Raw genomic sequence first — 56,171 nt, forward strand, 5'->3', positions numbered from 1 at the left:
GCGCCGTGGCGGTAGGGGAGGGAACCCCCGATGAGCAGGCCGACTGCCTGCTGGCCGCCGGCGTCGAGATCGCCGTCGTCAAGCTTGGCCCCGAAGGCGTCATGGCGAAAACCCGCACTGAGCGCGTAGTCTCCGCCCCCGTGCCCGTGGAAACCGTCAACGGCCTCGGTGCCGGCGATTCCTTTGGTGGCGCCTTCTGCCACGGACTGCTGTCCGGCTGGCCGCTCGCCCAGGTCCTGGACTATGCAAACGCCGCCGGCGCAATCGTAGCCTCGCGCCTTTCCTGCGCCGACGCCATGCCGACGCCGGCTGAGGTCACCTCGCTGCTGGCGGAACGCGGCCGCCTGGTGCCTGGCCAGTTTGCCACCGAAGGAGCAGCACTGTGACCCTCACGCCACTGGCCTCGAACAATGCGCTGGACGACGACCCGCGCCGCTACGCCCACCTGAGCACTATCAGGCTGGAGGATCCGGACGCGATAGCCCGGGCAGCGAAGGCTCGGCGCCGCCATCCCGGCCTGAAGTACGGGCGGCAGAACTTCATCGTCGCAGCCGACCACCCCGCCCGCGGCGCCCTTGCCGTCGGCAATGATCCGGTGGCCATGGCAGACCGCCGGCAGCTCCTGGACCGGCTGCAGGTCGCCCTGGCAAACCCGGACGTGGATGGCGTGCTTGCATCGCCGGACATCATGGACGACCTGCTGCTGCTGGGTGCGCTTGAAGGCAAGCTCGTCTTCGGCTCGATGAACCGCGGCGGGCTCGCTGGCCTGGTTAACGAATTGGACGACCGTTTCACCGGCCATACGGCAGCCGCGCTGGAAGCCCTCGGTGCCGACGGCGGCAAGATGCTCACCCGCATCTGCCTGGGGGACCCGGACACTGTTGCCACCCTTGAAGCCACCGCCAGGGCCATCGACTCGCTGGCTGAGCGCAAACTGGTCGCCATGGTGGAACCCTTCCTTTCGGTCCGGGAGAACGGCCGCGTCCGGAACGACCTTTCTACGGACGCGGTGATTAAGTCGATCGCGATCGCTGAGGGCCTGGGCTCCACCAGCGCCTACACGTGGATGAAGCTCCCCGTCGTGGCGGACATGGAACGGGTCATGGCGGCCACCACCATGCCCACCGTCCTGCTGGGCGGGGATCCGGACACCAGCCAGGACGAGGTTTTCGCAAGCTGGCAGGCAGCCCTCGCGCTGCCTGGCGTCCAGGGCCTCACTGTTGGCCGGACGCTCCTGTACCCGGCGGACGGCGACGTTGCCGGCGCCGTGGCTACTGCTGCCTCACTGCTGAACCACACCACCACAAACCGAACCGAAGAAGTATCGGAGTAGCCTTCCCATGGGAACAACATCAGGAACTGCCACCCGCAGAATGACGGTCGCCCAGGCCGTCGTCGAGTATCTTTCGAAGCAGTACACGGTGGACTCCATTGGAGGCGTTGAGTACCGTGAGCGGCTGATTCCGGGAACCTTCGGCATTTTCGGGCACGGGAACGTGGCCGGCGTGGGCCAGGCGCTGAAACAGTACCAGCAGCTGGATCCGGCCATCATGCCGTACTACCAGGGCCGGAACGAGCAGGCCCAGGCGCATCAGGCCGTTGGATACGCCCGGCACACCCGCCGCCGCCAGACCTTTGCCATCAGCACGTCCATCGGACCGGGCTCCTCCAACCTGCTGACCGGCGCAGCCCTGGCGACGACGAACCGCTTACCGGTGCTGCTGCTGCCCAGCGACACCTTCGCCACGCGGGCCGCAGACCCCGTGCTCCAGCAGCTCGAGCAGCCCTACGCCTACGACATCACGGTCAATGACGCGTTCCGGCCGCTGTCCAAGTTCTTCGACCGCGTCTCCCGGCCCGAGCAGCTGTTCTCCGCCTTCCACCATGGCCTGCGTGTCCTGACGGATCCGGCGGAGACCGGCGCCGTGACCATCTCGCTGCCACAGGACGTCCAGGCGGAGGCCTTCGACGTCCCTGCGGAGTTCCTGGCAGAGCGCGAGTGGCGGATCCGCCGCCCGGACGCGGACGATGACGACATCGCCCGCGCTGCTGATGCCATCCGTGCTGCAAAGCGGCCGCTGATCATTGCCGGCGGCGGCGTCCTCTACGCCTACGCGAACGAGGAACTCGCGAAGTTCGTGGAGCTGACCGGCATTCCGGTGGGCAACACCCAGGCCGGCGTCGGCGTCCTGCCCTGGGACCACAAGCACTCCCTCGGAGCCATTGGTTCCACGGGCACGACAGCGGCCAACGCCGTCGCTGCCGAGGCGGACCTGATCATTGGCATCGGCACGCGCTACGAGGACTTCACCACCGCGTCCCGCACCGCGTTCCAGAACCCGGACGTGCGCTTCATCAACATCAACGTCGCCCCGATCGACGCCTACAAGCACGGCACCACGCTGCCCATCGTGGCCGACGCCCGCAAGGCACTGGTCAAGCTGAACCAGGCCCTTGGCGGCTACCGCGTGGGCGCGGACCTGGAGCAGAAAATTGTGGCCGAGAAGAAGCGCTGGGACGCCACCGTGGACGAGGCTTTTGATACCCGGCACACGCCGCTGCCGGCGCAGAACGAGATCATCGGCGCCACCAGCCGGGCCATGGACGCCCGCGACGTGGTGATCTGCGCAGCGGGTTCACTGCCCGGTGACCTCCACAAAATGTGGCGCGTCCGGGACCCGTTCGGCTACCACGTGGAATACGCGTACTCCTGCATGGGCTACGAGATCCCGGGTGGCCTGGGCGTCAAGCGTGCCGTCCTGGCTGAGGCCGCAGCAAGCACGACGGCGGCTGGCGACGGCCGTGCGGACGTAAGGGACGTCGTCGTCATGGTAGGGGACGGCTCCTACCTGATGATGCACACCGAACTGGTCACCGCCGTCGCCGAACGGATCAAACTGATTGTTGTCTTGATCCAGAACCACGGCTACGCCTCCATCGGTTCGCTGTCCGAATCCCTGGGCTCACAGCGGTTCGGCACCCAGTACCGGGCCCTGGATGAAGAGCATCACAGCTTCGACAACGGGGAGACCCTGCCAGTGGACCTCGCCTTGAATGCCGAATCCCTGGGCGTAAAGGTCATCCGGATCGAGCCGGGGGACAAGGTCATCGCCGAACTCGAGCAGGCCATCCGCGACGCCAAGGCCGCCCCTGAAGGCACAGGGCCCATCCTGATCCACGTTGAATCCGACCCGCTCCTAGACGCCCCCGGTTCAGAGTCGTGGTGGGACGTTCCCGTCTCCCAGGTCTCGGAACTGGACTCCACGAAAGCGGCTTTCCAGACCTACACCGACCACAAGGCCCGCCAGCGCAAGCTGCTCGGCTGATTCCCCTTCGACACCCGAACGCTTACAACTCAAGGAAGAGTCGCCATGACTGTTACAACCGAGACCTCCACGATCAACCACTTCATCAACGGCGCCGAAAGCGCCGGCGAGGGTGACCGCACCACATCCGTCTACAACCCGGCCACCGGCGCCGTGTCCGCACAGCTGCGCCTGGCCAATCGGGCCGACCTGGACACCACTGTCGCCGCTGCCCGCAAGGCAGCCGACACCTGGGGCGACATCTCCCTGGCCAAGCGCACCGCCGTGCTCTTCAAATTCCGCGAACTGGTGGCCTCCCACGTGGACGAGCTCGCCCAGCTGGTCACCGCCGAGCACGGCAAGGTCCTCTCCGACGCCAAGGGTGAGATCGGCCGCGGCCTGGAAGTCATCGAGTACGCGTGCGGCATCCCCACGCTGCTCAAGGGCGACTACTCGGACCAGGTCTCCACCGGCATTGATGTCTTCAACTTCCGCGAGCCCCTCGGCGTGGTTGCCGGCATCACGCCGTTCAACTTCCCGGTGATGGTGCCGCTGTGGATGGCACCGATGGCCATCGCCACGGGCAACGCGTTCATCCTCAAGCCCTCCGAACGCGACCCCTCCGCCTCCATGCTGCTGGCCAAACTCTGGAAGCAGGCAGGCCTGCCCGACGGTGTGTTCCAGGTCCTGCACGGTGACAAGGAAACGGTGGACGGGCTCCTGACCCACCCTGACGTGGACGGCATCTCCTTCGTCGGCTCCACCCCGATCGCCCAGTACGTCCACGAAACCGCCACCAAGCACGGCAAGCGCGTCCAGGCCCTGGGCGGGGCGAAGAACCACGCCATCGTGATGCCCGACGCCGATCTGGACAACGCCGCCGACCACCTCGCCGCCGCCGCCTTCGGCTCCGCCGGGGAACGCTGCATGGCCATCTCCGTCGCCGTCGCCGTCGGGGACGCCGCGGACCTCATCGTCAAGAAGGTCGAAGAACGTGCCCTGGCCGTCAAGGTCGACAACGGCACCGCCCCCGACGCCGAAATGGGCCCGGTAATCACCCCCGCCTCCAAGGAACGCATCGTACGGATCGTCACCGAAGCCGAACAGGCAGGCGCCGCCATGGTGGTGGACGGCCGCGACCTGGTGGTCCCCGGCCACGAAGACGGCTTCTGGGTAGGCCCCACCGTGATCGACCACGTGAAGACCGAAATGACTGCCTACACCGAGGAGATCTTCGGCCCCGTCCTCGTGGTGGTCCGCGTGGATACCCTTGAAGACGGCATCGCGCTGATCAACGCCAACCCGTACGGCAACGGCACCGCCATCTTCACCTCCTCCGGCGCCCACGCCCGGAAGTTCCAGCGCTCCGTCACGGTGGGCATGATCGGGATCAACGTTCCCCTGCCCGTCCCGGTGGCTTACCACTCCTTCGGCGGCTGGAAAAACTCCCTCTTCGGGGACAAGCACATCTACGGCCCCGAAGGCGTCTCCTTCTACACCCGCGGCAAAGTCATCACCTCCCGCTGGCCCGAACCCACCCACGCCTCCGGCGCTTCCTACAACTTCCCGTCCAACTGATCCTCACGCCCGACAAGAAAGACAACGCTGTCATGACTGAGAACAAGCTGATCATCGGCACGGCGCCGGACTCCTGGGGTGTCTGGTTCGCGGACGACCCCAAGCAGACCCCGTGGGAACGCTTCCTGGACGAGGTGGCCGAATCCGGTTACAAGTGGATCGAGCTGGGCCCGTACGGCTACCTGCCCACCGACCCCGCACGGCTGGCCGAGGAACTGAAGCAGCGCGACCTCAAGGTCACTGCGGGCACCGTCTTCACCGCGTTCCACCGCGGGCTGGACCAGTGGGAAACCGCATGGGAGCCTGCACGCAAGGTAGCCGAACTGACGGCGGCCATGGGTGGCGAACACATTGTGGTCATCCCGGCCATGTGGCGCGACGACGTCACCGGGGAGGCCGTGGAGAGCGGCGAACTCAGCGACAAGGCCTGGAGCGACCTGTTCGCCGGCCACAACCGCCTGGGCAAGACCCTGCTGGAGGACTTCGGCCTGAAGCAGCAGTTCCACTCCCACGCCGACTCCCACGTTGGCGCCCAGGCAGACATTGAAACCCTCCTGGCCGCAACGGATGCCAAGTACCTGAACCTGTGCCTGGACACGGGGCACGCCGAGTACTGCGGAGCGTCCAGCCTTGAGCTGATCAAGAACTACCCCGACAGGATTGGCTACCTGCACCTGAAGCAGATCAACCCGGAGATCCTCAAACAAGTCAATGAGGAAAACATGACGTGGGCCGCAGCCAACCTGGCCGGTGTCATGACCGAGCCGCCGAACGGGCTTCCCGATTTGCGTGCCGTCATCGAAGCGGTGGAGGCCCTCAACCGGCCCATCTTCGGCATCGTGGAGCAAGACATGTATCCGGTCGCCTTCGATGTGCCCATGCCCATTGCCAAGCGCACCCGCAACTACCTGCTGTCCTGCGGTTCCCGGACCGCCGTCAACTGACAGCCGCACCGCCCGCATCCGTAATAGACCCTGAAGGAACGAAACAATGACTGAAGCACTCCGCGTCGCCGTCATCGGCGCCGGGCGCATGGGCGCCGACCACATCCAGCGCCTCAACACCCGAATCCACGGAGCCGAGGTTGCCGCCGTCGTGGACGTTGACCTTGCCCGTGCCCAGGCGGCTGTGGAAGGCATCCCGGGCGCCGTCGCGCTTGCCGATGCCGAGGAAGCCCTCAACAACGGCGACGTCAACGCGGTACTCATTGCCACCCCCGGCTTCCTGCACGAGGACATCCTGCTGAAGGCCATCGCCAAGGACATCCCGATCCTTTGCGAGAAGCCGCTGACGCCCGATGCCCAGTCATCCTGGAAGATCGTGGAGGCTGAGGTTGAGCTGGGCCGCAAGCGGATCCAGGTTGGCTTCATGCGCCGCTTCGACGCCGAGTACGCCGCGCTGGGCCAGATCATCCGGAACAACGAACTGGGCGAACTGCTGATGCTGCACCACCAGCATCGCAACCCCACCACGCCGCCCGGCTTCACCAACGAGATGCTGATCAACGATTCCGTGGTCCACGAGTTCGACGCCATCCGCTACTTCACCGGTGAGGAGATCACCAGCGTCCAGGTGCGCCTGGGCAAGGCCACCAGGAACGCCCCGGCCGGCCAGCACGATCCGCAGCACGTCCTGCTGGAGACCGAATCAGGCGTCCTGGCTGACGTTGAGATCTTCGTCAATGCCAAGTACGGCTACGAGGTTGGGACCCAGGCGTCCTTCGAAGAAGGTGTGGTCAGCATTGGGGGCGACAAGGGCCCTTACACCCGCAGCGCCGGACGCTGGGGCGGCAACGTCACCCCGGGATTCGAGGAGCGCTTCGGCGCCGCGTACGACGTCGAAATCCAGTCATGGGTGGACGCCGCGCTGAAGGGTGAAATCGGTGGACCCACGGCGTGGGACGGCTACGCCACCGCAGCATGCTGCGAGGCTGGCGTCGAAGCGCAGAAGTCGGGAGAAAAGGTGAAGGTCCAGCTCAACTCAAAGCCGGACCTCTACAACTAGTCGCCCGCTGGAGTTTTTGTCCAGATATGCCGACTTTCGGGCATGCCAGCCCTCCATATCTGGACAAAAACTCCTCCAGCCTTACTGATCCACCATGGAGTGTTTTACGTGAAAATCGCGCTTGACCCCACCCCGTTCCACCACTCGCACAGCCTGCTTGAGTTTCCGAAAGTGGTGGCCGATCTCGGATACAAGTACATGCAGATGACTCCGCACGCGGACTTCATCCCCTTCTACAACCATCCCAAGGCCGATGATGAACTGGTGGGCCAGCTCAACAAGGCCTGCAGGGATGCCGGTATCGAGATCGCCTCCGTCCTGCCCGTACTCCGCTGGTCCGGCCCGGACGAGGATGCCCGCGAAGCGGCCGTCCGGTACTGGAAGCGTGCCATCCAGATCACCGTGGACCTCGGCGTCAGCACAATGAACACCGAGTTCAGCGGCCGACCCGAGAAGGCGGAGGAGTCCGAGCGGGCGTTCTACCGCTCCATGGAGGAACTCCTGCCGATCATCGAACGGGAGGGCATCGACCTGCTCATTGACCCGCACCCTGACGACTTTGTCGAGGAGGGGCTGGCCGCCATCCGGGTTATCCGCGGCTTGAATTCGAAGAACGTGGGCCTGGTCTACGTAGCCTCGCACAGCTTCCATATGAAAAACGACCCGCTGGAGATCATGCGTGCGGCGGGGGACAAGCTGCGCCTGGTCCATGTTGCCGACACCATGGACCACCATGCTTCCCATGGTCTCCGGTACATCACCAACCCGCCGGGCAATCCCGTCCGCGTGCACCAGCACCTGAAGATCGGCGACGGCGACGTGAACTGGGACGAGTTCTTCGGCGGCCTCAAGGAAATCGGCTTCCTGGACAAGGACAACACGGTGATGGTGTCCAGCGTCTTTGCAGAGGACGAGCACGCCGGGGAGGTCTCCCGGTACCAGCTGGAAACCATGAATCAGTACGTCCAGAAGGTCAGCCTATGAGTGTTCCCGGCCCGGCCGGGGCCATCAAAAGCCGGCAGCCGTCCAACCACAAGCGGGCGCTCCGGACCGCAACCATTATCTCCACCTTCGGCGGCCTGTTGTTTGGCTACGACACCGGTGTGATCAATGGCGCGCTTCCCTATATGCAGGAAGACCTCGGGCTCACCCCTCTGACCGAGGGCCTGGTCACCTCCTCCCTCCTGTTTGGAGCAGCCTTCGGTGCACTGTTCGGCGGCCGCCTGGCCGACCGGAACGGCCGCCGAAAGATGATCATGGTCCTGGCGATGACCTTCCTCGTGGGAACGCTGGCCTGTACCTTCTCGCCGAGCACGGAAGTGATGATCGCAGCCCGGTTCGTCCTGGGACTGGCCGTGGGCGGCGCTTCCGTCACCGTCCCCGTCTACCTGGCCGAGGTTTCACCCAGTGCGCGGCGTGGACGGATCGTCACGCAGAACGAACTGATGATCGTCACCGGGCAGTTGTTGGCCTTCATCTTCAACGCCTACCTGGGCAACACCTTCGGCGAAACCGGCGGGATTTGGCGCTGGATGCTGGTGATTGCCACCCTGCCCGCCATAGCACTGTGGATCGGCATGACCTTTATGCCGGAAAGCCCAAGGTGGCTCGCCTCGATGGGCAGCTTCGGCGAGACGCTCAGCGTCCTGCAGCGCATCCGGTCCGAGGAGGAAGCCCGGAAGGAGTTCGAAGAAGTCAAGGCCATGGCCGTGGAGGACTACAAGTCCAAGATGGGCTCGTGGAAGGACCTGGGTGTTCCCTGGCTGCGCCGGATCTTCGTCGTGGGAATCGGGCTTGCGGTGATCCAGCAAATCACCGGAGTCAATTCGATCATGTACTACGGAACCCAAATCCTTGCCCAGTCCGGCTTCGCCCGGGAGGCTGCGCTGACCGCCAATATTGCCAACGGCGTCATCTCCGTCCTCGCCACGTTCGTGGGGATATGGCTGCTCGGCAGGGTGGGCCGGCGCCGGATGCTTATCACAGGGCAGATAGGCACGACGACGGCGCTGCTGCTGATCGGCCTGTTCTCGCTGATCCTGCCAGAAGGCTCAGCCCGTGGTTTCGTGATCCTTTCCCTGACGGTGACGTTCCTTGCCTTCCAGCAGGGTGCCATCTCCCCGGTGACGTGGCTGATGCTCTCCGAGATCTTTCCGCTGAAGATCCGCGGGCTCGGGATGGGCGCCTCCGCCTTCGTCCTGTGGACCGTCAATTTCATGGTGGGCTTCGGATTTCCGCAGCTGCTGGCGGCGATCGGCCTGTCCAGCACCTTCTTTGTGTTCGCCGTGCTTGGAGTAGGAGCCATTGCCTTTGCCGCGAAGTTCGTCCCGGAAACCAAGGACAAGAGCCTTGAAGACGTGGAGCACTACTTCAAGAACGCCGCCGCTGTGAAGAATGAAGCAACTGCCGACGTAGGAGCCTCCTAGCTCACCGCGTTACACGCCGGCCTCAGAAGCACCCTTGTCCTCCCGGACGAGGGTGCTTCTGCGCGTTGAGGGGGCGCTTGAAATCGCTGCAAAAGCGATCATTTTCGCACTCGAAACCGCACATTACGTATTTACATACTAATGTCAGGACAAAGTATTGACATGTGTGGTTCAAGTCACGATGATCGTACTAAGCACATTCCGGAAGCCGCACCGTGGCAGCCCGGAGCTGAAATCAAAGGAGATTCACGTGGCTCAATTTTCTTGGCGCAAGGCAACCCTGGTGGCAGCTATTGCGCCGATGCTGGCCCTGAGTGCATGCTCGAGCACCGGCGGCAGGACCGAAGAGGCCGGCGGCGCGGGCGGAGGGGGGCAGGTCGCCACAACAGAACGCATGAAGATCGCCCTCATCACCCACGCCGCTCCCGGTGACACCTTCTGGGACATCCTCCGCAAGGGCGCCGAAGAGGCCGCCGCCAAGGACAACGTTGAATTGCTCTACACCTCGGATCCTGAGGGTGGACGCCAGGCCCAGCTCATCCAGCAGGCCATCGACCAGAAAGTGGAAGGGATCGCCGTCACCCTCGCCAAGCCGGACGCACTCAAAGACGCCCTGAAGAAAGCTACTGACGCCGGCATCCCCGTCGTCAGCCTGAACTCCGGAGCGGATGTGTGGCAGCAGGTAGGCGCTTTCACCCACTTCGGATCCGACGAGAACCTCGCCGGCGCTGCTGTTGGCGACAAGCTCAACTCGCTGGGAGCAAAGCGCCCCATCTGCGTGATCATGGAACAAGGCAACGTGGCCCTGGATGCCCGCTGTGCCGGCGTCAAGTCCAAGATCCCGGCGACCGAGAACCTGTTCGTCCAGGGCACGGACATGACGCAGGTGTCCTCGACCGTCAGCGCGAAGCTCCAGGCCACTCCGGATGCAGATGCCATCATCGGCCTCGGAGCGCCCTTCACGCTGACCATCCACAAGGCAGTGGAAAGCCTGGGCCTGGCCGACAAGGTGAAGGTTGCGTCCTTTGACATGAACGGTGAACTGGCCCAGGCCATCATCGATGGCAAGGTTGCCTTCACCGTGGACCAGCAGCCGTGGCTCCAGGGCTATGGCGCCATCGACGCCCTGTGGCAGGTCAAGAGGGGCGGCATTCACGTAGGTGGCGGGCTCCCGGTTCTGACCGGCCCGTCGATCATTGATCAGGCCGCGGCTCCTGACGTTCTCAAGTTCGCCAAGGAAGGCATCCGCTAAGGATGACTGAGCCGGGTTCCGGGGCCTTGCGGCTCCGGAACCCGCCTAGCAGGAGAAACCCATGACACAGACACTTACCAAAACATCTACCGTCGTCACCGATGAACGCATCGGCAAACGCAACCCGCTCCAGAAGCTGCTCGCCCGCCCCGAGGTCGGCGCCCTGGTGGGCGCCATCGTCCTCTTCATCTTCTTTGCCTTGGTGTCCTCGACGTTCACCCAGCCCAATGCGCTGGCTACCATCCTCTACGGCAGTTCCACGATCGGGATCATGGCGGTAGGGGTGTCGCTGCTGATGATCGGCGGGGAGTTCGACCTTTCCACCGGTGTCGCCGTGATCTCCTCGGCACTGACGGCCTCGATGTTCAGCTGGTACTTCAGCACCAATGTCTGGGTGGGGGTCCTCCTGGCTCTGCTGGTGTCCCTGGCCATCGGCTACATCAACGGGTGGATCCTGATGAAGACCAAGCTGCCCAGCTTCATCGTCACCCTGGCTACCTTCCTGATGCTGACCGGCCTGAACCTGGGCCTGACCCGCATGATCGGCGGCGGTGTTTCGTCCCCCTCGATTTCGGACATGGACGGCTTCGCCTCCGCCCGCGCGGTGTTTGCGTCTTCAGTGCGGATCGGCGGGATAGATGTCCAGATCACGGTCTTCATCTGGATCGCCCTCGTCGCCGTCGCCACCTGGGTGCTGATGCGGACCAAGGTGGGGAACTGGATCTTCGCCGTCGGCGGAGACGAGAACGCGGCCCGTGCCGTGGGCGTTCCGGTCAAAGCCACCAAGATCGGACTGTTCATGGGTGTCGGTTTCTGCGGCTGGATCCTGGGCATGCACAACCTCTTCGCCTTCGACACCGTGCAGTCCGGTGAAGGTGTGGGCAACGAGTTCCTTTACATCATCGCCGCTGTGATCGGCGGATGCCTGCTCACCGGCGGCTACGGCTCAGCGATCGGTGGTGCGATTGGCGCCTTCATCTTCGGCATGGCCAACAAGGGCATCGTCTACGCCCAATGGAACCCGGACTGGTTCAAGTTCTTCCTCGGCCTGATGCTGTTGCTGGCCACCATCGTCAACCTCATCGTCAAGCGCCGCGCGGAACTGAAGTAAGGGGTCCAGAGATCATGAACGCACAAGAGATCAACCAGCAGACGCTGCTTCAGAACGAAAAAGATCCGTTGACGCACACCCCGGTGCACCTGCTTTCCCTGGACGGGGTCGGCAAGCATTATGGCAATATCGTGGCCCTCCGGGACGTCACCATGGCCGTGGACAACGGCCGCGTCACCTGCGTCCTGGGAGACAACGGCGCCGGCAAGTCCACACTGATCAAGATCATCGCGGGACTGCACCAGCACGACGCCGGGACGCTGAACATCATGGGGGAGGAACGGAAGTTCGGTTCACCCCGTGACGCCCTGGATGCCGGAATCGCCACCGTCTACCAGGACCTGGCGGTAGTTCCCCTGATGCCGATCTGGCGGAACTTCTTCCTCGGCTCGGAACTGACCAGCGGTTTTGGTCCTTTCAAGAGCATGGACGTCCAGAAGATGAAGGACATCACCAAAAAGGAACTGGCTGAAATGGGCATCGACCTCCGCGACGTGGAGCAGCCCATCGGCCAGCTCTCCGGCGGTGAGCGCCAGTGCGTGGCCATTGCACGCGCCGTCTACTTCGGCGCCAAGGTCCTGATCCTGGACGAGCCGACGGCGGCGCTTGGCGTGAAGCAGTCCGGCGTGGTCCTGCGCTACATCCTGCAGGCCAGGGACCGGGGACTTGGCGTCATCTTCATCACGCACAACCCGCACCATGCCTTCCCCGTGGGGGACCGGTTCCTGCTGCTCAAGCGCGGCAAGTCCATCGGTTACTACGACAAGAAGGACATCACCCTGGACGAGCTCACGGCCCAGATGGCCGGCGGCGCCGAACTTGCCGAACTCGCCCACGAACTTGAGCAGCTGGGCGGGCACAGCGATGTGGTCAAGGAAGTACAGGCCGAGGTGGCCGACGTCGCCCACACCACAGAGATGCCCAAGGAAGGGGCCGCACGGCACCTCTAGCAGGAGCGACGCGGTGCCCGCCGGACATGCGGACGGGCACCGCCGACCGGCATTGGCCCAATCGAACGAACAGCAGACAGGAAGTCAACATGCCGATCCGGGTGGGCGTCATCGGCGCCGGTGTCATGGGCGCAGACCACATCAAAAACCTTTCATCCGCAGTCAACGGCGCAGAAGTCACCTTCGTGGCAGACCTCGACGCCGCGCGTGCAGCGGCAGCCGCGCCGCCGGCGGCCCGGACTACCACCGATCCCTCGGAGCTGATCAACTCCAGTGAGGTGGACGCCGTCGTTATCGCTTCGCATGACTCCACCCATGCGGGACTGGTGCTGGAATGCTTCGAGGCCATGACACCGGTGCTGTGCGAGAAGCCCCTGGCCCCCACGCTCCTGGAGAGCCTTGAAGTGGTGGAGGCTGAGGCCGACATCCTTGCCGCGACCGGTGCCAGGCTGCTGTCCATGGGCTTCATGAGGCGTTTCGATCCCGGTTACACCGCCTTGCACGAATCCATCCGGCTCCGCAGCTACGGCGAACCGCTGATGGTCCACTGCACCAGCCGCACGGTCGAAGCGGGACCTGGCAGCAGCTCGGAATCGGCCATCACCAATTCGGCCATCCACGAGTTCGACATCATCCCGTGGCTGATGGGCACGCCCGTCACCGAAGTCTCATGGCAGGCGGGGCGCAGCTCCCGGCACAGTACCGGGGACCTGCAGGATCCCGCGCTGATGCTCCTGCGGACGGCCGATGGCGCCCTGGCCACCCTCGAGCTGTTCCTGAATGCGCAGTCCGGCTACACCACCAGGTGCGAGGTCGTGTCCGAGTACGGTTCGGCTGCCCTGCCGAAACCCGCAGCGCTGGTGGTCCACCACGAGGGGCAGCAGCGCTTGAGCATTCCCGCGGACTGGCGCCCGCGCTTCGCCGACGCCTACCGCCTCCAGCTCCAGGCCTGGATATCCGCCCTGGAACGCGGCGAATCGGCCCCGCTCGCCACCGGCGAGGACGGCCTGCGGGCCTCGCAGGTGGCCCAGGCCATGATCCGTTCGCTGCACAGCGACGGATCCTTCACGAAGGTGATCTACTGATGGCTGCTCCCGTCCTGCCGGCCCCACGCGTGCCGGATTCACAGGACGCCCCCTCACTGCGGTGGGGCATCATGGGCCCCGGCTGGATCGCCGAACGGTTCACGGAATCCGTGCAGGCCCATTCACGCCAGGTGATTGCCGCCGTCGGATCCCGCTCCCTGGAACGCTCCAAAGCGTTCGCCGACCCCCATGGCGTGCCTGCCGCGTATGGAAGCTACGAGGAGGTGGCTGCAGCTGCCGATATCGACATCGTTTACGTCAGCACCCCGCACAATGTCCACCACCATGCCGCCCTGCTGGCCCTCGAAGCAGGAAAACACGTCCTGATCGAAAAACCGGTCGGACTCAACGCCAGACAGGCGCGGGACATCGCCGCGCAGGCCAGGGCTGCCGGCGTCTTCGCGGCCGAAGCGATGTGGACCTTCTTCCTGCCGAAGTACGACGTCATTCGGCAGGTCCTCAACGGAGGAATGCTGGGGACCGTGACCACCGTGGTGGCGGAGTACGGGGAGTATTTCAACCGCACCCACCGGATCTTCGATCCAGAGCTGGCCGGGGGACCGCTGCTGGACCTCGGGACGTATCCCTTGGCACTTATTACCGAAGTCCTAGGCGCCCCGGACCGGATGCATGTCCTGGGCCAGCAGCACCAATCAGGGGTCAATGCCCAGCTTTCGGCCATCATGGGATTCCCGGGAGGGGGCAATGCAGTCATGAACACGCAACTGCATAACTTCACCCCCACGGCTGCCACAATTGTGGGCTCCCGGGCGACACTGGCCATCGACGGCCCGTTCAACATGCCCGGCAGCTTCCATGTGCGGTTCCCTGACGGCACACGGCTGCATTACAACGAGCCCGCGGGCGGGCACTTTGAGGGCCTGCACTACGAGGCCGCGGCCGTTGCGCGTTCCATCGCAGCCGGACAGCTGGAAAGCCCCCAGCGTCCGCTGGACTCCTCCATCCGAACCATGGAAGCAGCCGACGAAATCCGCCGGCAGCTCAGCATCACCTTCCCTGGCGAAGACAATTCGCCCTCCTGATCCCTTGTTGTACGCTCCATCGAAAGGACGAGCCATTGGCTTACATCTCCCAGCAAAGTGCGGTAGCACCCGTACCGGTACGCATCGGACTCATCGGCTCAGGCTGGATGGGTGCGTTCCATGCCGAGAGCGTTGCCCGCCGCGTCCCCGGTGCCGCCCTGGCGGCCATCGCGGACCCCAACATTGAGTCCGCGCAGAGCCTGGCCCTGCAGCTGGGTACCGCCAAGGTGACGGCCAGTGCCGATGATATTTTCGCCGATCCGGAGATCGACGCCGTGGTCATCGCCAGCCCGGCCCGGTTCCATTCCCCACTCATTGCCCAGGCGGCCGCCGCCGGGAAGCACATCTTCTGCGAGAAACCGGCCGGCCAGTCCCTGGCGGAACTCGACGCCGCGCTCGCGGCTGTGGAGCAGGCGGGCGTGCACTTCCAGATCGGATTCAACCGCCGGTACGCCGATGGCTTCCGGGCAGCGAAGGAAGACCTCGCCGCAGGAGTAGCAGGAACCCCGCAACTCCTGCGCTCGCTGACCCGCGATCCCGGGACCGGAAGCATCCCCAACGCCGCCAGGGTTCCGGCATGGACCATCTTCCTGGAAACGCTTATCCACGACTTCGATACCCTCAACTGGTTCAACGAGGGGGCTGAGCCCATCGAGGTGTACGCCGTGGCGGATGCCCTCGTGGAGCCATCCCTGCGCAACCAGGGATTCCTGGACACTGCAGTAGTAACCATCAGGTACAGCAACGGTGCCATCGCCGTAGCCGAGGCGAACTTCAGCGCACTTTACGGGTATGACGTCCGTGGCGAGGTGTTTGGCTCCAAAGGCATGGTACAGGCGGGCCGGACCACCGAAACGGAGGCCCGGCGCTACACCGCCGGGGGACTCTCGGCGGATACGCCACGCCTCAACGTCGAGCTGTTCCGCCAGGCCTACACGGACGAACTCGTGGACTTCGCCGCGGCCGTTCAGGCAAAGCGCGACGGCGGGTCCCCGCCGCCGTCGGACATCACCCTTACGCCCGGCGCCGCCGACGCCCGCCGCGCCCTGGCCATGGCACTTGCCTGTATCGAATCGGTGAAAAGCGGCGCTCCGGTTGCCGTGACCGAAAAGGCGGCCGTCTGATGCGGCTGGCGGTCTGCGCGGAAATGGTCTTCCTGGACTTTCCGTTCGAGGAGCGGGTACGGCGGATCCACGAGGCGGGATTCGACGTGGAACTCTGGGATTCCCGGCACAGGGACATTCCCGCGCTGGCGGCCACCGGGGCCGTCTTCTCCTCCATGACCGGCTACACGTCCGGCAGCCTGGTGGACCCGGACACGGCCGATCACGTGGTGCAAACAGCCGAATCGCTGATCCCTACCGCCCTTGAGCTCGGAGTCAGCCGGATGGTGGTGCACCCTGCCGAACTCATCGACGGCGAGGCCGCCAGGCCCGTCTTCCGTACTAGCGGGAGGATGTGGAGCACCGGTGCCAGGACCCTGGAGCGGCTTGGCAGGCTGGGCGAAAAACACGGCCTCACGTTCTGCCTGGAAAACCTCAACACGGTGCTTGACCATCCGGGCATCCCGCTGGCCCGCGCCAAGGACACCCTTGCGCTCGTGGAGGCGGCCGGGCACCCCAACGTCAAGCTCATGCTGGACCTGTACCACGCGCAGCTCGGGGAGGGGAACCTCATTGAGCTGGTCCGCACTGCCCTGCCGCATATCGGCGAAGTCCAGGTGGCGGATGTTCCCGGACGCTGCGAGCCAGGCACCGGGGAAATTAATTACGCAGCTGTGGCCCGTGCCCTCGCTGTGGCCGGCTATCAGGGCACCGTGGGCATGGAGGCCTGGGCGAAGGATGACAGCAACGCAGCCCTCGACGCCTTCCGGACCGCCTTTACCGTCTATGCAGAGGAAAAAGCATGAAAAACGTAACGCTTGGACTGGTCGGAGTGGGCCGGATCGGCGTGATGCATGCCAACAACATCGCGGCCCTCAACAGCGTTTTGAATCCGGAGGGGATCAACGTGAGTCTCCGGCTGACGGACGTGGCTGAAGAGCATGCCCGGCGAGTAGCCGCGGGCCTGGAGGCGGAGTATCTGCCCTCGGTTGACGGACTGCTGGCCTCGGGAGTGGACGGCCTGGTGGTGGCCACCGGCACCGCCACCCATCCCGAACTGATCAAGGCGGGAGTGGACGCCGGCATCCCGGTTTTTTGCGAGAAACCCGTGGCTATGAACGTTGCGGACGCCCTGCCGGTGCTGGACTACATCCGCGATAAGAATGGCATTGTGCAGGTTGGCCACCAGCGCCGGTTCGACGCCGGCTACCTGGAAGCCAGGAGGGCTTACCGGGCCGGCGAGCTGGGATGGATCCACTCCTTGCGTGCGGTGACCTGCGACATGGCCCCGCCTCCCGTGGAGTTCCTTGCAACCTCAGGCGGGCTCTTCCGCGACTGCTCGGTCCACGACTTCGACATCCTGCGCTGGCTGACCGGCCGCGAAATCGTTGAGGTCTACGCCAAAGGCTCGAACAACGGCGACCCGGCCATCGCCGAAGTCGGGGACGTGGACACCGCCCTGGCCCTGGTCACGTTCGACGACGGCACGGTGGGGACAGTGTCAGCCACCCGCTACAACGGGGCAGGCCATGATGTCCGGCTGGAAATCCAGGGCTCCCGCCGCTCGCTCATGGTGGGGCTGGACGATAAAACGGCGATGGTGTCAGCCGAACCCGGCGTCACTTTCCCTTCGGGCGGGCCGCACAGGACCTTTGCCGAGCGCTTCGACCAGGCGTACCGTTCCGAGATGGCCGCTTTCGTAGAGCTTGTCCTGGGCCAGCGGGACAACCCGTGCACCCCCGAGGACGCTGTGGCCGCCTCCCGGGTGGCCGATGCCGCCCAGGAGTCCCTGGCCAGCGGCCTTCCGGTGCGGGTGGCAGGAGCGGTGGCCAACCACCTGTCCTGAGCCGCACCGAACCCGTTCAGTACACCGCGTGCAGCTTGGGGAGCGCGTCAACCAGGGAGCCAGTTCAGGGATCTCCTTCGCTGCCGCCGCCGCCAAGCGGAGCAGCGCCGGGCCGCGTCCGGAGGCTGAAGTGCCAGCGGACCGCAAGGACGCCCTGCAGGTGTGAGTTTTTGTCCAGATATGCAGGGCTGGAGGCCCTTGAAGTCTGCATACCTGGACAAAAAATCCAGCTGGATCGCGGGATGTGCGGGCGCTTAGGCGCCGAACGGGAGCCGCGGGTCGATGTCCTGGCCATCCCAGGTCTGGCGCACCCAGCCGTGGTGGGGGTCGTCGCTGATGAGCCATTCGCGCACGGGCCCGGGGCCTGCCATGACGTTGAGGTAGTAGAGGTCGTATCCCGGCGCAGCCATTGCGGGACCGTGCCAGCCGTACGGCACCAGGACAACGTCACCGGTGCGGACCTCCGCCGAGACGTCGATGGGGCGCTCGTCCGAGGCGTAGACGCGCTGGTAGCCGATTGCGTCCGCATCCGCCGGCGCCGCTGACCCATTGGCCACCCGCGTCTCAAAGTAGTAGATCTCCTCGAGGTGCGTCTCGCCGTCCTTCTCCTCATCGTGCTTGTGCGGGGGATAGGAGGACCAGTTGCCTGCGGGAGTGAGGACCTCGCAGACAATGAACCGGTCGGCCTCGAGTGCGGCCGGTGTGCCGAAGTTGTGGACCTGGCGGGAGCAGTTGCCCGCACCGCGCAGCTCAACCGGGGTTTCGGCGGCGGTTACCAGCCGGGTGGGGTACGCGTCCCTTGCCGGGGCCGTGGCAACCGCTACCCTCCCGCCGTCGGCCGAGGTGATGCTTACGGCGCGTCCGGTGCCCGAGTACAGAACGTCGCTGGGGCCGTGGAACACGGAGTCGCGGCCGCCCAGCCGGTATTCGGTGCCGTCGACCGTAACCGTGAAGGATCCGTTGAGGGGCACCACGATGCGTTCCTCACCTGCGGCGGGAAGGACGATGTCGTCCCCGGCGGCGAGCGTGGCCACCTTCAGTCCGGTATGTGCCCAGCCGTCCACGGACAGGGAGGAGTCCGAAGTTCCGATGGAAACGTCCCACTTGCCGTCGGTGGCGGTGCCCAGGGGATAGACCCAGTTGGTCATGGAGTGTAGCTCCTTGCGTCAGCGCTGTACGAGTGTCATTTCAAAACTGTAGGAATCCCCGCGGTACACGTGGTGTCCGGTTTCCACGCGCCGGCCGGTGTCATCAGTGGCAGTACGCTCCATGGTGACCAGCGCGGACCCGGGTGCGGTCTCGAGGAGTGAGGCCTGGTAGTCGTTGGCCACCACGGCGCCGATCCGCTGGTTGGCGAGGCGGAAGTTCACACCGCCGCTGCGCAGGATGGCGTAGAGGCCCTCAGCAGACAGTGCGGCTTCATCCATTTCGGCTATGTCGTCCCGGACCCAGTTCTCCATGAGTGCCAGCGGCTTGCCCCCCACTTTGCGCAGGCGGGTGAAGTGGTAGACCTTGGAACCGGCTGGCAGCTGGAGGGTTGCCAGCGTGGCGTCGTCGGCCTCCACATGGGCGAAGCTCAGGACGTCGGTGGTGGGCTTCTTGCCATTGTTGGTGAGGTCGTCGTAAAGACTGGAGAGCTCAAGCGGGCGGCGCACCTGGCTTGAAACCACCTGGGTTCCGACGCCGCGCTTGCGCACCAGCAGCCCGGACCTGACCAGTTCGTCCATGGCCTTGCGCATCGTGGGACGGGAGAGGTTCAGCTGGGCCGCGAGGTCGATTTCGTTGTCAAGTCGGCTGCCGGGCTCCAGGACGCCGCTGAAGATCGCGGCTTCGATCCCCTGCACCACCTGGTGGTAGAGCGGGACGGGGGAGGAGCGGTCGATGCTGAGACCCAGGTTGTGCGCCACGGTACTTCCCTCATGTTCCTTGTTGCGGGACGTCTTCGCCCGGGTGGGGCGCGAACGGCCGCCTTGCCGCTATATGTTCGCTTGATAGGACATACTTTTTTGCTGCTTCGATCCTAGCAGTCGTGCCATCCGGGTCAAGGGGAGCGCCGGAAGCAGCGCAGGGCGTCCGGCATTGCAATAGGTTTGGACGGTGAACCTTTCCGGAAACGTGGGCCCCCACCCGCACAACCTCGAAGTGCAGGAGCTGGACAGCTTCGACCGGCTGGTCGGCGCCGGCGCGGTGGACATGCGCGGCTGGCACGCGCAGTCCCTGGACTTGCGGGGGAGGACCGATGCCCTGCAGCGCCTCCACGTGGAGGGCGCCATCTTCCTCGGCTGCACGTTCGACGACGGCGTGGAGGACCTGCTGCGGCGAAGGGGAGCGCTGATCTTTCCGCGGCTGGAGACTGTGCCGTTCAACCCCTACCGGGCGGCCTTGTATTCGCCCGGGGAACTTTACGCCGGACTGCCCGGCGCCCCGTACGAAGCCCTTCCGGACGCGCGTATCTACCAATGGAGCATCCAGCCAGGCCTGCGGCACCGGCTGGATGCAACCCTGGCCTCGGCGCTGCATGACCACGCCATCGGCGATGCCCTGGGCGACGCCATCCGGTCAGGCCCGTTCCAGGGCCGGACCATGGTGGGTGTCATGGGCGGACATGCCGCGCAGCGCGGCAGCAGCGGCTTTGCCCAGGCTGCCCAGCTGGGCAGGCTCCTCGCGCGGGACGGACACGTAGTGGCCACCGGAGGGGGACCGGGGGCCATGGAGGCGGCCAACCTCGGTGCCTACCTCAGCGAAGCGGACGACGACGGCCTGCAGGCTGCGCTGGACCTGCTGGCCTCCGTCCCCGGGTTCCGTCCCTCGGTGTCGGCGTGGGCGCGGGCGGCTGCCGCCGTCGTCGAACGCTTTCCGGGCGGGACGCCGTCGCTCGGCATCCCCACCTGGTTCTATGGGCATGAGCCGCCCAACTACTTCGCCACGCATATCGCAAAATACTTCGCCAACGCCATCCGGGAAGCGATCCTCCTGGAGCTGTGCACAGGAGGGATCGTGTTCCTGCCCGGCGCCGCCGGCACCGTTCAGGAGATCTTCCAGGATGCGTGTGAAAACTACTACGGCGCGCGGGAAAAGGTGACGCCCATGGTGCTGGTGGGCCGGCACCACTGGGAGCGCCAGTACCCTGCGTGGCCCATGCTCCAGAGCCTGGCGGCCGGCCGGCCGATGGAGGACCGGATTTTCCTGGTGGACACGGTCCAGGAGGCGGTAGAGGTACTGCGGCTGTCCCCTTAGTACCTGGAGCAGCCGCCGGTCAGAGGTCCTTCCGGCACTGCGCCTTGCTGAGCTCATAGAGCCCGTTGAGGTCCCCGGCAGAGAGCCCCTCGGGGGTGCCGATTTCGGGATACATCAGTTGGGTGGGGTCATCCACGTGGTCGAGGCCCATCACGTGGCTGAGCTCGTGCAGGATCACGGCCCGCGCATACAGGTGGCCGTCCGGGTTGAGCAGTTCGTCGGCAATCTGCGGTGCGTCCAGGTCCAGGCCGCCCGTGACGAAGGCCCTGGGGCCGTCGTCGTAACTGAAATGGGTGCTGCCCCCGGTTCCGATCACCTTGCCTTTGAGCTGCGGCGCAACGTCCGGCGTTGTCCAGGCGATGAGCAGCGGAGCCCAGCGCTCGCCGTAGGCCTCGGGCTGGTAGGGCGGACGCTGCGGGGACGGCTGCTCTGCGGTGGTGCCGTCGTAGATGAACCGGATACCGGTGGCGGCCGAGATGGTGGCGATGGATTCCGTGACCAGCTGCTGCGAGCCTGCCGGCGCGAGATCGTCATTAATGACATAGTGCAGCGGCCTGCAGGGGGAGTAGCCAACCGGGCTGCCGTCCCCGTTGACGGCCAGGAAGCGGTAGGAATCGCTGCCCAGTGGCGGAGGATTGGCGGCAGACAGGGGAACGTCCGACTCCTCCAGTCCCGGGGGCGGCGCGCCCATCCGGCCTTCGGCCCGCGGCGGCTGGCCGGCTTCCCCGGAAGGGCCCGCGTCCTGCTGCCCGGCGGACTGTCCGTTTCCGGGGCCGATCCGGACATCCAGCAGTTCTTTGAAGCGCGGGTCATTCAGTGCCAGCGCTGCTCCGAACACGGCGCCCGCGGTGAGTGCCGCGGTTAGCAGCAGTTCCAGGCCCCGGCGCACGCCCAGGCGGGCTTTGGTCCCTGCATGGCGTGACGCTGCGCGGCGCGGCGGCCGGGCCTCCACTAGGCCACGACGGTGCCGAAGGCCAGCCCCAGCAGGTAGGTGATGGCCGCCGCGCCCAGCCCGATGGCCAGCTGGCGGAGTCCACGCGTCAGGGGCGATGTGCCGGAAAGCAGGCCCACCGTGGCGCCGGTGACCAGGAGGGCGAGGCCCACCAGGAGGCCGGCGGCCACCAGGGCGGCGACGCCGGTGAGGCCAAAGAGGAACGGCAGGATGGGCACGATGGCGCCGGAGGCGAAGAAACAGAAGCTGGATAGTGCCGCGCCCCAGGCGGTCCCCACGGCCTCGTGCTGGTCCTCGATATCCGGCAGTTCCGGTTGCAGCGACAGGCTGGGATCGCAGTCGCAGGGCAGCAGGCCCATGCGTTCAGCCACGCGGTGCTCGGCTGCCTCCTGCGTCATGCCCCGGGCCAGGTACACCAGCAGCAGTTCGTTGTGCTCAAGGTCCAGCTTGGGAGCCGCCACCAGGGTGACCTGGGTGGGGCGTGTTGCCGCGAGCAGTTCCCGCTGGGAACGGACGGAGATGAACTCGCCGGCGCCCATGGACATGGCACCGGCCAGCAGTCCGGCGATTCCGCTGAGCAGCACCACGCTGCTGGCAACGCCGGAGGCCGCCATGCCCATGACAAGGGAAAGGTTGCTCACCAGGCCGTCATTGGCGCCGAACACAGCGGCGCGGAAGGTGCCCGCCAGGCGGTTGCGCCCCCGGGTTGCAAGCCCTCGAACCACTTCCTCATGGATCTGCTCGTCCGCTGCCATCGCATCCGTGGCGTTCGGGTCCTTGGCATACGGGGAGCGGCCTTCCGCGCGCTGGGCCAGGGCAAGCACGAACACCGACCCGAAGTGGCGGGCCAGGAAGCCCAGCATGCGGCTCCGCAGGGATGCCCGCCGGGGCTTGCCCGCACGGTCACCCAGCAGGCCCAGCCAGTGTGCTTCATGGCGGCCTTCGGCTTCGGCCAGGGCCAAGAGGATGTCGCGCTCTTCGCCCTGGCGGTTCTGTGCCAGGTCCCGGTAGACGGCGGCTTCGGCCCGTTCGTCAGCCAGGTACTGCCGCCACCGCTTGACGTCCGACGGCGAAGGCTGGGCCTGGTGCGCGTGCTCGGCCGGTTGCCGGGCCGGGGAAGGTTGCGACGCTTGTGGCGTGGGCGGGCGGTTGGACTCGGCGTGCTGAGACACGGAAACTCCTGGGCTGGATGGGGCATGGTGCGGCCCCATTGCAGAGCAAGCTTACTGCGAAAATCTGCGGATTTTTGGCAGGTATTCCTGCCTTGGGTATTTCGGCTTGCCTTAATCAGAGTGGTATCCCCAGGTCCCCTGACGCGCTATTGACCACCCTGCGGCGCGGTGCTGTGATGAAGGTGTGGCGCGGCCAGCGCCCTCACTGAAAGAGCACGTCAGGCGAACAAACGGAGGTTCAATCATGAGCACCACCGGACAGCACCCGGACATGCCGCACCTGGATGCCGTAGAGGCGGATCCCGCCTATGACTACGCCGAGGATGCACCGGTAGTTGAGGACGACTGGGATACCGAGGACGACCTTCTGGACGAGGAGGAGCCGGTGGTCCAGGTGCCTCCCGTCGTGGTCGACGCCGAGGACCGTGTGGTCCCGCTGGATGACCCTGATGAGGTCCGCGAAACCGACTAGCGAACCCGGGCAGGACATAACGACGGCGGCACCCCGCCTTCGCCGGAAAGCGAAGGTGGGGTGCCGCCGTCGTGCGCCTCTGTTGCTGTTGTCCTGGCCTGCCGGGGCGATGCCCGTGCCCCGCTTCCAGATGCCCGGGGCCGTGGGCCACGCGTGCAATGAGGCGTCACAGAAGGGGCAGGCCATTAGTATTGCTCCAAAGTGGAGCCGGGCTGCCGGCCATGAAAGGTTCGTAGATGAAGGCACTGCCAGTTGAGCCGAGCAACGTTCCGGTGGCCATCGGTTCGAGGATCCGGGCCGCCCGGCAGTCGCAGCGGTTGACCATTGAGCAGGTTGCTGACGCGACGGGGCTGACGAAGGGATTCCTCAGCAGGGTGGAGCGGGACCTTACGTCCCCGTCCGTGGCGTCCCTGGTCACGCTGTGCCAGGTTCTCTCGGTCTCCATCGGCGACCTCTTCGCGGCACCCGAAACGCACCTGACCAAGCGCAATGACGGGCCGCGGATTTCGCTGGGCGGCCAGGGGATCGTGGAACGGCTCCTCACGGCGCGTTCGGAACGGCGCGTCCAGATCATCCAAGCCTGCATCGAACCATACGGCCGCGGGGAATCCGAGCTCTACGCCGTGGACTGCGACGTTGACGTCCTCCATGTGATCAAAGGCAACATCCGGCTGATCCTCACCAACGAGGAATACGACCTCAGCGCCGGGGACACCGTCACCTTCCCGGGCCGGGAGCCGCACACGTGGATCAACCCCACCGACAAGCCCGTAGAGGTTCTCTGGGTCCTGGTTCCGGCCGCAAGCCGCTAGCCGCCTTTTGGTCCGCCGCGTGCGTTCCGTCCCGGTTACTTACGGCGGCACGTTGTGCGGACGCCCGTTCTGTGGGAAGCCGACCCGCCCAAGGGCTGTTGGCCAGCAGTAACTGGGCTGGAGTGCACGCTATTCACTGGGCCGTACCGTAGCGGGCCGCCAGCACGGCCTTAATTTCCGCCAGGACCTGATCCGGGCTGAACCACACGTGCTCCGGCATGTAGCGCAGGACGGCATACCCGTTGACGGCCGAGGTGTTGTTGCGGTTCCGGTCCCGGAGCAATCCTCCCGTTTGGAGTGGAACGCGTAGCCGTCAATCTCCACGATGAGGAAGCCGTTGGGGAGGAAGTCCACCCGGCCAATCCCGGGCAGGAAGACCTGCGCCTCGTATTTGATCCGGTTGCCTCGGAACAGGTGCTTCGCATCGACTTCAACAATGGATTCGGCCCGCAGGTCGAGTTCCCGAAGTGCCCGGAGTGCTGTTCCGGAGCGGTCTGCCCGCAGTTCGCGGGCCAGCAGTTCCGGGGATACACCGTGCAGGCGGATTGCCGACGTCGCCATCGCGGTGGACGCCGGCGGCGGGAGGCATCCCAACGCATGCAGGGCTACATCTTCCACTGCGGCTACCGGCACGAACGGATGCCCCTCGAACCTGACTGTGCGGTGGCGGACAAAGCCGCTGCCGTGGCCATGGTTGCAGGCCAGGTGGAGCCTTGAAGGTGACTGCCTCAGCCAGAGCCCATAGTGGGCGGCGGCGCTGGCACAGCTGAGCCGGCCGTTGTGCCGAATTGCCGACTGGTAGTCCTCGTCGCAGCCCGGCAGGACAAAAATCCCGCGCCTGGGCTGGTTGGCTCCGGACTCCCTGAGCCGCAGCAAGTCCCGGCGCGAGAACCCGGCATGGAGGAGTTGGGCGGATCGCGCAACTCCGCCGGTCTTTTGCAGATACTCAAGAATGTCCACATCGCCATCTGATCGCCGCAGCTGCCGCAAGGGAACCGAGTGCCTGCCCTATGTGGAGAATTCTTCCTGGCTGTGGTGTGCGTTCCTTCCCAGTTACCTGCCCTTCACCGAGTCCGCCGTGACGATGAGGGCCGGAATTCTGGGACTGAGGTGGGAGGGCTCGGGTCGGCGGCGGCAGTAACCGGGGAGGAGCGCGCAGGCATGGACGGACCAGGTACCTGGAACAGCTTGACTGGTAAACGAATGGTGCACACTGAGAAACAAGATGTATGATGGCAGTCACATCAGTCCCTCAACTCCTTGAAGGAGAGGCCCCCTTGGAAGAGCTGCGCATCGAAGCCCACGGCAACCTTGGCCCCATCGATTCATCCCGCATTCCCCGGTACGCGGGAGCTGCCACCTATGCCCGCCTTCCGCGCCTGGACCAGGTGGCCAAGGCCGACGTTACGGTGGTGGGCGTCCCCTTCGATTCCGGCGTCTCCTACCGCCCGGGGGCCCGCTTCGGCGCCAACCATGTCCGCGAGGCCAGCCGGCTGCTGCGCCCGTACAACCCGGCGTGGGACGTCAGTCCGTTCGAAAACATCCAGGTGGCCGACGCCGGTGACATGGCCGTCAACCCGTTCAACATCAACGAGGCCATCGAAACCATCCAGCAGAACGCCCTGGACCTGACGGCAGGCGGCAGCAAGCTGGTGACCCTGGGCGGTGACCACACCATCGCCCTGCCGCTCCTTCGCGCCGCCGCCGAGCGGGCCGGAGAGCCCATCGCCATGCTCCACTTCGATGCGCACCTGGACACCTGGGACACCTACTTCGGCGCCGAGTACACCCACGGCACCCCGTTCCGCCGCGCCGTCGAAGAAGGCATCCTGGATACGGAAGCCATCAGCCACATTGGCACCCGTGGACCGCTCTACGGCAAAAAGGACCTCGACGACGACCATCGCTTCGGGTTTGGCATCGTCACGTCCGCTGACGTCTACTACCAGGGCGTCCTGGAAACCGTGGCCAAGGTCCGCGACCGGATCGGCAACCGCCCGTTGTACATTTCCGTAGACATCGACGTCCTGGACCCCGCCCACGCCCCGGGCACCGGCACCCCCGAGGCCGGCGGCATTACCAGCCGCGAGCTGCTGGAAATCATCCGCGGCTTCCGCGGCATGAACCTGGTGGGAGCGGACGTGGTGGAGGTTGCCCCCGCCTATGACCACGCCGAAATCACCGGCGTCGCCGCCAGCCACGTCGCCTACGAACTGGTCACGCTAATGGCTGACAACGCCGTAGCGGGGGACCGCTTCGGAGCAGCCACCGGATACGCCGCCCAGGCGCTCGGCCAGGAAGCCCGCCGCCCGGCAGGTTTCGCTCCGGCAGGCAAGGAATAAGCGGATGGGTGACGCCACTGCGGGTGCGGCCGCCGTGCCCGCAACAAACAGTTCGGGCGTGCGCAACGGCGGGGACCTCGTCGTCGAAACCCTTGAGGCGCTGGGTGCCAAGACCGTCTTTGGCATCCCGGGCCAGCACGCCCTGGGCCTCTTTGATGCGATGGGCCGCGGGAACCTGCAGTTCGTCTCCTCCCGGGTGGAAAACAACAGTGCCTTTGCCGCGGACGGGTATTCCCGGGCGACGGGCGAAGTGGGAGTCCTGTTCCTGTCCACCGGACCCGGCGCACTGACGTCACTGGCTGGGCTGCAGGAAGCCTACGCCACCGGAGTGCCCATGGTAGTGGTGGCCAGCCAGATCCCGCTCGAGGGGCTCGGCGCGCGGCGCAAGGGCATGCTGCACCAGCTTGACGACCAAAAGGCGTCGGCGGCCAACGTCACCAAGAGCCAGCGGCTGATCCAGCACGCGTCCGGCATCCCGTCCGCCATCCAGGACGCCTGGACCGAGGCGATTTCCTCGCCCCAGGGTCCCGTCTGGCTGGAGATCCCGCAGAACGTCCTGCTTGATCCCATCATGGTGCCCCCGGTGGAGGATGCGCTTGCGGAGGCGGCTGACAACCCGCCCCGGGTGGAGCTGGTCCGGGAGGCGGTGAAATGGCTTCAGTCCGCGGAACGTCCGGCCATCATCGCCGGCGGCGGCACACGGCGGGGCCGGGCCGAGAAGTCCCTCCTCTCGATTGCCGAGAAGCTTCGCGCACCTGTGATCTGCACTCCGGGCGGAAATGGCGCCTTCCCCTGGAACCATGAGCTTTCGCTACAGTCCTGGATCGAGGACCGCTATATGACGGATCTCCTGGAGGACGCGGACGTCCTGGTAGTGATCGGCTCGTCCCTGGGGGAGGTCACCTCCAACTACTTCACGTTCGAGCCCCGCGGCCGGATCATCCAGATCGATGCCGAACCCAGGGTCCTGGAGTCCAACCGGCCCGGGCTGGGCATCCGGGCGGACGCAGGCCAGGCGCTCGCGGCCCTTGATGAAGCCCTGGGGGCTGGGGCTGGCGGGACCGCGCCCAGCTGGCACGGCACGTCGCCGGAAAACCTGGTGAGCGAATCCCTGGCGAAGGTCCGCGCGCGGCTGGAATCGCAGGACCTGGCCAAGGAACTGAAGTTCATGGCGGACATCCGCGAGGCGGTGCCGGCGGACATGCAAACCTTCTGGGACATGACCATCGCGGCCTACTGGGGCTGGAGCTGCTGGGACGCCCGGGAGGGCCAGTTCCATTCAGCCCAGGGGGCAGGCGGGCTGGGCTTCGGCTTCCCGGCGGCCATCGGCGCGGCCGTGGGACTCGAAACGGTGGGCAGGCCCGCTGGCTCTGCCCGGGTACTGGCAGTATCCGGCGACGGATCCTCGATGTATTCCATCTCTGAACTCGCCACGGCGAAGCAGCACAACGTTCCGGTCACTTGGCTGATTGTGGACGACGGCGGTTACGGCATCCTGCGCGAATATATGGTGGGCGCCTTCGGCAAAGCCACGGCCACGGAGCTGGCCCGCCCGGACTTCGTCAAGCTCGCCGAGGCGTTCGGTGTGCCTGCCGTTAAGGTGGCGCCGGCGGATGTGGGGGACGCGCTGAAGGCGGGGTTCGCTGCCGACGGGCCAAACGTCGTCGTGGTGGAAACCCTGCTGAAGATGTTTGCCCCCACGCACCTGGCGGAATGACCAGCCGCTCCTCCTGACCCCGGTCCACTTGAGGCCCCAGCTCGCACAGAGCTGGGGCCTTTCGCGTTCAGCGCTAAATGAGGTTAGTTTCCCAAAGCAACAACTTAGGGGATATAGTTGCTTCAGGCAAACAACTGAGGGAGTCCATTAACCATGGCAGTAGCGCCGGATACGGCAGCCGACCTTGTGTACCAGATCTTCGATCTCCAGCGGGCGGTGCGGTGCATCGCCACCGCCAGCGTGCGCGGGCAGGACACCGGCGTGGCGCTGCAGGGCGTGCTGCGTTTCGTGGGCGAAGGGGAGGCCAGGGCCACGCGCCTGGCCGAGCGGCTGGGAGTCAGCGCGCCGGTGCTCAGCCGGCACATCGCGGACCTGGAGGAGCATGGGCTGGTGGTCCGCAGGCAAGACCCCGACGACGGCCGGGCCCAACTGGTTGCGCTGACGCCCCTGGGAGCGGAAAAACTCCGCAGCATCGAGGACCAGCGGACTGCGGTCCTGCAGGACTACCTGCGCGACTGGAGCGAGGAAGACGCCGGCGCTACGGCCAAGATCCTGCACAAGCTCACCGAATCACTCAAACAATCAGCCCGGGCAACGGCGGCCGGCACCATCACAACCACCGCTTAGGAGCAGACCCATGGCAAGAACAGCCACCCCCGCCGCATTGCCCGGCGCACCCGCAGGCACTGCGCCCGAGATGTCCCACCGCCAGATCATGGAAGCCCTCACCGGGCTCCTAGCCGCCTTCTTCACGGCGATCCTCAGCAGCACCATCGTGGCCAATGCGCTGCCCACCATCATGTCCGACCTGCACGGCACCCAGACCGACTTCGCCTGGGTTATCACCGCCGCGCTGCTGGCCAACGCCGCCACCACCCCCATCTGGGGCAAACTCGCCGACCTCTTTGATAAGAAGGTCCTGGTCCAGCTCAGCATCATCATCTTCGTCGCCGGCTCCGTCATGGCCGGGTTGTCCGAAACCATCCCGCTGCTGCTGGGCGCCCGCGTGATCCAGGGTGTGGCCATGGGCGGGCTCACGGCACTGTCGCAGGCCATCATCGGCACCATGATCCCGCCGCGGAACCGCGGGAAGTACTCCGGCTACATGGGGGCGGTCATGGCAGTCGGCACCGCCGGCGGACCGCTGCTGGGCGGCTTCATCGTGGACAGCCCGCTCGGCTGGCGCTGGACCTTCTTCGTCTGCGTGCCGCTCGCCGTCGTCGCCCTCATCCTGCTGCAGGTCACCCTCAAAATCAGCCACGTCCGGCGGCCCGCCAAGATCGACTGGCTGGGCTCCATCCTGCTGACCTCCGGCGTGAGCCTGCTGCTGATCTGGGTCTCCTTCGCCGGCAACCCCGCCTACTATGACTGGGTCTCCTGGCAGTCCGCCGTCATGGTGGGCGGCGGAATCCTCCTGCTGGCCCTGCTGGTCCTGGTGGAGTCCAAGGTGCAGCAGCCTATTATTCCGCTCCAGATCATCTCCGAACGCACCACGGCGCTGGCCATCCTCGCCTCCGTGGCCGTGGGCGTGGCAATGTTTGGTTCCTCCACCTTCCTGGGCCAGTACTTCCAGGTGGCACGGGGCGCCAGCCCCACGGAGGCCGGTCTCCTGACCCTGCCGATGATCGCCGGAAACCTGGTCGGTTCTGTGGTTTCCGGGCAACTGATCAGCCGGACGGGCAAGTGGAAGGGCTACCTGATCGCCGGCTCCATCCTGCTGATCGGCGGGCTGGGACTGTCCGGAACTATGGACCACACCACCGAGCTCTGGCACGCAGGGGTCTTCACCGCAGTGCTGGGCCTTGGCCTGGGCATGCTGATGCAGAACCTTGTGCTGGCCGTTCAGAACACCGTCCGGGCATCGGCCATTGGGACGGCGAGTGCCTCGGTTGCGTTCTTCCGGTCCGTGGGCGGCGCCATCGGCGTCTCCGTCCTGGGCGCCATCCTGGCCAACCGCGTCAGCGAGCTGGCCACGCAGGGCCTGGCAGCCGCAGGGATCCCCGTTGATGGAGGCACGGCCGGAGCCAGTATGGACCTGGCGCACATGCCGGAACCCGTCCGCGACGTCATGCGTGCCGCCTACGGTGACGCCACCGCGGAGGTGTTCCTGATCTCCGCTGCCGTGGCCGTTGTGGCGCTGGTGGCCGTACTGTTCATCAAGGAGAAGCCCCTCCGGCGCACGGTGGACATCCAGCCGGGGGCCGAGGATAAGGGTGCGACGGCGGAGCTCGCCCCGGCAGGCAGGTGACCCTGAGGGGTAATCCCCACGGATGATCTTTCCTGAGTGTGTTTCACCAGGGGGAGGAGTTTCGTAGAGTGGGAAAGCTGAGGATGTCGGCCCCGGCTGCTACTACTTAAGCCTCCTGCTTTTGCGAACCATCATCGAACTCACCACTAAGGACCCGTGGGCATGCTCCTCACCCTCATACGGCGGTTTTCCCGGCCGTATCGGCCGTACATTGCGGCCGTCATCGTGTTCCAGCTGGCGTCCACCATCGCCGCGCTGTACCTGCCCAGCCTGAACGCCCAGATCATCGATGAAGGGGTATCCCGCGGGGACACCGGCTTCATCTGGCGGACGGGCGCGGTGATGCTGGTGGTGGCATTCATCCAGGTGGGCACCGCCATTGCCGGGGTCTACTTCGGCTCGAAGACAGCCATGGCAATAGGCCGGGACCTGCGGCGCGGGGTTTTCCGCAAAGTCACCAGCTTCTCGGCCATGGACGTCAACGCTTTTGGCGCCCCCACGCTCATCACCCGCGGCACCAACGATGTCCAACAGGTCCAGATGCTTGTGCTGATGGGACTGAACTTCATGGTGGCAACGCCCATCATGTGCGTGGGCGGCATCATCATGGCGCTGCGCGAGGACCTCAACCTGTCCTGGCTGGTGTGGGTTTCCGTGCCCCTCCTGACGGTGGTGGTGGGGTACCTGGTGGTCCGGCTCATGCCGCTGTTCCGGTCCATGCAGAAAAAGATCGACCGCATCAACGCAGTGCTGCGGGAGCAGATCATCGGCATCCGGGTGGTCCGGGCCTTCGTCCGGGAACCGTATGAAACAGGGCGCTTTGGCGAAGCGAACAAGGAACTGACGGACGTCTCGCTGAAGATCGGCGCCCTGTTTGTGCTGATGTTCCCTGCCATCGGCATGATCCTCCACCTGTCCACCGCTGCCGTGCTGTGGTTCGGCGGGCAGCGCGTGGATTCGGGCGAGATGCAGGTGGGCGCCCTGACCGCCTTCCTGCAATACCTGCTGCAGATCCTGGTTGCCGTCATGATGGGCACGTTCATGGCCATGATGATCCCCCGCGCGTCAGTATGCGCGGACCGCATCGGCGAGCTGCTCGACGTCGAGCCCTCCATCCACGACCCCGAACGGCCCGAGGTGCCGGGCACGCTGGCCGGTGTGGTGGAGTACCGGAACGTCACCTTCGCCTATCCCGGCGCCGAATCGGCGGTGCTGAGCAACATCAGCTTCACGGCCCGTCCCGGCCAGACCATCGCCATCATTGGTTCCACCGGCGCGGGAAAGACCTCCCTGCTCTCCCTCCTGCCCCGGCTTTACGATCCCGCCGAGGGAGAGGTGCTGCTGGACGGAGTCCCGGTCAGCAGGATGGACCGGGCCGACATCACCCGGCGCGTGGCCTTGGTGCCCCAGCGCCCGTACCTCTTCTCCGGAACCATCGAGCACAACCTGAGGTTTGGAAAAACCGAGGCCACTGACCAGGAACTGTGGGAAGCGCTTCAGGTGGCGCAGGGCGACGAGTTTGTCCGCGCCAAGAAGAACGGCCTCGGATCCCGCATCTCCCAGGGCGGAACCAACGTCTCCGGCGGCCAGCGCCAGCGCCTTTGCATCGCCAGGGCACTCGTGAGCAGGCCCCGGGTGTACCTTTTCGATGATTCATTCTCGGCACTGGACGTGGCCACGGACGCCCGGCTCCGGACCGCGCTGAAAGGCATCACCGCCGATGCCACCGTGATCATCGTGGCGCAGCGGATCTCCACCATCACCGAGGCGGACCAGATCCTGGTGCTGGACAACGGACGCATCGTGGACCGCGGAACGCACCAGGAGCTACTGGAAACCTCGCCCACCTACCAGGAAATCGTCGAATCCCAACTGAGCGTGGAGGAAATGGCATGAGCGCCCGCAGGAAGGACTCCACCGACGTCACGGCAACAGCAGCTGCCCGGGACTCGAGCGGCAGGGAACTGACGGAGGAACCCGTCGAGGATGACGACTTCGTGGAGGAGGAGTTCAAACCCTCCGAAGCCGACGGGGACATGTTTGGCGGGATGCCCGCCAAGAAAGCCCAGCACTTCTGGCCCTCCGCCAAACGCCTGATGGGGCTGCTGAAGCCCGAGGCCCTGGGAATCTACGTGGTGGTGGGCATGGTGGTGATCGCCGTGGTCCTGAACGTCATCGCCCCCAAGATCCTGGGGCAGGCCATGGACGTCATCTTTGCCGGAGTGGTGGGCAAGCAGCTTCCGGCCGGCGCCAGCAAGGAACAGTTCGTGGACGGGCTGCGCCAGCAGGGCCAGGACAACTTTGCGGACATGGTCTCCCGGATGGAACTGGTGCCCGGCACCGGCATCAACTTCGACAAACTCAGCATGCTCATCGCGGTGGTCCTGCTGATGTACTTCGTGGCCAACATCTTCCTCTGGCTGCAGGGCTACGTGCTGAACCGCATCGTCATGAAGGTCATCAGGCGGCTCCGGGACGACACCGAACGGAAGCTGAACCGCCTCCCGCTGAACTACTTCGACACCCGTCAGCGCGGGGACGTGCTGTCCCGGGTAACGAACGACGTCGACAACATCCAGCAGGCGCTGCAGCAGGCCTTCGCCCAGCTCATCAATTCGCTGCTGACCGTCATCGGCATTGTGGTGATGATGTTCATCGTGTCCTGGCAGCTGGCCCTGATAGCGCTGGTTGCCCTTCCCCTCTCCGGCGTCGCGGCGGGCATGATCGGCGTGCGCAGCCAGAAGCTCTTCGCCGCACAGTGGAAGAGCACGGGGGCGCTTAACGGGCAGATTGAGGAGTCCTTCTCGGGCCACGACCTGGTGAGGGTCTTCGGCCGAGACTCGGACATGCTGGCACGGTTCGAGGAACGCAACGAGGAACTGTACAAGGCCAGCTTCGGTGCACAGTTCGTATCCGGCATCATCTTCCCGGTCATGCAGTTCGTCTCCTACCTCAGTTACGTGGGCATCGCCGTGGTGGGCGGACTCCGGGTGGCTTCCGGGTCCATGACCCTGGGCGACGCCACCGCATTCATCCAGTACTCACGCGAGTTCACGCAGCCGCTGGGCCAAATGGCCGGCATGGCGAACATGCTGCAGTCCGGCGTGGCCTCCGCTGAACGGGTCTTCGAGTTCCTCGACGCCGACGAGCAGGACGCGGAAACCGCCACGGAGCACCTCCCGGCCAGGACGGACGGGCACGTTGACTTCAATAACGTCACGTTCAGCTACACCGAGGACAAGAAGCTGATCGAGAATCTCTCCTTCACCGCCGAACCGGGAAACACCGTCGCCATCGTGGGGCCCACCGGCGCCGGAAAGACCACCCTGGTCAACCTGGTCATGAGGTTCTACGAGCTCAATTCCGGTTCCATCAGGCTGGACGGCGTGGACATCACCCACCTCAGCCGCTCCGAGCTCCGTTCCAAGGTGGGCATGGTGCTGCAGGATGCCTGGCTGTTCGGGGGGTCCATCTATGACAACATCCGTTACGGCAACCTGGAGGCTACCGAGGAGCAGGTGATGGCTGCGGCCAAGGCTACCTTCGTTGACCGCTTTGTCAGGGCCCTGCCGGAGGGCTACAACACCGTCATCGACGAAGAGGGCAACAATGTCAGCGCCGGCGAGAAACAGCTGATCACCATTGCCCGTGCCTTTGTGGCAAACCCGTCCCTGCTCATCCTGGATGAGGCCACCAGCTCTGTTGATACCCGTACCGAACTGCTTGTGCAGAAGGCCATGGCCGCGCTCCGTACGGACCGCACCAGCTTTGTGATTGCCCACCGGCTCTCAACGATCCGCGACGCAGACACCATCCTGGTGATGGAAAACGGCAGGATCGTTGAACAGGGCAACCACAAGGTCCTCCTCGCCGCGAAGGGCGCCTACTACCGCCTGTACATGTCCCAGTTCGCAGGAGCGGACGCAGGGGAAGTCCCGGTGGACGACTCCACGGCGGTGCACAGTTGAGCGCCGACGGCCGGATCGAGGTCATGGTCCCCATGCGGTGGGGGGACATGGACGCCTACGGGCACATCAACAACGTCCAGATTGTCCGGATGCTCGAGGAAGCCCGGATTGCGGCCTTCGGCCCGCCCCGCGGGGCCGGGCTGCCCGGAGTTGATCCGCACGTCTCCCTGTTCAATGACGTCCCGCAGGGCACCATGGCTTTGGTGGTGGACCACAAGATTCGCTATGTCAGGACCCTTGAATACCGGAACGTGCCGGCCGTGGTGCAGGTGTGGATCGGGGCCGTCAAGGGGGCCAGCTTCGACATCCACTACCTCATCCAGGACCCGGTCACCCGGGAGGACTGCGTGAAAGCGAGCAGCCACCTGGCGTTCGTGGACGAGGCCACGGGGCGCGTGCAGCGCCTGACGCCTGAACAGAAGGAACGCCTGGCCCCGTTCACGGCCTGAGGGCGGAGGGTCCGGCACCGGCACGGCCCGTTGCGCAGGAGCAGCAAGCATCGGAAACTGAAAACCTAAACAAGGAGCAAACATGGCCCAGAAAAAGACCTGGAAAGAAATGTCGCCGTCAGCAAAGGCCGGCACCATCCTGGTAGCCATCGCGCAGGTATCCCTGCTGGTGGCAGCGCAGCGGGACATCTCGAAACGGCCCGCGGCACTCATCAACGGCCCCAAGGCAGCCTGGCGGGCGGCATCCTTCATCAACTTCATCGGCCCCGTGGGCTACTTCACCTTCGGCCGGAAGCATCCCGGCGCCGGCAAATAGCGGCGTTCCAGCGCCGGGGCCAGGCTGTTGAGGGCCCGGCCAGCGCGGCTGCTGACCCGGGCGCCTCCGTTGTACGGGCGGGGCCCACACCCCAGGTTTCCCCAGCTGAGCTTGCGAGGCTAGGGTGCGGGTGGGGACTAGACCGGAACCCGGAACGTGAAGGTGGTCCCTTCGCCCAGGGCGCTGTCCACTTCAATGGTCCCGCCGTGTGCCTCAACAATGGCCTTGCTGATCGGCAGGCCCAGACCCACGCCGGGGATGGCTGTCCGGCGGACAGTGCTGGCACGGAAGAACTTGGCGAAGACCTCGGACGCGTCTTCCGCAGTCATGCCCATGCCGGTATCGGTGACCCGGCATGCCAGGTGTCCGTCCTCGCGGGCGAGCGAGACCATGACGCTGCCGCCGTCGGGGGAGTATTTGATGGCGTTGGACACCAGGTTGTCCAGCACCTGCGAAATCCTGGGCCCGTCCACGTGGGCCTCCAGCCGTTCCGGGGTGCGAGCCTCCAGTGCCACTCCTGACGCTGCAGCCCTGGGTATGGCGGAGGAGACGCTGGAGCGCACCAGCTCTGCCACATCCACGGCCTCGGGCGTCACGATCAGTTGGCCGTTCCGGCTGGAGAGAAGGTCCGATACCAGTGTCAGGAGCCGTTCCGAGTTGCGGCGGATGATTTCGAGCATGTCGCGCTGGGTGTTCTCCGGCTCATCACCGAGCAGGATTTCCACGTAGCCCAGGATCGAGGTCAGCGGCGTCCGGAATTCGTGCGAGACGCTGGAGACGAAATCATCCTTGGCCGTCAGGGCATTCACCAGGTCCGTGACATCGCTGAAGGCAATGACGGAACCGGCGAACGTGCCGTCGTTGTCCTTCATGGCGCGGGCGGTGGTCACAAAGGCGCGCTGATCGCTCCCTGAGCCCAGCCACACAAGGTAGTCCGTGAAGGTTTCCCCGAGGACGGCGCGGCGGACCGGCCGTTCCTCAACGGGGACCAGCGTCACGCGGTCCGGCCCGAAGACCAGCAGCTGGGACTCGTTCGGGTCGGCGATGTCCTTGGGCCGGGCGAGCTCGTGGTTGATCCGCTGCCGTCGGTTCATCAGGACATCGTGCCCGTCCGCATCCACTGCAAGGACCCCCAGGTGGACAGTGTCCAGGATGGTGTTGAGCAGCGCCCCCTGGCGCTGGCTGGTGCGCAGGTTGTCCTGCAGCTGGGCATCCTTCTCTTCAAGTTCCCGCTGCTGCCGCGTCATGCTGAGCGTCAACACACTGACCGAGACCCCGATGCCGAGCATCATGACCGGCAGGAGCAGGGACCGCGCCAGGTCCTGGGGCGACGGGTTTCCCTCCAGCAGCAGCGGAACCCAGATGATGGCAAGCGGCGCAAGGAAAGACAGCCACAGGGACGTCCGGGGGTAGTACCCGGACGCGCAAAGCCAGATCACCGGGAACACTGCCAGCAGGCTGATTCCGGTGAGGCTCTCCTGCCCGCCGCCCTCCCGGCCCACCGCAATGGAGACGAAGTCCAGCAGCGGAATGATGAGGAAGCTCGTATACGGCAGCCGGTCCCAGGGGACCAGGTAGCAGAGGGCCATGATGACAGGCTGCGATACCAGGAAGGTCACGAACAGCGGGTTGTCCATGGTGACGGGAAAGAAAGCCCACACCAAGAATGCCGTGAGGAGCGTCGTCACGAACAAGGGCATCTGGCTTAGCGCCACGCGGTCCGTCAGCCGATACTCGTGGAAGGGCCGGCGGAAAAACCTCAGCTTGCCCGAGGACCACGCCACGGGGTGGTCCATGGCACGGAACTTGCGGGGCGGGGTGTGTGAGGCCATGCCAGCAGGATATCGGCAGCGGGCTATACTTCAGACGTTGGCTGCTGAGGGGGCGCTATGAGTGATGCACGAGTGGGACTGGTCATCGAGGATGACCAGGACATCCGGGAACTGGTACGCACTGTGCTGTCCCAGGCCGGTTTCGACGTAAGCGTGGCCAGCAGCGGGGCGGAAGGCGTCCTTGTGGCCAAAAACCTCAATCCGGACGTCATCACCCTTGACCTCGGCCTGCCGGACATCGACGGTTTTGAGGTGTCCCGCCAGATCCGCGAATTTTCCGACGCCTACATTGTGATGCTCACGGCCCGCACGGAGGAGCTGGACACCCTGATCGGGCTGGAGTCCGGGGCGGACGACTACCTCACCAAACCGTTCCGCCCCAGGGAATTGCGCGCCCGCATCGCCGCCATGATGCGCCGTCCCCGTTCCGTTGCTGATCCGGACGCTGTGCCCGCAGATGCCGCCTCCGAGGCCGGAGCCGCCCACCCTGAGCGCGGAAATTACAGCCACAACGGGCTGGAGCTGAGCTACTCGTCCCGGACCGTGGTTGTTGACGGCAAGGAAATGAACCTGACCCGCACCGAATTCGAACTCCTTCACGCCCTTCTGGAAGCGGGCCGGACTGTCCGGACCAAATCGGACCTGGTGCGCCGGCTGCGGGACGAGGATTACGACGTCGGCAGTTACATCAGCGAAGCCGACGAACGGTCCGTCGAAGTCCATATGGGCAACCTGCGCAAGAAGCTGGGTGACTCACCGCAGAAGCCCCGCTGGCTACAGACCGTCCGTGGCGTGGGTTACCGCCTGGCTCCGGGAGAACACTGAGACTGCAGGCGGTGCATGGTCTGCCGGCTGCACTGGTTGATGGGCCGAAGGAATGCGGCGGCCAGCTGCGGCAGGACAACAGCCACATCTGAGTGGCGGGCTTCGCTGCGGAGCTCGCCCTCCAGGTCCATGGCCAGGCTTGCCAGCCGCTCGGCACCCACCATCTGGCTGGAGGTTTTCAGGCTGAGGACTGCATCCACGGAACCTTCCAGGTCCCCCGTGGTCAGCGCCAGCCGGAGGCGGCCAATCCGGTGCGGCAGGTACTCGATGAAGTTCCCCACAAAGACTTTGCAGTACCCCTCGTCCTCTTCCAGCTCCTCCCGCAACCGGTCGAGAACCGACTGGTCCACCAAGGGCCTGCGGGCATCATCTGCGGCGCTCATGACGGTCCTTTCGGCGGAAACTGTCCCTTCCAGGAAGGGGTCGATTACGTGGGGCATGTGTTTCACTTCAGGTTAGGGGCGTAGCTTTCGCGCGACGGGTTTTGAAAACAGAATTGTGGGTTTCTTGATGAGACTGCGGGTTTACCCCAAGTCCCTGAGCCCGTGGTTTTGCGCCGAATTTCGCGCCTGGTCTGGCCTCCGATTTACAAGCCCGGTCCGCAGTCCGGAGAACCCATCCATCCTTCCGGTTTGGACGCAAGAACCGCGGCGAGAATGCCCAAAGATTGGCTCAAGATCCTTCTGCGGGCGGTGAATCCGGGTGAGGCCGGCAAGCTGGCTCAGCGGCCGGTTTCCAGGAACCGCACGAGCTCCCCTTCCAAGGCGGAGCTGTCCTTGAGTTCGCATTCCCAGACGGTGAGCACCTGCCAGCCGGCGTCTTCGAGCAGGCGGCGCTGATTGGCGTCCCGGTCGCGGGTCCGGGTGCGTTTGGCGGCCCAGAACTCGGCGTTGGCCTGGGGCGCGTGCTGGCCCACCCGGCAATCGTGGAAGTGCCAGAAGCAGCCGTTGACAAAAATGACCTTGCGGCGGCCGGCGAACACCAGGTCCGGGTTGCCGGGCAGCCGGGTGGCGCCAGCTTTGCCGTGCAGCCGGTACCGGTATCCCTTGGCGTGGAGGAGCCTGCGCACCAGCAGTTCCGGCTTGGTGTCCTTGCCCCGGATCCGGGACATGTTCCAGCTGCGCCGCTCAGGAGTGAGCTTGTCCGCCATGCCTTCAGTCTAGGAGCAGTTTAGGAGCTCCTAGATTTCGCGTTCGGGCTGTTCGCCGAACTCGAAGTGCCGGCCGCTCACGGATGTCGGCTCGATCTCCACGTAGAAATCCTTGAGCGTGGGCACCCAGGTCTTCAGCCCCAGTTCTTCCACCGCCGCCAGCTCCGCGGAGTTGCTGAGGACGCGGGCCTTTCCGCGCAGCACCACGGACCATGCCTCCTCCGAAAGGATGCCGTCCGTTTCGAAGAGAACCGTGGAGTTGATGGTCAACTGGGCCAGTTTGTTTCCCGGCGCCGTCCGCAGGTAGATCTTCCGATTGGCCGTGACGTAGTTGACAGGGAAAATATCCGGCTCTCCCGCAACGGAGACCACCAGCCTCCCATGCTTGGTGCCCTCCAGCAGGCGCCAGGACTGCTCATCGTCGAGTTCCAGTACGGGGTGTCCATCCACATGTTCAAACATCATGGAGCCATTCTTCTACCTAATGTAGAAACGCGCCAGAGGGTTGGGGAACTTAGGAGCCGGTCAGGAGGTGGTGGTTCCGTGCCGTGAGCAGGTGGCGCTCCAGGCGTGCGGCGACACCTGGACTTTGACCCGGCGCCCGCACCGCCTGCAGTAGCGCGGCGGTTCCAACTGCAGCCGCGCGGCGCACTCATGGTGAGCGGCTCCCTGGGCAGGAACGTCCGACGGCGGTGCGATGCCGCCGTCGGACGTTTCCTGAAGGTGCGCCTTGCCGCAGTGGCTGCAAAAGCCGCCGGTGGTGGGGCTTATCGGGTGGTTGGGGATCATAGGGTTTTCTGGAGTTCCTTGATGGGCATGTTGAGATCCACCAGCAGGTTGAGGTCGGCGGCGGCGGGGCGGCCCAGGGTGGTGAGGTAGTTGCCGACAATGACGGCGTTGATCCCACCCAGGAGTCCCTCGCGCGTGCCAAGGTCACCGAGGGTGAGCTCACGGCCGCCGGCGTACCGCAGGACGGTGCGGGGCATGGCCAGGCGGAACGCGGCGATGGCACGCAGGGCGTCCTTGCCGTCCATCAGCTCCTGGTTTTCCAGCGGCGTGCCCGGCCTCGGGTTGAGGAAGTTCAGCGGTACTTCATGCGGTTCCAGGGCGGCGAGTTGCGCGGCAAGCTCCGCGCGCTGCTCGAGTGACTCACCCATGCCGATCAGCGCCCCGCAGCACAGTTCCATGCCCGCGTCCTTGACCATGGCGCAGGTCTCCAGCCGTTCGTCATAGCTGTGGGTTGTGACCACCTGGGGGAAGTAGCTCCGTGCCGTCTCCAGGTTGTGGTTGTAACGGTGTACGCCCCATGAAGCGAGCTGGTCCACCTGGCGCTGGGTGAGCATGCCAAGGGAGCAAGCGATGTTGATGTCCACTTCCTCGTTGATGCGGTCGATGGCGAACTTGATTTGGTTCATGAGTTTGATGTCGGGCCCGCGGACGGCTGCCACGATGCAGAATTCAGTGGCCCCGGTTGCAGCCGTTTCCTTGGCGGCCTTGACCAGTTCGGGGATGTCCAGCCAGACGCCGCGGACGGGGCTGTCGAAGAGGCCCGACTGGCTGCAGAAATGGCAGTCCTCGGGGCAGCCGCCGGTTTTGATGGAGATGATGCCTTCAACCTCCACGTCTTCTCCGCAGTGCTTGAGGCGGACCTGGTGGGCAAGCTCCAGGGCTGCGGGGACGGCAGCGTCGGGGAGGCGCAGAACCTCCACCAGCTGTGCTTCCGTGAGTCCGATTCCCTCCACCAGGACCTGCTGCCGGGCGGTTTCCAGGATGGGGTATTCCCGGAATGCGTGATTTGCCATGGTTGTCCTTTTCTTCGGCGGATGTCTCCTTTGACGGTAATTCGGGGAGGCCCACCCTTTTTTGTGGAGGGGCAACAAAGGTGCGGCAGGGCCTTTGTTTACAGAGAGAGTCAAGGCTTAACATTGCGGAAACAGCCCTGTGACCGGCCCGTCGATCTGGCTGGATAGCGTCGCTTCAGACCCTTCCCGGATGAAAGCGACGCAACAAAAATGCCCAATGACAAAGAGACAACGCAGCTGCTGGACCCGCCCGCACAGCCAGGTGCCGCCGTCGTCGGAAGTGTTCCCGCAGCTGTAGCGGGCAACGCTGCCGCACTGAACGCGACGAAGGAGAGCCTGGAGGACTACACGCTCCGGTTCGCGCCGCGCTCCTACCGGAAGTGGAGTGCCGGGGTTGTGGCAACCAGTGCGCTGGGCGGGATCGCATACCTGGCGGATTTCTCCATTGGCGCGAATATCGGGATCGCCTACGGCACCGTCAATGCCATCTTCGGCATCCTGGTGGCCGCCGTGATCATCTTCGCCACCGGCTTCCCGCTGGCGTACTACGCGGCGCGGTACAACATCGACCTTGACCTCATCACCCGCGGTTCCGGCTTCGGCTACTACGGGTCGGTGGTCACCAACGTCATCTTCGCGACGTTCACGTTTATTTTCTTCGCCCTGGAAGGTTCCATCATGGCCCAGGGCCTGGAAGTGGGCCTGGGCATTCCGCAGTGGATTGGGTATGCCGCTTCCACGGTGATCATCATTCCGCTGGTGATTTACGGGATGAACACCCTGGCCAAGCTGCAGGTGTGGACCACTCCGCTATGGCTGCTGCTGATGGTGGTGCCGGTGGGATACCTGCTGGTCTCGCACCCGGAGAGCATCAACACCTTCTTCGCGTACACCGGCGAATCGGGCGACGGCGGCCCGAACCTTGCGTCCGTCATGCTGGCCGCCGGCGTCTGCCTGTCCCTCATGGCGCAAATTGCCGAACAGATCGACTACCTGCGGTTCATGCCGCCGCGGACCGAAGCCAACAAGGGTGCATGGTGGCGCGCCGTGATCCTGGCGGGGCCGGGCTGGGTGATTTTCGGTGCGATCAAGCAGATTGTCGGGCTGTTCATTGCCATCTACCTCATCGCAACGCTGGATCCTGCCGCCTCGGCAACTGCCAACGAGCCCGTGCACCAGTTCCTGGGCGTCTACCGGGAAATGATGCCGGCCTGGCTGGCCATGACGCTCGCCGTGGTGCTGGTGGTCATCTCGCAGATCAAGATCAACGTCACCAACGCCTACTCCGGGTCGCTGGCCTGGACCAACAGCTTCACCCGGATCACCAAGACCTATCCCGGCCGCATGGTGTTCGTGGTGGTCAACCTGGCCATTGCCCTGGTCCTGATGGAGGCCAACATGTTCGACTTCCTCAACACGATCCTTGGTTTCTACGCCAACTGCGCCATGGCCTGGGTTGTCACGGTTGCGTCCGACATTGCCATCAACAAGTACCTGCTGAAGGTTTCCCCCAAGGTTCCCGAGTTCCGGCGGGGCATGCTGTACGCAGTGAACCCGGTGGGCTTTATCTCGATGCTGGCGTCCGCGGGGATTTCGATTGCGGTGTTCTTTGGTGCCTTTGGGTCCGCGATCCAGCCGTTCTCGCCGATCTTCGCGGTGGGCCTGGCCCTGGTCCTTCCGCCGGTGCTGGCCTTGGCCACCCGCGGCCGGTACTACCTCCGCCGCACTGATGACGGCATCGACCTGCCGATGTTCGACGCCGACGGGAACCCCAGCGACGCGAAGCTCCTCTGCCATGTCACAGGCATTGAGTTTGAGCGTCCGGACATGGTGCGGTCGGCACAGGACGCTCCCGACGGCGGCCCGCAGTATGTCTCGTCGCTCGCCTTGTCCACGGACAAGACAGGAGAGCTGGTGCTGCCTCCGCAGAAGTAGGTGGCCTTCGCGGCCACTAGAAAGTGCTTTGAAGTAGGGAAGCCGGCGCATTCATGCGCCGGCTTTTCTTATGACTTCTTTTACTGTCTCCGTGGTGATAAACCTTTGGCGGAAGCTGTGGATAAGTCTTATCGCCGAAATGTGACCTGGGCTACCCTTAACTCACTGTCCGGAGTTAGCCGTCTTGAAACTACTGGGGGATTAGCGGCCCATGACATCAATCCACGTCTCTACGCCTTGGGGAATGCGCTCAGCTGCTGCGGGCGCTGTTGTTGCTGCGACGCTGCTGCTGGCCGGATGCGCGGGCGGAGCGCCGGCGGACCCCGGGACTGCCACCCCTACGTCCACGGGACCGGCCACCCCCAGCGCATCGGCCACCCCGACGCCCACCCCCAGCGCCGTGTACAAGCCGGCCGACGCCTCCGGCCCCGCCCAAAACGTCCCCGTCCCCGTGCTGCCCGAGGTGGCGAAGACGGAGACGAAGGAGGGAGCGGAGGCATTCGCCAAGTATTGGTTTAGTGTGCTGAGTTACTCCTATGAAACAGGGGACATCGCTGCTTTTGAAAGCATCGAGCCACCGACATGTATGGCCTGCCAAAAAGTCAAAGAAGTGATTATCAACTGGAACTCGGAAGGACGATGGCTTGTAGGCGGAAAACTCTCGACGCCTGTCGCGGACACAACTTTTAATAAGGACCAGGCGGGCAACTACAAAGTCGCTGTGCAGGTTCGGCAGGAGCCATTGTCGTACATACGGGCCGATGGAACCACCGCTCGAACAGACCCACAGATGCCTGATCAAGGCAATCTGCTTGTCCTCAATTACACCAGCGGCGCGTGGTCAGTGGTTGAGCTCGGAAGCATAGTTGGCTAGCGGTGATCGGCCATCGTCTGCTCCGGGCCATTCTCGTAGCAGCCGTCTTGATTGCTCTCCCTGCCTACCCATTGCGTGCGGAAGGCGACAGTGATCCTGAGTTCGGTGGGGAATGGAACCCCGGTCTGCAATTTAATGGATACATGTGGGACGCTGAGGTCAACGATTTCGTACGAGCTGATCCCGCCCTCCCATATACCGACCCCAACGAGTACAAGTACGAACTCCAGTGCCACCTCGGTGGGGGCGACTTCGATACTCCTTGCCTAGCCCGGCAGTTGGAGTGCAAGGACGGGCCCGACGGTGAGGAAGGAATTCCGGTCACCTGGCTGTCGAGGCCTCGAGGTGTACCCGGCGCCGTGTGGGCTCACCATTCCGGCCCCACCTGCCTTTTCGACGCCAGGCCTGAGGACTTGCTGCCCAGGATCGCAGCCGACATCCAGCGGGAGTTCCAAAGCCTTCCGGTCAACGCTGGAACGGTCGTGGCCCAGCCCAGTCCGCACACATTGCGGGGCGCTGAAACCAACTTCTACGCCGAGGCAGCCGAACAGCAGTTCGACGTCACCATGTTCGGGCAGCAGGTGCACATCGTGGCCACCCCGGTCCAGTACACGTGGGACTACGGCGACGGCACCGTGTTCGGTCCCCAGCCCTCCATGGGCGGCGCGCTGCCGCAGGACCGCTGGGGCGAAAAAACCCGGACCAGCCACGCCTACGGAGCAACGGGCGACTTCCAGGTGGTGCTGACAACCACGTTCCAGGGAACCTATTCGGTCAACGCCGGACCACCCCTGCCGATTCCTGGACAAGGCCAGTTCACTGCCCCTCCCCAAACCATCAGTGTGTGGCGCTCATTGACCCGCAACTACGCCGACGACTGCAATGCCAACCCCCAGGGCCAGGGCTGCCCAGGGGCGGCAAGATAGACGACGCCCCATAACTTGGAAGCTGGCCGTCCGTCGGCTGTGATTCCCGTCGCAACCGGAATAGTTGCACGTGCATGCCGGTTGGCCAAGGCAGTAAGTCTTTAGCCTTCGAAAGGAACCGCGCATGCTGTTTTCCCCCCTCAACCTCGGCGAACTTGAGCTTCCGAACCGCCTGGTCATGGCACCTCTGACGAGGCTCCGCGCAGGTGAGGCAGGGGTTCCCGGTCCGCTCGTGGCAGAGCACTACCGCCAGCGCGCATCACTCGGCCTCATCGTCAGCGAAGGAACGTTTCCAACCCCCGCCGGCCGCTCCTACGCCGGCCAGCCGGGCATCGTCACCGAGGAACAGGTTGCCGGCTGGAAGAAGGTCACCGACGCGGTGCATGCCGAGGGCGGCCGGATGTTCGCCCAGATCATGCACGGCGGGCGCGTCTCTCACCCGGACATCACCGGCGGACTTGAACTGGTGGCCCCCAGCGCGGTTGCCATCGACGGCATCGTCCGCACCCCGCAGGGGAAGCAGCCCTATCCGGTGCCGCATGCACTGACCACCGACGAGCTCCCCATGGTGATCCAGGAATTCGTGAACGCGTCACTGAATGCCATCGAGGCCGGCTTCGACGGCGTGGAGCTCCACTCAGCCAACGGATACCTGCTGCACGAGTTCCTGGCTCCGAACTCCAACGTGCGCGACGACAGCTACGGCGGCTCGCCCGAGAACCGGGCCCGGTTCGTCATCGAGACCGTCAACGCCGTGGTGGCAGCCGTGGGCGCCAACCGTGTTGGCATCCGCATCTCCCCGGAGCACAACGTGCAGGGCATCGCCGAAACCGACGCCGCTGACGTCCGCGCCACCTACGAAGTACTGGTGGACAGCATCGCACCGCTCAACCTCGCCTACCTGAGCATCCTGCACCACGAGCCCACGGGTGAACTGGTCCAGGACCTCCGGGCCCGTTTCGGCGGGACTTTCCTGGTCAACACCGGCTTCGGCGTCATCACCACCCGGGACGAGGCAGCGTCCCTGGTGGACGCCGGACATGCCGACGCCGTAGTGGTGGGCCGCCCCGCCATCGCCAACCCGGACCTCGCCCGCCGCTGGAAGGAAAGCCTTCCCCTCAACGAACCGGATCCGTCCACGTTCTACGCGGACGGTGCGGAGGGCTACACGGACTACCCCGCCTACCAGAACTAGGACGGCACTTAACGACGACGGCGGCACCCGGCTTGGGTGCCGCCGTCGTTGGCTGCGCGGTGTGCTGTCCCGGCAGCGGGCGCCGAAGGCCATCCGACGGCCTGCGGCCCAAACTCTGAAGATGTGGCCCGCCGGGTCCTCAGGGATGCCGGCGGTGATCAGATCGTACTCCAACGAATGGACTTTTACTAGGGCCCTTTTTGTGGTGTTTCCGTCCGCTACAGCAGGGCCTCCCTGCCGGTTCCTTCCTTCATGACCAGCCTGCCGTCGTCGATCGAAACGAGGACGCTTTTTGGCCTGCCGCTTACCTTCGTGATGGCCTTCAGGCCGCGGTTTGTGACCTCCACGCCCACCTGTGCGCCTTTCGCCGGCAGCTCCACGGATACCTCGTTGGCGATGCCAAGGATCGGATTGGTGGAGACCCCAATGTCCCGCCGTGCCTGCTTCCCGTTGACCGTCACGGTGATGTTGGCCTCGTCGAACCCCTCCTGAAAAATGATAAGCAGTTCCCTCATGGTGGCCTCTTCCTCGAGCAATGGGTGCCTGTGACGGCACCTCCACTACAGCACTTTGCCGGCGGCAGCGGAATACCTTTGCCGGGAACAGGCGCGGGCAGGGCGTACCCGTGCCCGGCGGTGGAGACGCGCAACCCGGTAAGGCAAGATGTTCTGGTGACTCAACTGCCGCAGGCCCCTTCCGCCCCGTCCGCCTCCCCGAAACCGGACGAGGCCATCTACACGCAGATTGCCAATGAGCTGGGTGTCAAAGCCTGGCAGGTGAAGGCAGCGGTTGAACTGCTCGACGGCGGATCTACTGTGCCGTTCATCGCCCGGTACCGCAAGGAAGCCACCGGGACGCTGGACGACACCCAGCTCCGCGACCTCGACGAACGGCTGCGCTACCTCCGCGAACTTGCCGACCGCCGTCGGGCCGTCCTGGAGGCGATTGAAGCGCAGGGCCAGCTGACGCCGGAGCTGAAGAAGGCCATCCTTGCCGCGGACACCAAGTCCCGGCTGGAGGACATCTACCTCCCGTTCAAATCCAAGCGGCGAACCAAAGCGCAGATTGCACGGGAAGCCGGCCTTGAACCGCTGGCCGAGACCCTGCTGAAACGGCCGGACCTGGACCCGGAGCGCGAAGCCGGTAAATACCTCAACTCCGAACACGCCATCACGGACGCCGCAGCGGCGCTCGCCGGCGCCCGCTCCATTTTGGTGGAGCGCGTGGCCCAGGACCCGGATCTGGCAGCCGACCTGCGCGAGCGGCTGTGGGCGCAGGGACGCCTGGTGTCACGGGTGAAGAAGGGGAAGGAAACCGACGGCCAAAAGTTCGCCGACTACTTCGAGTTCGCCCAGGCCCCTGCGGGCATGCCGTCCCACCGGGTGCTCGCTTTGCTGCGCGGGGAAAAGGACGGCGTCCTTGAGCTGGACCTTGCGGAGGCGGATCCAAAGGACGACGACGCCCTTACCGCCGCCCGCAAGCGCTACGAGTCTGCGGTGGCCAGGTGCCTCGGGGTCGCCGACCGCGGACGTCCCGCCGACGCCTGGCTGATCCAGACCGCACAGGTGGCGTGGCGTTCGCGCCTGTTGTCCCGCCTCACGGCCGACCTTCGGGGCAGGATGTTCGCCGCCGCCGAGGACGAAGCCGTACGGGTCTTCGCGGCGAACCTGCGGGACGTCCTTTTGGCCGCCCCCGCAGGGAATCGGGCCACCCTGGGGCTGGACCCCGGGCTCCGGACCGGCGTCAAGGTGGCCGTGGTGGACGGCACCGGCAAGGTGGTCGCCACCGACACCGTCTATCCACACGCTCCGGCACGGAAGTGGGACGAAGCATTGGCCACGCTGGTCCGGCTGGTCCGGCAGCACAGCGTTGAACTCGTGGCCATCGGAAACGGCACGGCGTCCCGGGAAACCGACAAGCTCGCGGCCGAGCTGATCAAGCGGCTGCCGGACGCGGACCGCAAGCCGCAGAAGCTGGTGGTCTCCGAAGCAGGGGCATCCGTATATTCCGCTTCGGCCCTGGCTGCGGCAGAACTCCCAGGCATGGACGTGTCGCTGCGCGGCGCTGTGTCCATCGCCCGCCGCCTCCAGGACCCGCTCGCGGAGCTGGTGAAGATCGACCCCAAATCCATTGGCGTGGGCCAATACCAGCACGACGTGACAGCCTCGAAGCTGGACCGCAGCCTGGACGCGGTGGTGGAGGACTGCGTGAACGCCGTAGGCGTGGACGTCAATACCGCCTCGCCGGCGCTGCTCAGCCGCGTTGCCGGCGTCGGGCCCTTGCTCAGCGAAAACATCGTGGCGTACCGGAACGAGCACGGGCCTTTCGCCAAGCGCACCGACCTGAAGAAGGTGCCGCGGCTGGGGGCTAAGGCGTTCGAGCAGTGCGCAGGCTTCCTCCGGATCACCGGGGGGCCCGAACCGCTGGATGCCTCCAGCGTCCACCCCGAGTCCTACTCGGTTGCCCGGAAGATCCGGGCCGCTGCCGGATCGGCCCCGGCTTCCTCGCTGGACCCCCGCGAATTCGTGGACGATGTCTTCGGCCTGCCCACGGTGCAGGACATCCTGTCCGAGCTGGACAAACCGGGACGTGACCCGCGCCCTGCGTTTGCGGCCGCGGCCTTCACCGACGGGATCGAAAAGATTGCCGACCTCAAACCCGGAATGGTCCTGGAGGGCACCGTGACGAACGTTGCGGCCTTCGGCGCGTTCGTGGATGTGGGCGTCCACCAGGACGGGCTGGTGCACGTGTCCGCCATGGCCAGCCGCTTTGTCTCCGATCCGCGGGAAGTGGTCAAGTCCGGCCAGGTGGTCCGCGTCAAGGTGTTGGAAGCGGACCCGGACCGGAAGAGGATCTCCCTGACGCTGCGGCTCGACGACGATCCCGCCGTCGGCAGGACGGGATCCGGGCGCGCTGGCGGCAGTGCCCAGCGCGGCAATGCACAGGGCGGCAAGCCGGCGCGGAACGCGCCATCGCCGGGCCGTCCCTCGGCGCCGGCACCCGCGAAAAAGGAAGCTCCGGTCAATACGGCAATGGCAGAGGCGCTGCGGAAAGCCGGCCTGGGCAAATAACCGCCTTCTCCGAGGTTTAGGCGAGTGACAGGACGAACGCCAGGACGAAACCCGCCGCGGTGCTGAGGGCCACGGCGGGTCCGCCGTGTTCGTAGGCTTCTGGCATCAGGGTATCCGCCAAGGATGCGATCACGGCCCCGGCGGCGAAGGCCAGTGGTATGGAGATCGCTTCCGGGTCGGTCCCGGACAGTGGCCCGGCACCTACAACGACGGCGATAACCAGCAGGGCGGCGCAGGTTACCCACAGGCCAATGATGCTCCAAGCCGACCGGCCCTGGCTCCGCATCGAGGCGGACCCCACCAGCGCTTCAGGGAAGTTGGAGACAAAGATCGCGGCCAGCAACGCCAGCCCGCCCGTGCCTTCGCCCAAGGAGATTCCCAGGGCAAGGTTTTCCGGGACGCCGTCGAGCGTGACGGCAGCCAGCAAGGCCAGGCCTGCCGCTCCGGCTGTCGACGCCGACGTGGGGCGTTTGTCGCTTGCCGCCGCATCAGTGTCGAGCTTGGCGCTGCCCTGGAACTCGTCCGCCGCCTTGGCCCGTTTCGCGTCTCCCGCCTGGGCCCACCGGTCCAGCAAAGCGCTCAGGACAGTAAAAACCACTGCACCCAGCATCAGGCCGATAGCGGCACGGATGATGCCGCCGCGTTCGTAAGCGTCCTCGAACAGTTCGAAAGCCAGGGCGGTGATCAGTGAACCGGCAGCGAAGGCCAGGAGCATGGCCAGCAGCCGCTTGGGAAGCTCGAACCGGACACCGATGACGGCACCCAGAACCAGAGCGCTGGATGCTATGACGCCAAACCACAGCGACATCATCATCCGGCAAGTATAGGAGCGTCCGGTTGACGTGGGAAGACGTGCTGGTGCCCCGCCGGAGGGGTGGGCTTTCGGCACCATGGGGTTATCTGCAAAGGTGGATCCATGACGTATTTCCTGGAGTACACGATTCCTGCAGCACCCGAAGACGCCGGGTTCGACTTCCCCCATGATGAGATCAACCCCGGCACCACCATCCCGCTCTCAGAGACCGGCGCGGAGACCGTGCACACTACGGAGCTCCCGGCCAGGACCGGCATCATTGGTGCCACCGTTCCGGAAGCGAAGCTTGAAGCTGAGCAGTTGCTCACCCACAGCCGCGCCACCGAGGGTTCCCTCTACTTTGATCCGTCCAACTCTCTTCAAGCCGGCGTTGGAACGCTCGTGGCCACGTTCAGCGAAGGCCGGGGCTGGCAGGACGCCTGACGTCCTGCCCCTGGCCCTGCTGCCGGCCTTGACCCCGGAACCCGAGTGCGCCGGTGACCGGCCTCGGCCAGCCAAACTGGGTCCGCACTCCGGGGGAGTAGAGGACCGATTCGGGCGGGCCGCCCACCTCAATGCCCGCCGAGCTGATCAGGCCATCCTGAAGCTCGTGGACATCAGCGTGCTGTAATGCCCAGGGTTCGTGGGTGTTGGGTATGTAAATGGTCCGTCCATAGAACCTGCTGTGCAGGCCGAACCGTGCTGTGACGTGCAGGGACAGGGGGTCATCGGCCACCGATCCCGGATTGGGAATGACGCTGAAGCGGCTGGCAGCGCCCTTCCGGAAGCGGCTGACGGAATAGCCGCTGGTGCCGCCGGCCATGCTTTCAGGCGGTGTCCCCGGCGGTGTTGTTCCCCACGACCGGATGCGGGACCACACATAGGGTATGCCCGCCTGCCGGGCAGCGAGGACAACAGGAAGCCGGTTCGCGTCAAGGCTCAGGAACACCACGCCCCTGGTTCCGTCCGGCTCCCGGGAGTAGAGGCGCACATTGACCTCGTTGAAGCTGCCCAGGTACGGAATTCCGGGGCCGCGGCCTATTCCGGCGCCTTTCATGCGGAAGCCGATGAGTCCCATCCAGGAAGAGCCGTCGAAAACGTCCGGCTCCACCCCTGACGGCATGAACCGGGCAGCGGATGATTCCGGGATCCGCCAGTGCAGGAAGACCGCATCAAGCCAGCGCTGGTCCATGATGACCGGCAGTGGCAGTTCAGGCGGGTCTGGCCACAGTGCCGCGGCGCTCGAGCGTTGGTCCATGCCCAATAATCCCTTCACACAACCTGGTTCTTGCTGAAACCGCCGGACAAATCACCACGGTTCTTATGATCACCGTCGCTGCACCTCCACCCTAGCCCCGGCCGGGGAACACCAAATTTCCTACGTAGGACAGGACGTAAAAGCGAGTACCCACTACTGGTGTTACCGGGCAGGGCCGCCCCTATGCTCGCTTCACGGGGGCGTCCTATCGGCCAAGTGCTCTACGCGTAGTGAAGTGGTGAGGCATGTGTCTATTTCCACCCAGCCCCCTAATTCGTTTTCCAAGCCAACAGCCGCGCCGGACGGGGCGTCCATCAGCGTCGTGATTCCCACCCTGAACGAGGCCCAAAACATTCCTTGGGTCCTTCGGCGCATGCCGTTATACGTGGACGAGGTTGTGATTGTTGACGGCCGTTCCACGGACAACACGGTTGGGGTGGCCCAAGCCCTGCGCAAGGACATTGTGGTGGTGAACGAGCTGCGCAAAGGCAAGGGGGTCGCGCTGCGGTCGGGATTTGCTGCAGCAAGCGGAGACATCATCGTCATGTTGGACGCTGACGGAAGCATGGATCCGAGGGAAATCGGCTGGTTCGTTTCCCCCCTCCAGCACGACTACGACTTCGTAAAGGGCTCCCGCTACGTCACGGGAGGGGGATCGGAGGACCTGACGTGGCTGCGGCGTACAGGCAACCGTGCGCTGACCGGGCTGGCCAACGCGGTGCTGCACAGCAACTACTCCGACCTTTGCTATGGCTACATCGCCTTCCGGCGGGAGTGCCTGGAGGTCCTGCAGCTGGAATCCGACGGATTCGAAATCGAGACGGAGCTGATTGTCAGGGCCGCCAAGGCTGGCCTCCGGATCGCCGAGGTCCCCAGCCTGGAACTGGGCCGCATTTCAGGGGTATCGAACCTCCAGACTTTCCGGGACGGATGGCGGGTGCTGGGGACAATGGCCCACGAATGCATCCTTTGGGAGGCCCCGACAGCCGGCGCACGCCCCGAGGCGCTGCGCCGCGTGAAGTACGCCTATGCCAACGTGAGCTTCCCACGAACGCCCACCGATCCCACAAGTGTTCTTCCTGCAAAAAGCGTGGCCTGAACATGACGCACGTTATGTTTCCTACGGTCACAGTGATCATCTGTGCCTACACGGCGGAACGCTGGGTGTGGTTGCTGGACGTCCTCGATTCCCTCCGCTTGCAGACCTGCGCACCCAACGAAGTCTTCGTGGTTATTGACCACAACGAGGAACTCTACGAGCAGTTGACCAATACCGTTGATGACGTCATAGTCGTCAGGAACACCGGCCCCCGCGGACTTTCCGGGGCACGCAACACGGGCGTGGACCTGGCGGACTCAGACGTCGTTGCCTTTCTCGATGATGACGCAGAGGCCGCGCCGGACTGGCTGGAACGCCTCATCACCTTCTATGACGATCCCGACGTGCTCGCAGTGGGCGGCCGGGTGGAACCATTGTGGGAGGCAGGCCGTCCCGGCTACTTCGCTGAAGAGCTGGACTGGATCGTTGGCTGCAGCCATCGGGGCCTGCCACGGGTTGCCACCGAAGTCAGGAACGTCATCGGAGCCAATATGTCGTTCCGGCTCGATGTCCTACGGACGGTGGGCGGCTTCAACCTCTCCTTGGGCCGGCGGGGATCCGTTCCCTTGGGCTGTGAGGAAACCGAGATCTGCATTCGTTCCAAGATGGGGGCCCCCGGGAGCCGCATAGTTTATGAGCCGGCCGCGCTGGTCCGCCACCATGTGCCCGCAAACAGGGGAACGGTCCGCTACATGCTTTCACGGTCATGGTCTGAAGGTATTTCAAAAGCCCAAGTAAGCCAGATTGTAGGGCACAAGCGGGCCTTGGGACCGGAGCGCCGATACGTCCGCAGAATTCTTCCCAAGGCAGTTCTTGCAGGGATCAGGGACTGGGGCCGTGGCGATCCTGGCGGCCTTGGCCGGGCGGCAGCCGTGGTGGCGGTTGTGGCCTTTACGTCCGCAGGCTATTTCCGCGGACGCCACCTTGCAGATTTTCCCAAGCGTTCCCTGGAGCAGCCGGTCCCGGCCGGGGTCAGTCCGTGGCGGGAGGTGCAGTGAACGTCGCTACCGGTCCACCGGTCGCCACCTGCCGCCGCGACGCCATCATGGACACCACCGACACCACCGGCGCCGTCCACATCATCTGACCGACAACACCCAGACAGGGGACGACAATGCGCACCTCGCAGACCAAGGCATTGCACTTCGATATTCACGGCCGCGTCACCATCCGCGTAGACGCCAATGCACCGGCAGCACACCAGCTCCGGAGCATGCTGGCCTGTTTCGCCACCCAAGCTGAACCGCCGGCCGACATCGTCGTTGACGACCGGCCGGAGTCGATGCCGGATGCGGGTTTGCTCGAGCACGAGCTTGCGTACACCGAGAACAGCGTCCGTTTTAATGCCGACCGGGTCCAGGTGGTGAGGGATGGAGAACAGTGGCGCATCCATGGGGCCGGCGAGCTGCTGACCTCCGTGGTCCCTGTCCTGGATGCTGCCATGATCGGCCGGGGAGCTGCCATGATCCATGCGGCCACAATGGCCTACCGGGGCCACGCAATCGCGCTTCCCGCTGCCGGCGGGACCGGTAAAACGAGCACCGCCGCCAAATTGATGCGCCGTGAGGGATGGTCCTTCATGGGCGATGACTGGGCCTTCCTCGCCGAGGATGCCACCCTGCTTGGCTACGCGAAGCCGATGTTCATCAAACCCCATCACAGGGACATCTACCCGCACCTGTTCGAGGGAGTCCGGAAGCCCCTCGTCCCGTCGCGGCTCTCGCAGAGCGTCGGCCGGCTCACCACACTCGTGCACCCCTTCGTCATCCGTTATCCACGCCTTGCGGACTTTTCCCGCCGATGGTCACCCGAGCACCGCATGGTGGATGCCGGGACCGCTTTCCCCGGGCGGAAAGTGACCACCACGGCCCCTCTGGCGGCCGCCATCTACGTGGAGCGCTTCGAGGGCAGCCGGACCCGGATTCTCGAACGGACCAGCGATTGGATGGTGGACCGGATGATCGGCAACTTCCACATCGAGATGGCCGGCTTTTCGCAGCGGGTTGTGACCGGCCTGGCAGCCACCTCCGTGGTCCCGTGGCGCGAGCACTTCGCGGCGAAAGGGCTCGTGCTGAGCAAGGCGCTCGACGGCCGGCCCTGCCATCTGTTGCAGGTGCCCGCCGCTTACACGGCAGACGAAGCGTCGGACGACATTGTCCGGCATCTCGAACAGTTGCTGCCCTCAGTCCTCGGCGAGCAGGCCTAGGGGGTGGACGCCGTGGATCACAGTCCCGCCGAGGTCACCGCGGTTGTCCCTGCCCGAAACGCGGAGCAGATGCTCCCGCGCTGCCTGGAGGCCCTCAGCCAGTCGGGGGTTGCCGAGATCATCGTGGTGGACGGATGCTCTACCGACGCCACGGTCGCCATCGCCCGTGCGGCCGGGGCCCGGGTGGTCAGTGACGAGGGCCGTGGCCTTCCATGGGCTCGAACACTCGGTGTGCGTAACAGCAGCACACGGTGGGTCCTGCTCGTCGACTCCGACGTGGTGTTCGGTCCCACGGGGGTAGCCGACCTGCTCTCGGAGCTGGTGGAGGGCGGCTATGACGCCCTCCAGGCCGGGCTGGAAAGCGTCGGCGGACCGGGATACTGGGGACAGGCGCTGGCACACCACCATCGCACCGGGCGCAGCCGAAACTGGTTCGGGCTCGTGGCCACGATCGTCGACCGGGAACTGATGCTGGGAGTGGGGTTCGACGACTCGTTCAAGTCCGGGGAGGACATTGAGCTGCGCTGGCGGATGCGGGACTCAGGCCTGCGCACGGCCGTGTCGCACCGGGTGATGGTGGAACACCGCTTCGCCGCAGACAACTTCGACTTCGCGCTCGACCAATTCCTGATGGACGGAACCGGTCTGGGGAGGATGATCCGCAAACACGGCTGGCGCGGCGCGAGGCTGGCGCTGCTGCCCGCCGCCGCGGCAGTCAGGGGCAGCGCCTTGAGCCTTGCCGCGGGCCAGCCCCGGTGGCTGCGCTACTACCTTGCCTTCTGCTGGTACAACTACGCGGGCCTGGCGCGGGGTCTCGCGCGGTGAGGGCTGGGCGGGGGACAGCTGAGACGAAGGCGACAACCGTCCGGCACTCCGCCCTGCGCAGCTCCCTCGGCCTCGTCGTCGCAAAGGCCGCCCAGACAGGCGCGGGCTTCGCCTTTTGGGTCGTGGCTGCGCGCGCTACGTCCGACCGCGAGGTTGGACTCACCATGGCCGCGGTCTCGGCGGTGATGCTCTGCACCCAGCTCGCGGTGCTCGGTGCCGGGTCGGCCGTGATTGTCTCAGTGGGGCGGGGGGAGCCGCCTGCGCGGGTGCTGGACGCCGCCTTTGCCATCGTGGGGGTGGCCGGCACCGGGCTGGCCCTCGGCTACCTTGTGCTGCAGGCGGCCGTGACGCCGGACACCGCCTCCCTGTCGGTGCTCTTCTGGCTGACGTTCCTTGTTGCCGCCGTTACCGGCACCATGGTGATCGTGTTGGACCAGGCGCTCGTGGCGTTGGGACGCGGAGCCAGCGCGGCCTCGAGGTATGCGTTGGGCGGCGGTGTGGCACTCGGAGCCGCAGGGCTGGTGGCCTGGCGGGCGAACGGTGCCTCCGCCGACGTGCTGATGGCCTGCTGGACCCTCGGGACCACCGTGGCGTGCGTGGTGGGTGCCGTCCAGTTGCGAAGACTGGTGGGCTACCGGCCGCGGCCGACCCTGCGTGTGGCGCGCGGCCGTTCACTGCTGGCCCTGGGCCTGCCGAACCAGATCCTTACGCTCACCGAACGCGCCCCCGGCCTGGTGCTGCCGCTCCTCCTCGCGCACATGGTGTCGCCTGAGGCCGCCGCCTACTGGTATCCAGCCTGGATGATGGCTTGGGCTGCCTATACCGCTCCCATGCTGATGGGCATCGTCCAGTTTTCCGAAGGTGTCCGGGAGCCTGACCGCCTGGTAGCCACCACCTGGGCGAGCCTCCGGTGGTCGCTCGCCGTGGGAGGCCTCGCCGCCGTCGTCCTTGTGGTTTTTGCCCGCCCGCTGCTCGGCCTGCTGGGGGAGCGC

At 65.2% G+C, this 56,171-nt stretch carries 56 protein-coding genes (2 of these 56 running past the window's edge); 41 read left to right on the forward strand and 15 right to left on the reverse strand.

What is annotated here, in order from left to right:
* The 17 genes from iolC to ACIQF4_RS14245 all read left to right on the forward strand — a co-directional run.
* Positions 1–386: the end of a 5-dehydro-2-deoxygluconokinase gene (iolC, locus tag ACIQF4_RS14165; RefSeq protein WP_400516380.1), read on the forward strand. 616 nt of this gene lie to the left of the window's left edge; the window shows 386 of its 1,002 coding nt (coding positions 617–1,002); its start codon lies off the left edge, out of view; the stop codon is at positions 384–386.
* Positions 383–1,333 carry a deoxyribose-phosphate aldolase gene (locus ACIQF4_RS14170; protein WP_400516379.1) on the forward strand — a complete coding sequence of 317 codons (951 nt, stop codon included), beginning with the start codon at positions 383–385 and terminating at the stop codon, positions 1,331–1,333. The genes iolC and ACIQF4_RS14170 overlap by 4 nt, the downstream gene beginning before the upstream one ends.
* A gap of 40 nt (positions 1,334–1,373) precedes the next feature.
* Positions 1,374–3,326 carry a 3D-(3,5/4)-trihydroxycyclohexane-1,2-dione acylhydrolase (decyclizing) gene (iolD, locus tag ACIQF4_RS14175; RefSeq protein ID WP_400516378.1) on the forward strand — a complete coding sequence of 651 codons (1,953 nt, stop codon included), beginning with the start codon at positions 1,374–1,376 and terminating at the stop codon, positions 3,324–3,326.
* 45 nt (positions 3,327–3,371) lie between these two features.
* Positions 3,372–4,883: a CoA-acylating methylmalonate-semialdehyde dehydrogenase gene (locus ACIQF4_RS14180; RefSeq protein ID WP_400516377.1), complete on the forward strand. Its 1,512-nt coding sequence runs from the start codon at positions 3,372–3,374 to the stop codon at positions 4,881–4,883.
* Positions 4,884–4,915: 32 nt separating this feature from the next.
* Entirely contained in the window at positions 4,916–5,827 is a 912-nt protein-coding gene (locus ACIQF4_RS14185) for a sugar phosphate isomerase/epimerase family protein (RefSeq protein ID WP_400516376.1), read from the forward strand.
* A 46-nt stretch (positions 5,828–5,873) separates the two neighbouring features.
* On the forward strand, positions 5,874–6,887 hold the full coding sequence (locus tag ACIQF4_RS14190; RefSeq protein WP_400516375.1) for a Gfo/Idh/MocA family protein: 1,014 nt from the start codon (positions 5,874–5,876) through the stop codon (positions 6,885–6,887).
* Between the two features lie 108 nt (positions 6,888–6,995).
* The gene (locus ACIQF4_RS14195; protein WP_400516374.1) at positions 6,996–7,871 is read left to right on the forward strand and encodes a sugar phosphate isomerase/epimerase family protein; all 876 of its coding nucleotides are present in this window, start codon (positions 6,996–6,998) and stop codon (positions 7,869–7,871) included.
* Positions 7,868–9,313, forward strand: a complete 1,446-nt coding sequence (locus tag ACIQF4_RS14200; protein WP_400516373.1) for a sugar porter family MFS transporter — start codon at positions 7,868–7,870, stop codon at positions 9,311–9,313. The genes ACIQF4_RS14195 and ACIQF4_RS14200 overlap by 4 nt, the downstream gene beginning before the upstream one ends.
* A 250-nt stretch (positions 9,314–9,563) precedes the next feature.
* Complete coding sequence (locus tag ACIQF4_RS14205; protein ID WP_350004798.1) at positions 9,564–10,565, forward strand: substrate-binding domain-containing protein; 1,002 nt, start codon at positions 9,564–9,566, stop codon at positions 10,563–10,565.
* A gap of 61 nt (positions 10,566–10,626) precedes the next feature.
* Entirely contained in the window at positions 10,627–11,676 is a 1,050-nt protein-coding gene (locus ACIQF4_RS14210; RefSeq protein WP_400516372.1) for an ABC transporter permease, read from the forward strand.
* A gap of 14 nt (positions 11,677–11,690) precedes the next feature.
* On the forward strand, positions 11,691–12,626 hold the full coding sequence (locus ACIQF4_RS14215) for an ATP-binding cassette domain-containing protein (RefSeq protein WP_400516371.1): 936 nt from the start codon (positions 11,691–11,693) through the stop codon (positions 12,624–12,626).
* An 89-nt stretch (positions 12,627–12,715) separates the two neighbouring features.
* Positions 12,716–13,711 (forward strand): Gfo/Idh/MocA family oxidoreductase, encoded by a 996-nt coding sequence (locus ACIQF4_RS14220; protein WP_400516370.1) that lies wholly within the window; start codon positions 12,716–12,718, stop codon positions 13,709–13,711.
* The gene (locus ACIQF4_RS14225) at positions 13,711–14,754 is read left to right on the forward strand and encodes a Gfo/Idh/MocA family protein (protein ID WP_400516369.1); all 1,044 of its coding nucleotides are present in this window, start codon (positions 13,711–13,713) and stop codon (positions 14,752–14,754) included. The genes ACIQF4_RS14220 and ACIQF4_RS14225 overlap by 1 nt, the downstream gene beginning before the upstream one ends.
* A gap of 35 nt (positions 14,755–14,789) precedes the next feature.
* Positions 14,790–15,878 (forward strand): Gfo/Idh/MocA family oxidoreductase, encoded by a 1,089-nt coding sequence (locus tag ACIQF4_RS14230; RefSeq protein WP_400516368.1) that lies wholly within the window; start codon positions 14,790–14,792, stop codon positions 15,876–15,878.
* Positions 15,878–16,663, forward strand: coding sequence for a TIM barrel protein (locus ACIQF4_RS14235; RefSeq protein WP_400516367.1), 786 nt, complete (start codon positions 15,878–15,880; stop codon positions 16,661–16,663). Before ACIQF4_RS14230 ends, ACIQF4_RS14235 begins: the two co-directional genes overlap by 1 nt.
* Positions 16,660–17,703, forward strand: a complete 1,044-nt coding sequence (locus ACIQF4_RS14240) for a Gfo/Idh/MocA family oxidoreductase (RefSeq protein WP_400516366.1) — start codon at positions 16,660–16,662, stop codon at positions 17,701–17,703. Before ACIQF4_RS14235 ends, ACIQF4_RS14240 begins: the two co-directional genes overlap by 4 nt.
* A 28-nt stretch (positions 17,704–17,731) precedes the next feature.
* Positions 17,732–17,869 (forward strand): hypothetical protein, encoded by a 138-nt coding sequence (locus ACIQF4_RS14245; RefSeq protein ID WP_400516365.1) that lies wholly within the window; start codon positions 17,732–17,734, stop codon positions 17,867–17,869.
* Positions 17,870–17,957: 88 nt separating this feature from the next.
* Here the strand turns inward: ACIQF4_RS14245 and iolB are convergent, their stop codons facing one another.
* On the reverse strand, positions 17,958–18,851 hold the full coding sequence (gene iolB / locus ACIQF4_RS14250; protein WP_350003973.1) for a 5-deoxy-glucuronate isomerase: 894 nt from the start codon (positions 18,849–18,851) through the stop codon (positions 17,958–17,960).
* 18 nt (positions 18,852–18,869) lie between these two features.
* Positions 18,870–19,610, reverse strand: coding sequence for a GntR family transcriptional regulator (locus ACIQF4_RS14255; RefSeq protein WP_350003972.1), 741 nt, complete (start codon positions 19,608–19,610; stop codon positions 18,870–18,872).
* A gap of 190 nt (positions 19,611–19,800) precedes the next feature.
* Between ACIQF4_RS14255 and ACIQF4_RS14260 the strand changes: the two genes are divergently transcribed.
* Complete coding sequence (locus tag ACIQF4_RS14260) at positions 19,801–20,940, forward strand: LOG family protein (RefSeq protein ID WP_400516364.1); 1,140 nt, start codon at positions 19,801–19,803, stop codon at positions 20,938–20,940.
* A 19-nt stretch (positions 20,941–20,959) separates the two neighbouring features.
* Here ACIQF4_RS14260 and ACIQF4_RS14265 read toward each other — a convergent pair whose 3' ends face one another.
* Both ACIQF4_RS14265 and ACIQF4_RS14270 read right to left on the reverse strand, forming a co-directional pair.
* Positions 20,960–21,892 (reverse strand): matrixin family metalloprotease, encoded by a 933-nt coding sequence (locus ACIQF4_RS14265; protein ID WP_350003970.1) that lies wholly within the window; start codon positions 21,890–21,892, stop codon positions 20,960–20,962.
* Entirely contained in the window at positions 21,892–23,064 is a 1,173-nt protein-coding gene (locus ACIQF4_RS14270) for a VIT1/CCC1 family protein (RefSeq protein ID WP_400516363.1), read from the reverse strand. Before ACIQF4_RS14270 ends, ACIQF4_RS14265 begins: the two co-directional genes overlap by 1 nt.
* 244 nt (positions 23,065–23,308) lie before the next feature.
* Between ACIQF4_RS14270 and ACIQF4_RS14275 the strand changes: the two genes are divergently transcribed.
* Both ACIQF4_RS14275 and ACIQF4_RS14280 read left to right on the forward strand, forming a co-directional pair.
* A complete protein-coding gene (locus ACIQF4_RS14275) occupies positions 23,309–23,536 on the forward strand; it encodes a hypothetical protein (RefSeq protein WP_188811155.1) in 228 nt (75 codons plus the stop codon).
* A gap of 236 nt (positions 23,537–23,772) precedes the next feature.
* Positions 23,773–24,348 carry a cupin domain-containing protein gene (locus tag ACIQF4_RS14280; RefSeq protein WP_350003968.1) on the forward strand — a complete coding sequence of 192 codons (576 nt, stop codon included), beginning with the start codon at positions 23,773–23,775 and terminating at the stop codon, positions 24,346–24,348.
* Between the two features lie 133 nt (positions 24,349–24,481).
* On the opposite strand, the gene ACIQF4_RS14285 is transcribed toward ACIQF4_RS14280, so the two are convergent.
* Positions 24,482–24,631, reverse strand: a complete 150-nt coding sequence (locus tag ACIQF4_RS14285) for a DUF559 domain-containing protein (RefSeq protein WP_400516362.1) — start codon at positions 24,629–24,631, stop codon at positions 24,482–24,484.
* A gap of 14 nt (positions 24,632–24,645) precedes the next feature.
* Here ACIQF4_RS14285 and ACIQF4_RS14290 point away from each other — a divergent pair, with 14 nt between their 5' ends.
* The 9 genes from ACIQF4_RS14290 (at position 24,646) to ACIQF4_RS14330 (ending at position 35,388) form a co-directional block, all read left to right on the forward strand.
* The gene (locus ACIQF4_RS14290; RefSeq protein ID WP_400516361.1) at positions 24,646–25,065 is read left to right on the forward strand and encodes a hypothetical protein; all 420 of its coding nucleotides are present in this window, start codon (positions 24,646–24,648) and stop codon (positions 25,063–25,065) included.
* 560 nt (positions 25,066–25,625) lie between these two features.
* A complete protein-coding gene (speB, locus tag ACIQF4_RS14295; protein WP_400516360.1) occupies positions 25,626–26,690 on the forward strand; it encodes an agmatinase in 1,065 nt (354 codons plus the stop codon).
* A gap of 4 nt (positions 26,691–26,694) precedes the next feature.
* Positions 26,695–28,407 carry a thiamine pyrophosphate-binding protein gene (locus ACIQF4_RS14300; RefSeq protein ID WP_400516359.1) on the forward strand — a complete coding sequence of 571 codons (1,713 nt, stop codon included), beginning with the start codon at positions 26,695–26,697 and terminating at the stop codon, positions 28,405–28,407.
* Between the two features lie 153 nt (positions 28,408–28,560).
* Positions 28,561–29,034, forward strand: coding sequence for a MarR family winged helix-turn-helix transcriptional regulator (locus ACIQF4_RS14305; protein WP_400516358.1), 474 nt, complete (start codon positions 28,561–28,563; stop codon positions 29,032–29,034).
* A 10-nt stretch (positions 29,035–29,044) separates the two neighbouring features.
* The gene (locus tag ACIQF4_RS14310) at positions 29,045–30,655 is read left to right on the forward strand and encodes an MFS transporter (protein WP_400516357.1); all 1,611 of its coding nucleotides are present in this window, start codon (positions 29,045–29,047) and stop codon (positions 30,653–30,655) included.
* A 162-nt stretch (positions 30,656–30,817) separates the two neighbouring features.
* On the forward strand, positions 30,818–32,551 hold the full coding sequence (locus ACIQF4_RS14315; protein ID WP_400516356.1) for an ABC transporter ATP-binding protein: 1,734 nt from the start codon (positions 30,818–30,820) through the stop codon (positions 32,549–32,551).
* Complete coding sequence (locus ACIQF4_RS14320) at positions 32,548–34,623, forward strand: ABC transporter ATP-binding protein (protein ID WP_400516355.1); 2,076 nt, start codon at positions 32,548–32,550, stop codon at positions 34,621–34,623. Before ACIQF4_RS14315 ends, ACIQF4_RS14320 begins: the two co-directional genes overlap by 4 nt.
* A gap of 32 nt (positions 34,624–34,655) precedes the next feature.
* The gene (locus ACIQF4_RS14325) at positions 34,656–35,072 is read left to right on the forward strand and encodes an acyl-CoA thioesterase (RefSeq protein ID WP_400516415.1); all 417 of its coding nucleotides are present in this window, start codon (positions 34,656–34,658) and stop codon (positions 35,070–35,072) included.
* 82 nt (positions 35,073–35,154) lie between these two features.
* Positions 35,155–35,388, forward strand: a complete 234-nt coding sequence (locus ACIQF4_RS14330) for a PLDc N-terminal domain-containing protein (protein ID WP_350003961.1) — start codon at positions 35,155–35,157, stop codon at positions 35,386–35,388.
* A gap of 137 nt (positions 35,389–35,525) precedes the next feature.
* Here ACIQF4_RS14330 and ACIQF4_RS14335 read toward each other — a convergent pair whose 3' ends face one another.
* Complete coding sequence (locus ACIQF4_RS14335) at positions 35,526–37,184, reverse strand: sensor histidine kinase (RefSeq protein ID WP_400516414.1); 1,659 nt, start codon at positions 37,182–37,184, stop codon at positions 35,526–35,528.
* A 93-nt stretch (positions 37,185–37,277) separates the two neighbouring features.
* Here ACIQF4_RS14335 and ACIQF4_RS14340 point away from each other — a divergent pair, with 93 nt between their 5' ends.
* Entirely contained in the window at positions 37,278–38,045 is a 768-nt protein-coding gene (locus ACIQF4_RS14340) for a response regulator transcription factor (protein ID WP_400516354.1), read from the forward strand.
* Here the strand turns inward: ACIQF4_RS14340 and ACIQF4_RS14345 are convergent.
* The 5 genes from ACIQF4_RS14345 to bioB all read right to left on the reverse strand — a co-directional run bounded on the left by ACIQF4_RS14345 (position 38,018) and on the right by bioB (position 40,997).
* On the reverse strand, positions 38,018–38,428 hold the full coding sequence (locus ACIQF4_RS14345) for an Hpt domain-containing protein (RefSeq protein ID WP_350003976.1): 411 nt from the start codon (positions 38,426–38,428) through the stop codon (positions 38,018–38,020). The genes ACIQF4_RS14340 and ACIQF4_RS14345 overlap by 28 nt on opposite strands.
* A 338-nt stretch (positions 38,429–38,766) precedes the next feature.
* Positions 38,767–39,195: a very short patch repair endonuclease gene (locus ACIQF4_RS14350; RefSeq protein ID WP_400516353.1), complete on the reverse strand. Its 429-nt coding sequence runs from the start codon at positions 39,193–39,195 to the stop codon at positions 38,767–38,769.
* Positions 39,196–39,225: 30 nt separating this feature from the next.
* A complete protein-coding gene (locus ACIQF4_RS14355) occupies positions 39,226–39,660 on the reverse strand; it encodes a pyridoxamine 5'-phosphate oxidase family protein (protein ID WP_400516352.1) in 435 nt (144 codons plus the stop codon).
* A 60-nt stretch (positions 39,661–39,720) separates the two neighbouring features.
* Positions 39,721–39,984: a hypothetical protein gene (locus ACIQF4_RS14360; RefSeq protein WP_400516351.1), complete on the reverse strand. Its 264-nt coding sequence runs from the start codon at positions 39,982–39,984 to the stop codon at positions 39,721–39,723.
* Entirely contained in the window at positions 39,981–40,997 is a 1,017-nt protein-coding gene (gene bioB / locus ACIQF4_RS14365; RefSeq protein ID WP_400516350.1) for a biotin synthase BioB, read from the reverse strand. Before bioB ends, ACIQF4_RS14360 begins: the two co-directional genes overlap by 4 nt.
* A gap of 210 nt (positions 40,998–41,207) precedes the next feature.
* On the opposite strand from bioB, the gene ACIQF4_RS14370 reads away from it, so the two are divergent.
* Complete coding sequence (locus ACIQF4_RS14370; protein WP_350003956.1) at positions 41,208–42,932, forward strand: hypothetical protein; 1,725 nt, start codon at positions 41,208–41,210, stop codon at positions 42,930–42,932.
* 201 nt (positions 42,933–43,133) lie between these two features.
* Here the strand turns inward: ACIQF4_RS14370 and ACIQF4_RS14375 are convergent, their stop codons facing one another.
* On the reverse strand, positions 43,134–43,439 hold the full coding sequence (locus ACIQF4_RS14375) for a hypothetical protein (RefSeq protein ID WP_400516418.1): 306 nt from the start codon (positions 43,437–43,439) through the stop codon (positions 43,134–43,136).
* Between ACIQF4_RS14375 and ACIQF4_RS14380 the strand changes: the two genes are divergently transcribed.
* The 3 genes from ACIQF4_RS14380 (at position 43,384) to ACIQF4_RS14390 (ending at position 45,927) form a co-directional block, all read left to right on the forward strand.
* Entirely contained in the window at positions 43,384–43,806 is a 423-nt protein-coding gene (locus tag ACIQF4_RS14380; RefSeq protein WP_400579991.1) for a DUF6318 family protein, read from the forward strand. The genes ACIQF4_RS14375 and ACIQF4_RS14380 overlap by 56 nt on opposite strands.
* A gap of 143 nt (positions 43,807–43,949) precedes the next feature.
* Positions 43,950–44,732 carry a hypothetical protein gene (locus ACIQF4_RS14385; protein WP_400516348.1) on the forward strand — a complete coding sequence of 261 codons (783 nt, stop codon included), beginning with the start codon at positions 43,950–43,952 and terminating at the stop codon, positions 44,730–44,732.
* Between the two features lie 124 nt (positions 44,733–44,856).
* On the forward strand, positions 44,857–45,927 hold the full coding sequence (locus ACIQF4_RS14390) for an alkene reductase (RefSeq protein ID WP_231457035.1): 1,071 nt from the start codon (positions 44,857–44,859) through the stop codon (positions 45,925–45,927).
* A 218-nt stretch (positions 45,928–46,145) separates the two neighbouring features.
* On the opposite strand, the gene ACIQF4_RS14395 is transcribed toward ACIQF4_RS14390, so the two are convergent.
* Positions 46,146–46,442: a hypothetical protein gene (locus ACIQF4_RS14395; RefSeq protein ID WP_350003953.1), complete on the reverse strand. Its 297-nt coding sequence runs from the start codon at positions 46,440–46,442 to the stop codon at positions 46,146–46,148.
* 156 nt (positions 46,443–46,598) lie between these two features.
* Here ACIQF4_RS14395 and ACIQF4_RS14400 point away from each other — a divergent pair, with 156 nt between their 5' ends.
* On the forward strand, positions 46,599–48,998 hold the full coding sequence (locus ACIQF4_RS14400; protein WP_400516347.1) for a Tex family protein: 2,400 nt from the start codon (positions 46,599–46,601) through the stop codon (positions 48,996–48,998).
* Between the two features lie 16 nt (positions 48,999–49,014).
* Here the strand turns inward: ACIQF4_RS14400 and ACIQF4_RS14405 are convergent, their stop codons facing one another.
* The gene (locus ACIQF4_RS14405; RefSeq protein WP_350003951.1) at positions 49,015–49,812 is read right to left on the reverse strand and encodes a ZIP family metal transporter; all 798 of its coding nucleotides are present in this window, start codon (positions 49,810–49,812) and stop codon (positions 49,015–49,017) included.
* Positions 49,813–49,914: 102 nt separating this feature from the next.
* On the opposite strand from ACIQF4_RS14405, the gene ACIQF4_RS14410 reads away from it, so the two are divergent.
* Positions 49,915–50,235 (forward strand): hypothetical protein, encoded by a 321-nt coding sequence (locus tag ACIQF4_RS14410; protein ID WP_350003950.1) that lies wholly within the window; start codon positions 49,915–49,917, stop codon positions 50,233–50,235.
* On the opposite strand, the gene ACIQF4_RS14415 is transcribed toward ACIQF4_RS14410, so the two are convergent.
* Positions 50,204–51,049 (reverse strand): YqjF family protein, encoded by an 846-nt coding sequence (locus tag ACIQF4_RS14415; RefSeq protein ID WP_400516346.1) that lies wholly within the window; start codon positions 51,047–51,049, stop codon positions 50,204–50,206. The genes ACIQF4_RS14410 and ACIQF4_RS14415 overlap by 32 nt on opposite strands.
* Positions 51,050–51,296: 247 nt before the next feature.
* Between ACIQF4_RS14415 and ACIQF4_RS14420 the strand changes: the two genes are divergently transcribed.
* The 5 genes from ACIQF4_RS14420 to ACIQF4_RS14440 all read left to right on the forward strand — a co-directional run.
* Positions 51,297–52,148: a glycosyltransferase family 2 protein gene (locus tag ACIQF4_RS14420; protein ID WP_400516345.1), complete on the forward strand. Its 852-nt coding sequence runs from the start codon at positions 51,297–51,299 to the stop codon at positions 52,146–52,148.
* 2 nt (positions 52,149–52,150) lie between these two features.
* Positions 52,151–53,146 carry a glycosyltransferase family 2 protein gene (locus ACIQF4_RS14425; RefSeq protein ID WP_400516344.1) on the forward strand — a complete coding sequence of 332 codons (996 nt, stop codon included), beginning with the start codon at positions 52,151–52,153 and terminating at the stop codon, positions 53,144–53,146.
* 116 nt (positions 53,147–53,262) lie between these two features.
* The gene (locus tag ACIQF4_RS14430) at positions 53,263–54,354 is read left to right on the forward strand and encodes a hypothetical protein (RefSeq protein WP_350003946.1); all 1,092 of its coding nucleotides are present in this window, start codon (positions 53,263–53,265) and stop codon (positions 54,352–54,354) included.
* A gap of 12 nt (positions 54,355–54,366) precedes the next feature.
* Positions 54,367–55,179, forward strand: a complete 813-nt coding sequence (locus ACIQF4_RS14435; RefSeq protein ID WP_400516343.1) for a glycosyltransferase — start codon at positions 54,367–54,369, stop codon at positions 55,177–55,179.
* A gap of 122 nt (positions 55,180–55,301) precedes the next feature.
* A protein-coding gene (locus ACIQF4_RS14440; protein ID WP_400516342.1) for a polysaccharide biosynthesis protein crosses the window boundary here: on the forward strand, positions 55,302–56,171 show its 5' portion. 288 nt of this gene lie beyond the right edge of the window; only the first 870 of its 1,158 coding nucleotides appear in the window; it begins with the start codon at positions 55,302–55,304; the stop codon falls past the right edge of the window.

The organism is Pseudarthrobacter sp. NPDC092202 (assembly GCF_044755505.1).
In the GTDB taxonomy this organism is placed as follows: domain Bacteria; phylum Actinomycetota; class Actinomycetes; order Actinomycetales; family Micrococcaceae; genus Arthrobacter.

Excerpts from the sequence above, each read along its gene's own strand:
- ACIQF4_RS14385 (WP_400516348.1), top strand. The coding sequence starts at position 43,950 with ATGTGGGACGCTGAGGTCAACGATTTCGTACGAGCTGATCCCGCCCTC.
- iolD (WP_400516378.1), top strand. The coding sequence starts at position 1,374 with ATGACGGTCGCCCAGGCCGTCGTCGAGTATCTTTCGAAGCAGTACACG.
- ACIQF4_RS14390 (WP_231457035.1), top strand. The coding sequence starts at position 44,857 with ATGCTGTTTTCCCCCCTCAACCTCGGCGAACTTGAGCTTCCGAACCGC.
- ACIQF4_RS14410 (WP_350003950.1), top strand. The coding sequence starts at position 49,915 with ATGACGTATTTCCTGGAGTACACGATTCCTGCAGCACCCGAAGACGCC.
- ACIQF4_RS14190 (WP_400516375.1), top strand. The coding sequence starts at position 5,874 with ATGACTGAAGCACTCCGCGTCGCCGTCATCGGCGCCGGGCGCATGGGC.
- iolB (WP_350003973.1), bottom strand. The coding sequence starts at position 18,851 with ATGACCAACTGGGTCTATCCCCTGGGCACCGCCACCGACGGCAAGTGG.
- ACIQF4_RS14340 (WP_400516354.1), top strand. The coding sequence starts at position 37,278 with ATGAGTGATGCACGAGTGGGACTGGTCATCGAGGATGACCAGGACATC.
- ACIQF4_RS14345 (WP_350003976.1), bottom strand. The coding sequence starts at position 38,428 with ATGAGCGCCGCAGATGATGCCCGCAGGCCCTTGGTGGACCAGTCGGTT.
- ACIQF4_RS14360 (WP_400516351.1), bottom strand. The coding sequence starts at position 39,984 with ATGATCCCCAACCACCCGATAAGCCCCACCACCGGCGGCTTTTGCAGC.
- ACIQF4_RS14425 (WP_400516344.1), top strand. The coding sequence starts at position 52,151 with ATGACGCACGTTATGTTTCCTACGGTCACAGTGATCATCTGTGCCTAC.
- ACIQF4_RS14370 (WP_350003956.1), top strand. The coding sequence starts at position 41,208 with ATGCCCAATGACAAAGAGACAACGCAGCTGCTGGACCCGCCCGCACAG.
- ACIQF4_RS14355 (WP_400516352.1), bottom strand. The coding sequence starts at position 39,660 with ATGATGTTTGAACATGTGGATGGACACCCCGTACTGGAACTCGACGAT.
- ACIQF4_RS14350 (WP_400516353.1), bottom strand. The coding sequence starts at position 39,195 with ATGGCGGACAAGCTCACTCCTGAGCGGCGCAGCTGGAACATGTCCCGG.
- ACIQF4_RS14200 (WP_400516373.1), top strand. The coding sequence starts at position 7,868 with ATGAGTGTTCCCGGCCCGGCCGGGGCCATCAAAAGCCGGCAGCCGTCC.
- ACIQF4_RS14315 (WP_400516356.1), top strand. The coding sequence starts at position 30,818 with ATGCTCCTCACCCTCATACGGCGGTTTTCCCGGCCGTATCGGCCGTAC.
- ACIQF4_RS14310 (WP_400516357.1), top strand. The coding sequence starts at position 29,045 with ATGGCAAGAACAGCCACCCCCGCCGCATTGCCCGGCGCACCCGCAGGC.
- ACIQF4_RS14215 (WP_400516371.1), top strand. The coding sequence starts at position 11,691 with ATGAACGCACAAGAGATCAACCAGCAGACGCTGCTTCAGAACGAAAAA.
- ACIQF4_RS14280 (WP_350003968.1), top strand. The coding sequence starts at position 23,773 with ATGAAGGCACTGCCAGTTGAGCCGAGCAACGTTCCGGTGGCCATCGGT.
- ACIQF4_RS14220 (WP_400516370.1), top strand. The coding sequence starts at position 12,716 with ATGCCGATCCGGGTGGGCGTCATCGGCGCCGGTGTCATGGGCGCAGAC.
- ACIQF4_RS14300 (WP_400516359.1), top strand. The coding sequence starts at position 26,695 with ATGGGTGACGCCACTGCGGGTGCGGCCGCCGTGCCCGCAACAAACAGT.
- ACIQF4_RS14330 (WP_350003961.1), top strand. The coding sequence starts at position 35,155 with ATGGCCCAGAAAAAGACCTGGAAAGAAATGTCGCCGTCAGCAAAGGCC.
- ACIQF4_RS14430 (WP_350003946.1), top strand. The coding sequence starts at position 53,263 with ATGCGCACCTCGCAGACCAAGGCATTGCACTTCGATATTCACGGCCGC.
- ACIQF4_RS14180 (WP_400516377.1), top strand. The coding sequence starts at position 3,372 with ATGACTGTTACAACCGAGACCTCCACGATCAACCACTTCATCAACGGC.
- ACIQF4_RS14335 (WP_400516414.1), bottom strand. The coding sequence starts at position 37,184 with ATGGACCACCCCGTGGCGTGGTCCTCGGGCAAGCTGAGGTTTTTCCGC.
- ACIQF4_RS14305 (WP_400516358.1), top strand. The coding sequence starts at position 28,561 with ATGGCAGTAGCGCCGGATACGGCAGCCGACCTTGTGTACCAGATCTTC.
- ACIQF4_RS14225 (WP_400516369.1), top strand. The coding sequence starts at position 13,711 with ATGGCTGCTCCCGTCCTGCCGGCCCCACGCGTGCCGGATTCACAGGAC.
- ACIQF4_RS14325 (WP_400516415.1), top strand. The coding sequence starts at position 34,656 with ATGCGGTGGGGGGACATGGACGCCTACGGGCACATCAACAACGTCCAG.
- ACIQF4_RS14405 (WP_350003951.1), bottom strand. The coding sequence starts at position 49,812 with ATGATGATGTCGCTGTGGTTTGGCGTCATAGCATCCAGCGCTCTGGTT.
- ACIQF4_RS14275 (WP_188811155.1), top strand. The coding sequence starts at position 23,309 with ATGAGCACCACCGGACAGCACCCGGACATGCCGCACCTGGATGCCGTA.
- ACIQF4_RS14395 (WP_350003953.1), bottom strand. The coding sequence starts at position 46,442 with ATGAGGGAACTGCTTATCATTTTTCAGGAGGGGTTCGACGAGGCCAAC.
- ACIQF4_RS14320 (WP_400516355.1), top strand. The coding sequence starts at position 32,548 with ATGAGCGCCCGCAGGAAGGACTCCACCGACGTCACGGCAACAGCAGCT.
- ACIQF4_RS14240 (WP_400516366.1), top strand. The coding sequence starts at position 16,660 with ATGAAAAACGTAACGCTTGGACTGGTCGGAGTGGGCCGGATCGGCGTG.
- ACIQF4_RS14415 (WP_400516346.1), bottom strand. The coding sequence starts at position 51,049 with ATGGACCAACGCTCGAGCGCCGCGGCACTGTGGCCAGACCCGCCTGAA.
- ACIQF4_RS14185 (WP_400516376.1), top strand. The coding sequence starts at position 4,916 with ATGACTGAGAACAAGCTGATCATCGGCACGGCGCCGGACTCCTGGGGT.
- ACIQF4_RS14210 (WP_400516372.1), top strand. The coding sequence starts at position 10,627 with ATGACACAGACACTTACCAAAACATCTACCGTCGTCACCGATGAACGC.
- ACIQF4_RS14235 (WP_400516367.1), top strand. The coding sequence starts at position 15,878 with ATGCGGCTGGCGGTCTGCGCGGAAATGGTCTTCCTGGACTTTCCGTTC.
- bioB (WP_400516350.1), bottom strand. The coding sequence starts at position 40,997 with ATGGCAAATCACGCATTCCGGGAATACCCCATCCTGGAAACCGCCCGG.